The sequence below is a fragment of the Nonomuraea antri genome (genome assembly GCF_013283785.1).
Taxonomy (GTDB): domain Bacteria; phylum Actinomycetota; class Actinomycetes; order Streptosporangiales; family Streptosporangiaceae; genus Nonomuraea; species Nonomuraea antri.
On sequence record NZ_JABCPZ010000032.1, the window covers coordinates 1 to 55,064 of the forward strand.

General features: G+C 71.0%; 55 protein-coding genes and 1 tRNA gene. 28 read left to right on the plus strand and 28 right to left on the minus strand.

Annotated elements, in window-relative coordinates:
* The coding region (locus tag HII36_RS13345) for an FmdB family zinc ribbon protein (protein WP_173523462.1) at positions 1-214 on the minus strand (214 nt) is incomplete at its 3' end.
* 159 nt (positions 215-373) lie between these two features.
* On the opposite strand from HII36_RS13345, the gene HII36_RS13350 reads away from it, so the two are divergent.
* From HII36_RS13350 to HII36_RS56545, 5 genes are all read left to right on the plus strand, one after another.
* Positions 374-1,894: a carbohydrate-binding protein gene (locus HII36_RS13350; protein WP_173523463.1), complete on the plus strand. Its 1,521-nt coding sequence runs from the start codon at positions 374-376 to the stop codon at positions 1,892-1,894.
* 93 nt (positions 1,895-1,987) lie between these two features.
* On the plus strand, positions 1,988-2,314 hold the full coding sequence (locus HII36_RS13355; protein ID WP_173523464.1) for a cupin domain-containing protein: 327 nt from the start codon (positions 1,988-1,990) through the stop codon (positions 2,312-2,314).
* A gap of 23 nt (positions 2,315-2,337) precedes the next feature.
* Positions 2,338-3,327, plus strand: a complete 990-nt coding sequence (locus tag HII36_RS13360; RefSeq protein WP_173523465.1) for an ABC transporter substrate-binding protein — start codon at positions 2,338-2,340, stop codon at positions 3,325-3,327.
* 8 nt (positions 3,328-3,335) lie between these two features.
* Positions 3,336-4,106, plus strand: coding sequence for an ABC transporter ATP-binding protein (locus HII36_RS13365; protein ID WP_173523466.1), 771 nt, complete (start codon positions 3,336-3,338; stop codon positions 4,104-4,106).
* Positions 4,103-4,867 (plus strand): ABC transporter permease, encoded by a 765-nt coding sequence (locus tag HII36_RS56545; RefSeq protein ID WP_217369478.1) that lies wholly within the window; start codon positions 4,103-4,105, stop codon positions 4,865-4,867. The genes HII36_RS13365 and HII36_RS56545 overlap by 4 nt, the downstream gene beginning before the upstream one ends.
* Positions 4,868-4,899: 32 nt before the next feature.
* On the opposite strand, the gene HII36_RS13375 is transcribed toward HII36_RS56545, so the two are convergent.
* Genes HII36_RS13375 through HII36_RS13390 form a run of 4 tightly spaced genes read right to left on the minus strand, consistent with a single transcriptional unit; the run spans position 4,900 to position 8,789 of the window.
* The gene (locus HII36_RS13375; RefSeq protein ID WP_173523467.1) at positions 4,900-5,730 is read right to left on the minus strand and encodes a sugar phosphate isomerase/epimerase family protein; all 831 of its coding nucleotides are present in this window, start codon (positions 5,728-5,730) and stop codon (positions 4,900-4,902) included.
* Positions 5,727-6,563, minus strand: coding sequence for a carbohydrate ABC transporter permease (locus tag HII36_RS13380; protein WP_173523468.1), 837 nt, complete (start codon positions 6,561-6,563; stop codon positions 5,727-5,729). The genes HII36_RS13375 and HII36_RS13380 overlap by 4 nt, the downstream gene beginning before the upstream one ends.
* Positions 6,557-7,444: a carbohydrate ABC transporter permease gene (locus tag HII36_RS13385; protein ID WP_173523469.1), complete on the minus strand. Its 888-nt coding sequence runs from the start codon at positions 7,442-7,444 to the stop codon at positions 6,557-6,559. The genes HII36_RS13380 and HII36_RS13385 overlap by 7 nt, the downstream gene beginning before the upstream one ends.
* 28 nt (positions 7,445-7,472) lie before the next feature.
* Positions 7,473-8,789, minus strand: a complete 1,317-nt coding sequence (locus HII36_RS13390) for an ABC transporter substrate-binding protein (RefSeq protein ID WP_173523470.1) — start codon at positions 8,787-8,789, stop codon at positions 7,473-7,475.
* A gap of 271 nt (positions 8,790-9,060) precedes the next feature.
* On the opposite strand from HII36_RS13390, the gene HII36_RS13395 reads away from it, so the two are divergent.
* From HII36_RS13395 to HII36_RS13420, 6 genes are all read left to right on the plus strand, one after another.
* On the plus strand, positions 9,061-10,062 hold the full coding sequence (locus HII36_RS13395) for an SIS domain-containing protein (protein ID WP_173523471.1): 1,002 nt from the start codon (positions 9,061-9,063) through the stop codon (positions 10,060-10,062).
* A gap of 80 nt (positions 10,063-10,142) precedes the next feature.
* Positions 10,143-11,045: a PfkB family carbohydrate kinase gene (locus HII36_RS13400; protein WP_173523472.1), complete on the plus strand. Its 903-nt coding sequence runs from the start codon at positions 10,143-10,145 to the stop codon at positions 11,043-11,045.
* 12 nt (positions 11,046-11,057) lie between these two features.
* Complete coding sequence (locus HII36_RS13405; protein WP_173523473.1) at positions 11,058-12,152, plus strand: LacI family DNA-binding transcriptional regulator; 1,095 nt, start codon at positions 11,058-11,060, stop codon at positions 12,150-12,152.
* A gap of 107 nt (positions 12,153-12,259) precedes the next feature.
* The gene (locus HII36_RS13410; RefSeq protein WP_173523474.1) at positions 12,260-13,180 is read left to right on the plus strand and encodes a hypothetical protein; all 921 of its coding nucleotides are present in this window, start codon (positions 12,260-12,262) and stop codon (positions 13,178-13,180) included.
* Between the two features lie 131 nt (positions 13,181-13,311).
* Entirely contained in the window at positions 13,312-14,874 is a 1,563-nt protein-coding gene (locus tag HII36_RS13415) for a family 20 glycosylhydrolase (protein ID WP_173523475.1), read from the plus strand.
* Positions 14,874-16,037, plus strand: a complete 1,164-nt coding sequence (locus tag HII36_RS13420; RefSeq protein WP_217369479.1) for a GDSL-type esterase/lipase family protein — start codon at positions 14,874-14,876, stop codon at positions 16,035-16,037. The genes HII36_RS13415 and HII36_RS13420 overlap by 1 nt, the downstream gene beginning before the upstream one ends.
* On the opposite strand, the gene HII36_RS13425 is transcribed toward HII36_RS13420, so the two are convergent.
* From HII36_RS13425 to HII36_RS13440, 4 genes are read right to left on the minus strand one after another with little or no spacing between them, the layout of a single operon-like run.
* Entirely contained in the window at positions 16,004-16,831 is an 828-nt protein-coding gene (locus tag HII36_RS13425; RefSeq protein WP_173523461.1) for an ATP-binding cassette domain-containing protein, read from the minus strand. The two genes, HII36_RS13420 and HII36_RS13425, sit on opposite strands and share 34 nt — an antisense overlap.
* Complete coding sequence (locus tag HII36_RS13430; protein ID WP_173523476.1) at positions 16,828-18,546, minus strand: dipeptide/oligopeptide/nickel ABC transporter permease/ATP-binding protein; 1,719 nt, start codon at positions 18,544-18,546, stop codon at positions 16,828-16,830. Before HII36_RS13430 ends, HII36_RS13425 begins: the two co-directional genes overlap by 4 nt.
* Positions 18,516-19,457 (minus strand): ABC transporter permease, encoded by a 942-nt coding sequence (locus HII36_RS13435; protein ID WP_173523520.1) that lies wholly within the window; start codon positions 19,455-19,457, stop codon positions 18,516-18,518. Before HII36_RS13435 ends, HII36_RS13430 begins: the two co-directional genes overlap by 31 nt.
* Complete coding sequence (locus HII36_RS13440; protein ID WP_173523477.1) at positions 19,457-20,977, minus strand: ABC transporter substrate-binding protein; 1,521 nt, start codon at positions 20,975-20,977, stop codon at positions 19,457-19,459. The genes HII36_RS13435 and HII36_RS13440 overlap by 1 nt, the downstream gene beginning before the upstream one ends.
* Positions 20,978-21,155: 178 nt before the next feature.
* Between HII36_RS13440 and HII36_RS13445 the strand changes: the two genes are divergently transcribed.
* Both HII36_RS13445 and HII36_RS13450 read left to right on the plus strand, forming a co-directional pair.
* The gene (locus HII36_RS13445) at positions 21,156-21,785 is read left to right on the plus strand and encodes a TetR/AcrR family transcriptional regulator (protein WP_173523478.1); all 630 of its coding nucleotides are present in this window, start codon (positions 21,156-21,158) and stop codon (positions 21,783-21,785) included.
* The gene (locus HII36_RS13450) at positions 21,782-23,989 is read left to right on the plus strand and encodes a glycoside hydrolase family 3 C-terminal domain-containing protein (RefSeq protein ID WP_173523479.1); all 2,208 of its coding nucleotides are present in this window, start codon (positions 21,782-21,784) and stop codon (positions 23,987-23,989) included. Before HII36_RS13445 ends, HII36_RS13450 begins: the two co-directional genes overlap by 4 nt.
* A 37-nt stretch (positions 23,990-24,026) precedes the next feature.
* On the opposite strand, the gene HII36_RS58615 is transcribed toward HII36_RS13450, so the two are convergent.
* Together HII36_RS58615 and HII36_RS13460 are read right to left on the minus strand one after the other, a co-directional pair.
* On the minus strand, positions 24,027-25,199 hold the full coding sequence (locus HII36_RS58615) for a glycoside hydrolase family 1 protein (protein ID WP_173523480.1): 1,173 nt from the start codon (positions 25,197-25,199) through the stop codon (positions 24,027-24,029).
* Positions 25,200-25,264: 65 nt separating this feature from the next.
* Complete coding sequence (locus HII36_RS13460) at positions 25,265-26,206, minus strand: alpha/beta hydrolase (protein ID WP_173523481.1); 942 nt, start codon at positions 26,204-26,206, stop codon at positions 25,265-25,267.
* Between the two features lie 167 nt (positions 26,207-26,373).
* On the opposite strand from HII36_RS13460, the gene HII36_RS13465 reads away from it, so the two are divergent.
* Genes HII36_RS13465 through HII36_RS13475 form a run of 3 tightly spaced genes read left to right on the plus strand, consistent with a single transcriptional unit; the run spans position 26,374 to position 29,434 of the window.
* A complete protein-coding gene (locus HII36_RS13465) occupies positions 26,374-27,750 on the plus strand; it encodes an APC family permease (protein WP_173523482.1) in 1,377 nt (458 codons plus the stop codon).
* Positions 27,751-27,806: 56 nt separating this feature from the next.
* Positions 27,807-28,445 carry a GOLPH3/VPS74 family protein gene (locus tag HII36_RS13470; RefSeq protein ID WP_173523483.1) on the plus strand — a complete coding sequence of 213 codons (639 nt, stop codon included), beginning with the start codon at positions 27,807-27,809 and terminating at the stop codon, positions 28,443-28,445.
* Between the two features lie 41 nt (positions 28,446-28,486).
* The gene (locus tag HII36_RS13475; protein ID WP_173523484.1) at positions 28,487-29,434 is read left to right on the plus strand and encodes a DNA polymerase domain-containing protein; all 948 of its coding nucleotides are present in this window, start codon (positions 28,487-28,489) and stop codon (positions 29,432-29,434) included.
* Between the two features lie 121 nt (positions 29,435-29,555).
* Here the strand turns inward: HII36_RS13475 and HII36_RS13480 are convergent, their stop codons facing one another.
* From HII36_RS13480 to HII36_RS13495, 4 genes are all read right to left on the minus strand, one after another.
* On the minus strand, positions 29,556-31,799 hold the full coding sequence (locus HII36_RS13480) for a hypothetical protein (protein ID WP_173523485.1): 2,244 nt from the start codon (positions 31,797-31,799) through the stop codon (positions 29,556-29,558).
* A gap of 46 nt (positions 31,800-31,845) precedes the next feature.
* The gene (locus tag HII36_RS13485; RefSeq protein WP_173523486.1) at positions 31,846-32,166 is read right to left on the minus strand and encodes a hypothetical protein; all 321 of its coding nucleotides are present in this window, start codon (positions 32,164-32,166) and stop codon (positions 31,846-31,848) included.
* A gap of 148 nt (positions 32,167-32,314) precedes the next feature.
* Complete coding sequence (locus HII36_RS13490; RefSeq protein ID WP_173523487.1) at positions 32,315-34,366, minus strand: sensor histidine kinase; 2,052 nt, start codon at positions 34,364-34,366, stop codon at positions 32,315-32,317.
* A gap of 110 nt (positions 34,367-34,476) precedes the next feature.
* Complete coding sequence (locus HII36_RS13495; RefSeq protein ID WP_173523488.1) at positions 34,477-35,124, minus strand: adenylate kinase family protein; 648 nt, start codon at positions 35,122-35,124, stop codon at positions 34,477-34,479.
* Between the two features lie 74 nt (positions 35,125-35,198).
* Here HII36_RS13495 and HII36_RS13500 point away from each other — a divergent pair, with 74 nt between their 5' ends.
* Positions 35,199-35,942 carry a TauD/TfdA family dioxygenase gene (locus tag HII36_RS13500; RefSeq protein WP_173523489.1) on the plus strand — a complete coding sequence of 248 codons (744 nt, stop codon included), beginning with the start codon at positions 35,199-35,201 and terminating at the stop codon, positions 35,940-35,942.
* A gap of 5 nt (positions 35,943-35,947) precedes the next feature.
* On the opposite strand, the gene HII36_RS13505 is transcribed toward HII36_RS13500, so the two are convergent.
* Entirely contained in the window at positions 35,948-36,325 is a 378-nt protein-coding gene (locus tag HII36_RS13505; RefSeq protein ID WP_217369480.1) for a YchJ family protein, read from the minus strand.
* Between the two features lie 2 nt (positions 36,326-36,327).
* Complete coding sequence (locus HII36_RS13510; RefSeq protein ID WP_328807705.1) at positions 36,328-37,185, minus strand: NAD-dependent protein deacetylase; 858 nt, start codon at positions 37,183-37,185, stop codon at positions 36,328-36,330.
* A 49-nt stretch (positions 37,186-37,234) separates the two neighbouring features.
* Between HII36_RS13510 and HII36_RS13515 the strand changes: the two genes are divergently transcribed.
* Entirely contained in the window at positions 37,235-37,501 is a 267-nt protein-coding gene (locus tag HII36_RS13515; protein ID WP_173523491.1) for a hypothetical protein, read from the plus strand.
* Here the strand turns inward: HII36_RS13515 and HII36_RS13520 are convergent.
* Both HII36_RS13520 and HII36_RS13525 read right to left on the minus strand, forming a co-directional pair.
* Positions 37,498-39,990 carry a PEP/pyruvate-binding domain-containing protein gene (locus tag HII36_RS13520; protein WP_173523492.1) on the minus strand — a complete coding sequence of 831 codons (2,493 nt, stop codon included), beginning with the start codon at positions 39,988-39,990 and terminating at the stop codon, positions 37,498-37,500. The genes HII36_RS13515 and HII36_RS13520 overlap by 4 nt on opposite strands.
* A complete protein-coding gene (locus HII36_RS13525) occupies positions 39,987-40,724 on the minus strand; it encodes a TetR/AcrR family transcriptional regulator (RefSeq protein WP_173523493.1) in 738 nt (245 codons plus the stop codon). Before HII36_RS13525 ends, HII36_RS13520 begins: the two co-directional genes overlap by 4 nt.
* Positions 40,725-40,828: 104 nt before the next feature.
* Between HII36_RS13525 and HII36_RS13530 the strand changes: the two genes are divergently transcribed.
* The 3 genes from HII36_RS13530 (at position 40,829) to HII36_RS13540 (ending at position 42,581) form a co-directional block, all read left to right on the plus strand.
* Positions 40,829-41,377: a hypothetical protein gene (locus HII36_RS13530; RefSeq protein WP_173523494.1), complete on the plus strand. Its 549-nt coding sequence runs from the start codon at positions 40,829-40,831 to the stop codon at positions 41,375-41,377.
* 69 nt (positions 41,378-41,446) lie between these two features.
* Positions 41,447-41,830, plus strand: a complete 384-nt coding sequence (locus HII36_RS13535; RefSeq protein ID WP_173523495.1) for a hypothetical protein — start codon at positions 41,447-41,449, stop codon at positions 41,828-41,830.
* A 79-nt stretch (positions 41,831-41,909) separates the two neighbouring features.
* Positions 41,910-42,581 (plus strand): DUF6766 family protein, encoded by a 672-nt coding sequence (locus HII36_RS13540; protein WP_173523496.1) that lies wholly within the window; start codon positions 41,910-41,912, stop codon positions 42,579-42,581.
* On the opposite strand, the gene HII36_RS13545 is transcribed toward HII36_RS13540, so the two are convergent.
* The gene (locus HII36_RS13545) at positions 42,554-43,354 is read right to left on the minus strand and encodes a 1-aminocyclopropane-1-carboxylate deaminase/D-cysteine desulfhydrase (RefSeq protein ID WP_173523497.1); all 801 of its coding nucleotides are present in this window, start codon (positions 43,352-43,354) and stop codon (positions 42,554-42,556) included. The two genes, HII36_RS13540 and HII36_RS13545, sit on opposite strands and share 28 nt — an antisense overlap.
* A gap of 43 nt (positions 43,355-43,397) precedes the next feature.
* On the opposite strand from HII36_RS13545, the gene galK reads away from it, so the two are divergent.
* Positions 43,398-44,510, plus strand: a complete 1,113-nt coding sequence (gene galK, locus HII36_RS13550) for a galactokinase (RefSeq protein WP_173523498.1) — start codon at positions 43,398-43,400, stop codon at positions 44,508-44,510.
* A 29-nt stretch (positions 44,511-44,539) separates the two neighbouring features.
* Here galK and HII36_RS13555 read toward each other — a convergent pair whose 3' ends face one another.
* Positions 44,540-45,313 carry an enoyl-CoA hydratase-related protein gene (locus HII36_RS13555; protein ID WP_173523499.1) on the minus strand — a complete coding sequence of 258 codons (774 nt, stop codon included), beginning with the start codon at positions 45,311-45,313 and terminating at the stop codon, positions 44,540-44,542.
* Between the two features lie 106 nt (positions 45,314-45,419).
* Here HII36_RS13555 and HII36_RS13560 point away from each other — a divergent pair, with 106 nt between their 5' ends.
* Positions 45,420-46,028 carry a TetR/AcrR family transcriptional regulator gene (locus HII36_RS13560; protein WP_173523500.1) on the plus strand — a complete coding sequence of 203 codons (609 nt, stop codon included), beginning with the start codon at positions 45,420-45,422 and terminating at the stop codon, positions 46,026-46,028.
* 64 nt (positions 46,029-46,092) lie between these two features.
* Here HII36_RS13560 and HII36_RS13565 read toward each other — a convergent pair whose 3' ends face one another.
* From HII36_RS13565 to HII36_RS13575, 3 genes are all read right to left on the minus strand, one after another.
* Positions 46,093-47,280 carry a nitric oxide synthase oxygenase gene (locus HII36_RS13565; protein WP_328807706.1) on the minus strand — a complete coding sequence of 396 codons (1,188 nt, stop codon included), beginning with the start codon at positions 47,278-47,280 and terminating at the stop codon, positions 46,093-46,095.
* A 123-nt stretch (positions 47,281-47,403) separates the two neighbouring features.
* Positions 47,404-48,036 (minus strand): response regulator, encoded by a 633-nt coding sequence (locus tag HII36_RS13570; RefSeq protein WP_173523501.1) that lies wholly within the window; start codon positions 48,034-48,036, stop codon positions 47,404-47,406.
* A 137-nt stretch (positions 48,037-48,173) separates the two neighbouring features.
* Entirely contained in the window at positions 48,174-49,247 is a 1,074-nt protein-coding gene (locus tag HII36_RS13575) for a sensor histidine kinase (RefSeq protein WP_217369481.1), read from the minus strand.
* Positions 49,248-49,423: 176 nt separating this feature from the next.
* Here HII36_RS13575 and HII36_RS13580 point away from each other — a divergent pair, with 176 nt between their 5' ends.
* The 4 genes from HII36_RS13580 to HII36_RS58620 all read left to right on the plus strand — a co-directional run bounded on the left by HII36_RS13580 (position 49,424) and on the right by HII36_RS58620 (position 52,310).
* Positions 49,424-49,609 carry a hypothetical protein gene (locus tag HII36_RS13580; protein WP_173523503.1) on the plus strand — a complete coding sequence of 62 codons (186 nt, stop codon included), beginning with the start codon at positions 49,424-49,426 and terminating at the stop codon, positions 49,607-49,609.
* 187 nt (positions 49,610-49,796) lie between these two features.
* Positions 49,797-50,285, plus strand: a complete 489-nt coding sequence (locus HII36_RS13585) for a hypothetical protein (protein WP_173523504.1) — start codon at positions 49,797-49,799, stop codon at positions 50,283-50,285.
* A 351-nt stretch (positions 50,286-50,636) separates the two neighbouring features.
* Entirely contained in the window at positions 50,637-51,428 is a 792-nt protein-coding gene (locus tag HII36_RS13590) for a hypothetical protein (RefSeq protein ID WP_173523505.1), read from the plus strand.
* 357 nt (positions 51,429-51,785) lie between these two features.
* Positions 51,786-52,310, plus strand: a complete 525-nt coding sequence (locus HII36_RS58620) for a tyrosine-type recombinase/integrase (protein ID WP_173523506.1) — start codon at positions 51,786-51,788, stop codon at positions 52,308-52,310.
* Between the two features lie 80 nt (positions 52,311-52,390).
* Here the strand turns inward: HII36_RS58620 and HII36_RS13600 are convergent.
* A tRNA-Asn gene (locus tag HII36_RS13600) sits at positions 52,391-52,462 on the minus strand.
* A gap of 126 nt (positions 52,463-52,588) precedes the next feature.
* Between HII36_RS13600 and HII36_RS13605 the strand changes: the two genes are divergently transcribed.
* Positions 52,589-52,906 carry a YtxH domain-containing protein gene (locus tag HII36_RS13605; protein ID WP_173523507.1) on the plus strand — a complete coding sequence of 106 codons (318 nt, stop codon included), beginning with the start codon at positions 52,589-52,591 and terminating at the stop codon, positions 52,904-52,906.
* A 121-nt stretch (positions 52,907-53,027) separates the two neighbouring features.
* On the opposite strand, the gene HII36_RS13610 is transcribed toward HII36_RS13605, so the two are convergent.
* The 3 genes from HII36_RS13610 to HII36_RS13620 form a co-directional block, all read right to left on the minus strand.
* Entirely contained in the window at positions 53,028-53,435 is a 408-nt protein-coding gene (locus HII36_RS13610) for a hypothetical protein (RefSeq protein ID WP_328807707.1), read from the minus strand.
* Between the two features lie 62 nt (positions 53,436-53,497).
* The gene (locus tag HII36_RS13615) at positions 53,498-54,775 is read right to left on the minus strand and encodes an amylo-alpha-1,6-glucosidase (protein ID WP_173523509.1); all 1,278 of its coding nucleotides are present in this window, start codon (positions 54,773-54,775) and stop codon (positions 53,498-53,500) included.
* Positions 54,776-54,807: 32 nt separating this feature from the next.
* On the minus strand, positions 54,808-54,981 hold the full coding sequence (locus HII36_RS13620) for a hypothetical protein (RefSeq protein ID WP_173523510.1): 174 nt from the start codon (positions 54,979-54,981) through the stop codon (positions 54,808-54,810).
* Positions 54,982-55,064 lie beyond the last annotated feature (83 nt).

Below are 55,064 nucleotides of genomic sequence, written 5' to 3' on the forward strand. Positions count from 1 at the left end.
GTCTGGTGACCACGCGGGGTTCGTGCGCGCTGGCCTCCTGCGCGCCGAGCGCCCGGGCCAGGGACTGCGGGGTGCGCGCCAGCAGCGGCGGGGTGAACAGCCGCGGGGCGGGCTCGCCGCACTCCGGGCAGGTCTCGGCGGGTTCGGCCGTCCCGATGGGCCGGCGCGTCTCGAACGGGCCGCAGCCCGCGCACCGGTAGGCATAGGTCGCCATGGCGCTGTCACCTCGGTCCCGCGCGGCGATTGCTTTCTTCGCAAACTATTTCCGCGCGAAGTGACCGTCAATACCGGGCGTCCGCGGCATTGCGGCGGCGCATCCGGCGTGCTCTCCTAGGTGATTAGGAAAGTTTATTAACTGAAAACGGGAATGCCGATGCGACGTCTCACCCCCCTCGTCCTGCTGCCCGCGCTGCTCGCACTGTCCGCTCCCCCGCCCGCCCAGGCCGCCGCCGCGCCCGCCGCCGTCGCGGTGGCCTATCCCGCCTGGCAGGCCGGTACGGCCTACCGGACGGGCGACCGGGTCACCCACGACGGCGCCGACTACGAGTGCCTGCAGGCCCACACCGCGCTCACCGGCTGGGAACCGGCCGCCACGCCCGCCCTGTGGAAGAAGGTCACCGGCGGCGGCGACACCGCCGCACCCACCGCGCCCACCGGGCTGCGGGTGACCGCGACCACCGCCGACAGCGTGTCGCTGGCCTGGACGGCCGCCGCCGACGACGTCGGCGTCACCGGCTACCTGGTCCACCGGGGCGCCGTCCAGATCGGCACGGCCACCTCCACCACCTACACCGACGCCGGGCTGCCGCCGGCGACGTCCGTCACCTACACGGTCAAGGCCCGCGACGCCGCCGGCAACGTGTCGCCGGCCGGCGCCGCCGTCACCGTCGTCACCCCGCCCGACGACGGCGGCGGCACCGGGACCACGGTGGACGTCTCGACCTCGGCCCAGCTCATCACCGCGCTGGCCGGCGCCAGGCCCGGGCAGACGATCAGGCTGGCGGCCGGCGAGTACCGGGGCGCGTTCGTCGCCCGGCGGGCCGGCACCGCCGCCGCCCCCATCACGCTCACCGGACCGGCGGACGCGGTGCTGGTCAACGACGGCCCCTCGGGCACCGCGCCCTCCTGCCCCACGCCCGGGCTCGGCTGGGACTCCGGGTACGGGCTGTGGCTGTACGACGCGCCGTACTGGAACCTGACCGGGTTCACCGTCAAGGAGTCCAAGAAGGGCATCGTCCTGGACAACTCGCACCACGTGACGATCGACGGCGTGCACGTGCACCACATCGACGACGAGGGCGTGCACTTCCGCAGGTCGTCCGCGGACGGCGTGATCAGGAACTCCCGCATCACGCACACCGGCCTGGTCCAGCCCGGCTACGGCGAGGGCGTCTACCTGGGCTCGGCCGGCTCGAACTGGTCGTGTCACGGCAACAGCGGCGGCGCCGACCGCTCCGACCGGGTCAAGGTGCTGAACAACGTAATCGGCCCGAACGTCGCCGCCGAGCACGTGGACGTCAAGGAGGGCACCTCGGGCGGCCTCATCCAGGGCAACACGTTCAACGGCAGCGGCATCAGCGGCCAGAACTCCGCCGACTCCTGGATCGACGTCAAGGGCAGCGGCTACCTCATCGACGGCAACATCGGCACGTTCGCCGCGCCCGGCACGTTCGCCAACGGCTACGAGACGCACAACCCGGCCACCACCCCGTCGTTCCAGAACGGCTGCGGCAACGTCTGGCGGAACAACCGCTCCGACCTGGGCGGCGCCGGCGCGTACGCGATCAAGGTCACGTCCACCTCGAAGTGCGCGGGCAACCTCAACGTGGTCCACGCCTCCAACACCGTCACCGGCGCCCGCACCGGTCTGACCAACATCCCCGTCACTCCCTGACGTGCGCTTGTTGACATTCGCGGGCGGATAACGGAGCGTTCACCCCAAGACGGGGGCTTGGGGTGAACGAGTGGCCCCGCTTGAGGAGCACGCATGACGGACCAGCCGGTGGCCCTGGGCCCGGTCGGGCAGGAGATCGTCTTCGAGAACGAGCACGTGCGGGTGTGGGAGGTCACGCTGGAGCCGGGCGCGGCCCAGCCCTGGCACCAGCACACCCACCCCTACCTGGTGATCGCCCTGGAGGCGGCCGACAACAGGATCGACCAGTCGAACGGCGGGCCGCCACGCCTGGTCCACGAGCCGGTCGGCGGCGTGGTGTACCGCCCGGCCGGAGAGGTTCACATGCTCACCAACCAGGGCGGCACCCGCTACCGGTGCCGGCTGGTCGAGCTGAAGCACCTGGGCGAGGAACACGGCTGACCTCTTCGCGAAGGGATCCCCCGATGAAGCTCACCTGGCCGGCGGGCGTGCTGGTCGTGCTGCTCGCCGCGGCGGCCTGCGGCGGTTCCGGCGGCGGCCCGTCCGGCGCGCCCGCGCTGGAGAAGGTCAACTACCTGACCTCGTTCAGCACGTTCGGCCGCGACGCCTACGTCCACGTCGCCCTGGAGAAGGGCTACTTCAGGGAAGCCGGGCTCGACGTCACGATCAAGCCGGGCAGCGGCACGGTCGACGTGATGAAGCTGCTGGCCGGGCGGCGGGCCGACTTCGGCCCTGGCGACTTCACCGGCGCGCTCATCACGCTGGCCAAGGAGAAGCTGCCGGTCACCGCGGTCGGCATGATTCACCAGCGCACACTGGCCGCCATCGTCGCCCTGGACGGCAGCGGCATCGCCGAGCCCGCGGACCTGGAGGGCAAGACGGTCGGCGACGTGCCCGGCTCGACCAACCAGCTCACCTTCCCGGTCTACGCCAAGGCGGCCGGGGTGGACGCGGCGAAGGTGTCGTTCGTGCCGTCGCAGCCGCCCGCGCTGCCCCAGCTGCTGGCCGGCGGCCGGGTGGACGCGATCGGCCAGTTCGTGGTCGGCCGGCCGCTGATCGAGAAGGCCGCGCGGGGCAGGAAGGCCGTCGTGCTGCCGTACGGCGACGTGCTGCCCGACCTGTACGGCAACGCCCTGTTCGCGCCCACCGCGCTGGGGAAGGAGAAGCCCGAGCTGGTCAAGAAGTTCACCGCGGCGCTGATGAAGGGGCTGGCGTACTCGATCGCGAACCCCCAGGAGACCGGGACGATCCTGCGCAAGCACCAGCCCACCCAGGACCCGGCCGTCGCCGCCGCCGAGGTCGAGGCCATGGCCCCGTACGTGACGCCCGGCCTGGGCACGGTCGACCGGGGCAGGGTGGCGGCCGTCATCGAGCTGCTGCGCGAGGCCGGGGCGATCACCACGCCGCTCACCCCCGAGCAGGCCGTCGACTTCACCGTCAGCCGGGCGGGCTAGGAGGCCGGGTGATCGAGCTCGACGGCGTGTCGCAGGTCTTCGCCGGGCGCCAGGGCCGCCTCCAGGCGCTGGCGGAGGTCTCGCTGCGGGTGCGCCGCGGCGAGTTCGTGACGCTGGTCGGCCGCTCGGGCTGCGGCAAGTCGACGCTGCTGCGGCTGGTCGCGGGCCTGCTGCGGCCGTCGTCCGGGCGGATCGCGGTGGCGGGCGAGCCGGTGACCAGGCCCAGGCGCGACGTGAGCGTCATGTTCCAGCGGCCGGCCCTGCTGCCCTGGCGTTCGGTGCTGGACAACGTGCTGCTGCCGGTGGAGCTGGCCAGACTGGACCGGCGGCCGTACCGGGAACGCGCGCACGAGCTGCTGGAGCTGGCCGGGCTGAGCGGGTTCGACAAGCGGCTGCCGCACGAGCTGTCGGGCGGCATGCAGCAGCGGGTCTCGTTGTGCCGCTCGCTCATCCGCGACCCGGACGTCCTGCTCATGGACGAGCCGTTCTCCGCCCTCGACGCGCTGACCAGGCAGGAGCTGTCGATGGAGCTGCAGCGGATCTTCCTGGCCCGCGAGCGCACGATCGTGCTCGTCACGCACTCGATCGAGGAGGCCGTGCTGCTCGCCGACCGGGTCGTGGTGCTCACCCCCAGGCCGGGACGGGTGCGCGCGGTGGTCGACGTGGACATCCCGCGCCCGCGCACGCTGGGCCGCACCGCCTACGCCGACCGGGTGACGCGGGTGACGGCCGAGCTGCACGACCTGCTGCTGCCCGCGCCGGTGGGTGATCCGGGGTGAGCCGGTCGGGCCGCTGGGCGAGCCGCGGGCTGCCGGTGCTCGGGATGGCGCTGGTGATCGGGCTGTGGTGGCTGGTGACGGCGGCCTTCGGGATCGAGGAGTTCCTGGTCCCGTCGCCGGGTGACGTGGTGGCGGCGCTGGCCGAGCAGCCCGGGTTCTTCCTGGCCCAGACGTGGGTGACGCTGGCGGAGACCGTCGAGGGGTTCGCGTTGTCGGTGGCCGTCGGGGTGCCGGTCGCGGTCGCGATCGCCGCGTCGCGGCTCCTCGAGCACATGGTCTATCCGCTGCTGCTGGCGGTGAACGCGGTCCCGAAGATCGCGATCGCGCCGATCCTGGTGGTGTGGATGGGGTTCGGGCAGCTGCCCAAGGTCGTCATGGTCTTCCTGCTGTGCTTCTTCCCCATCGTGATCGCCACCGCGACCGGGCTGAAGTCCACCCCGGCCGAGCTGGTCGAGCTGGCCCGCTCGCTGGCCGCCGGGCCGCTGCAGACGTTCTTCAAGATCCGGTTCCCGTACGCGTTGCCGCAGATCATGGTGGGGTTGAAGGTGTCGATCACGCTGGCGGTGATCGGCGCGGTCATCGCCGAGTTCGTCGGGGCCGACGCCGGGCTCGGCTTCGTGATCGTCCAGTCGGGGGCGAGCGCGGACACGGCGCTGGCGTTCGCCGCGATGACGCTGCTCGGCGCGATCAGCATCGGGCTGTTCTACGGGCTCAGCGCGCTGGAACGGCTGCTCCTGCCGTGGGCGGAGCCGAACCCCTGAGCTCAGCGGGCCATGCGGACGGCCGCCTGAGTTCAGGCGACACGGCCGGCCGTGCGGACGGCCGCCAGGCAGCGTTCGACCACCGGCCGCGGATCGAAGGCGTACGTGCCGTCGCCGAACAGCTCGAACGTCATCAGCCCCCGGTACCCGCGCCGCTCGAAGGCGGCCAGGAGATCGGCCAGCGGCAGCGTGCCGTCGCCCCAGGCCAGGTGCCCGGTGGGGCGGCCGTCGATGAGATGCACGTGGCGGACCAGGTCGCCGAGCGCGTCGAAGTAGTCGTCCACGCTCTCGCCCGCGGCGGCCATGGCCACGGTGTCGAGCACCGCGCCCAGGTTCGGCGCGCCGATGTCGCCGATCATCCTGGCCAGCGCGGGTGCGTCGTTGACCAGGTTCGACTCCACCCGCTGCAGCGCTTCGAGCACGCACGACACGCCCAGCGTGGCGGCGTAGGAGGCGATCTCCGCGATCGCGTCCGCCGAACGCCGCAGCGCCGCCTCGACCGGCTCGCTCTCCAGGCCGCGGCCCGGGGTCAGCAACAACAGCTCGGCGCCGAGCTCGGCGGCCAGTTCGGCGGCGCGGCGGAACATGGCGACGCTCTCCGCGCGCAGCCAGGTGTGGGGCGAGGCGACGTTGACCGGGTACGCGACCTGCTCGGGGGTCAGGCAGTGCACCGACAGGCCGCGCGACTCGACGGATCGGCGCACCGCGCGCGCCTTGGCGTCGCTGACGCGCGGAACGTGGAAGTGCGGCGCCACGCCCCACAGTTCCACCTTCTCCCGCCCGAGGTCGGCGGCGTCGTCCAGGAAACGCTCGAAAGGCAGGTGCTGGTAGGAGAAGTTCGACGCGGTGATGAAGGAGGTCATTTCCCGATCCCGTCCGCGAGTCCTTTGACGATGTAACGCTGGCCGAGGAAGAACAGCAGCACCACCGGCAGCGCGGCGATCACCATGCCGGCGAACACCACCGGGAAGTCCGTGCCGTGCTTGCTCATCAGGCTGGTCAGGCCGACCGGGAGGGTCTGCGCGCCCTCGCCGCTGGTGAAGACCATCGCGAACAGGTACTCGTTCCAGGCGAACAGCACGTGCAGCAGCACGGTCGAGGTGATGATCGGCTTGCACATCGGCAGGATGATCTGCCAGAAGGCGGTCCACCTGCCGCAGCCGTCCATCTCGGCGGCCTCGTCCACCTCGCGCGGCAGGTCCACCATGTACGCGCGGATCAGGAACGTGGTGAACGGGACGCGGAAGGCCGTGTACAGGATGAGCAGCGCCCAGAAGCTGTTGTACAGCCCCATGGCCTGGAACATCTTCACCAGCGGCACCAGCGCCACGGTCGGCGCGAGCATCAGCCCGCCCAGGATCGCCATCGTGATCAGCCGGTTGAACGGCAGGTTCACCCTGGTCAGGCCGTAGGCGGCCCAGGCGCTGACGAACACGGTGGCCAGCGTCGAGGTCACCGTGACCAGCACGCTGGTGGTGAGGTAGTCGCTCACCCCGCGGTTCCACGCCTTGCGGTAGTTGTCGAAACTCCAGTCGAGCGGCATCGCGAACGGGTTGCCGAACAGCTCGGAGTTGGTCTTGAACCCGTTGAGCGCCATCCACAGCAGCGGGTAGAGCACGACCACCGCGAGCCCGAGCAGGAACGTCCACATGAACACGCGCGCGATCACGCCGAGAAAGCCGCGGCGACTCACCATTCCACCCTTCTCCTGCGGGTGACCACGAGCTGGGCCACCGCGATGGCCAGCGTGATCACGAAGATGACGGTGGCGATCGCCGCCGCGTAGCCGAAGTTGTTGCGGACGAACCCGCTGCGGTACAGCCAGGTGCCCAGCACCTGGGTGGAGTTGTTGGGCCCGCCGCTGGTCATCACCATGACCTCGTTGAACACCTGGAACGCGCCGGAGATCGTGACCATCGTCATGAGCCCGGTCATCTCGCGCACCAGCGGGACGGTGACGTGCACGAAGCGGCGGACCGGCCCGGTGCCGTCGATCGCCGCGGCGCCGTAGATCTCGGCCGGGATGCGCTGGATGGCGACCGCGAACAGCAGCGTGGAGTAGCCGAAGCCCTGCCACTGGCTCATCGCGATGATCGCGGACATGGCGGTGCTCTCCTGGCCCAGCCACGCCTGGGCGAGCGAGCCGAGTCCGGCCGCCTTGAGCAGGTGGTTGAGCGGGCCCAGGTTGGGCTCGTAGATGAAGTAGAAGAGCAGGCCCGCGACGGTCATGGAGATCGCCGACGGGATGAAGTAGATCGCCCGCAGGCTCCGCCGCCACCTGTCGCTGCGGATGCTCTCGATGAGCGCGGCGAGCACGAGCGCGCCGAACACCTGGAAGGCGATCGAGACCAGCGCGTACAGCACGTTGTTCCCGAACGACGACCAGAACACCGGGTCGTCCAGGAGCTTGCGGTAGTTGTCGAGCCCGACGAACTCCTGGCTGCCGCTGTAGATGTCCCACTTCAGCGTGCTGAACTCGAAGTTCTGCACGAGCGGCAGGTAGACGAACACCGCGACCAGCACCAGCGCGGGGATCACCCACGCCAGCCCGAGCGCTCTTCGGCTGATGGCGCGCACCGGCTTGCTCTCCCTCCGGCCGTCCGGCCTACTTGGCCGCCGCCGAGGCCTGGCGGACGCTTTCGAGCACCTTCTCCGGGGTGGAGCCGCCGCTGATCAGCGCCTCGCCGCCGGCCAGCCAGGCGTCGGCGACCTCGGGGACGGTGACGGTGTCGAGCCAGCCGGCCAGCCGCGGCGCCTTGTTGACCAGGCCGATGCCCTCGAAGACGGCCTTGCTGGAGGTCTTCTCGGTGACCGCGCCGATGACCGTGCTCGGCTGCCCGTACGGCGGCGCGGACAGCACGGTGGCGTTCTCGACGCCGGTGACGAACTTCATGAAGTCGATGGCCAGCGGGACGCGCGGCGACTTGGCGTTGATCAGGTAGCCCTCGGGCGCGCCTTCGATCGTCGCGGTGTCACCGGCGGCGCCCTGCGGGACGGGCAGCGGGAAGATGCCGAAGTCGGCCGGGTCGAGCTTGCCCTCGGCGGTGGCGTTGTCGAACTCCAGGACCTCCTGGTAGTACATGGCCGCCTTGCCGTCGGCGAACTTCTCCTGGGCGGAGGAGTAGAGCACGCCGTTGGTGCCCTTGCCGGTGTCGGTGCAGGTGTCGACGAGCGTCTTGAACTGCTTGAGCGCGGTGAGGTAGCCGGCGTCGTCGAGCTTGGCCGTCTCCGGGTGGAAGTCGGCCTGCAGGGTGGCCGCGGGCACGGTGTAGGCGAAGAGCTGCTGCAGGTAGTGCAGGGCGGGCCAGCCGTCCTTGTTGCCGAAGGCGATGGGCTCGTACCCGGCCGCGCGCAGCTTCTCGCAGTTGCCGACCAGTTCCTCGAACGAGGTGGGCGCGGCCACTCCGGCCTTGGCGAAGGCGGCCTTGTTGTAGCCCATGAACTTGCCGTTGTTGTACAGCGGGATGCCGTAGAACTTGCCGTCGTAGGCGAAGGCGCCCAGCGAGCTCTCGCTGAACGTCTTGCCCCACGCGGTGCCCGGCGCGATGACCTGGCTGAGGTCGGCGGCCCGGCCGCCGCGCACGAAGTTCTCCGCCCAGTTGCCCGACCAGGTGAAGAAGATGTCCGGCAGGGCGTCGGAGGCGGTGAGCGTCTTGGTCTTGTCCTTGATGCTCTGGTCGGTCTCCTGGATGAGCTCGACCTTCACGCCGGGGTGCTTCTTCTGGTACTCGGCGGCGAGGTTCTCGAAGTAGGGCTGGAGCGGGTCGCCGGCGAACTTGGTGAGGATGCTCAGGGTGCCGGAGAACTCCGGCGTGGCGGCGACGTCGGCCGCGGGCGCCTGGGCGGTCCCGCCGCCGGAGCAGCCGGCGAGGGCGAGCGTCCCGACGAGTGCCGCGGACGTCGTCAGTGCACGTGGGCGCATGGGCTTCCTTCTCTCTCGGAACCGCGAAGTGTTGGCTGACTGTACAGCCGAACTGATACCGGTACCAGAGTGAACGACAAGATCTTCTTGGCGAATCTCCGGAGAACGGTCACCCGCATCGGTATTTCTGCAGGTCAGCGTGATTTTTTGGAGTTCTCTCCGAACCCCGGTGTTGACGCGGGACGACTCCCGTGCCACTGTGACCTCCGCGTGATACCGGTATCAGGCCGCGAGGCGGCGCCGGCGCAGGCATTCCAGAAAGGACGCGAAGATGCTCGGATTCAACGAGCCCGAATTCCTCTCGCAGCTGGCGAGCACCGTGGCGCTGCGCCCGGCGATCGAGGAACTCGTCGACAGTCTCGTTGACGCGGGGTACGACAACTTCCTGCTGGTCGGCGCCGGCGGGACGTACGCCCAGATGTGGCCGTACGAACACCTGGCCAGGCGGAGCAGCACGCTCAGGGTGCGGGCCGCGATCGCCGCCGAGCTGATCGTCTCCGGCGACGCGTCGCTCGGCGAGCGCACCGCCGCGATCTTCACCTCGGTCTCCGGCACCACCGACGACAGCCTGCGCGCCATCGAGTACTGCAAGGCGCGCGGCGCCCGCACGATCGGCTTCACCGGCTACCCGGACTCCCCCGTCGCCAAGGCCGTGGACGTCGCGCTGATCTCCGAGCCGAAGGCGTGGCCGTTCGACCCGCAGATGCTGCTGTTCGTGGGCCGGCTGCTGGCCGGGCGCGGCGAGTTCGACGGCTACGACAAGCTGGCCGGCGAGCTGGCCGGCCTGCCCAAGATCATGCTGGACGTGGCGAAGCAGGCCGAGCCGGTGGCCGCCGCGTTCGCCGAGGCGCACCAGGACACCGACTACCACTTCCTCATCGGCGGCGGGAACCTGTGGGGGTTCACCTACCTGTACTCCATGTGCATCCTCGAGGAGATGCAGTGGCTGCGCACGACGCGGGTGCACAGCGCCGAGTTCTTCCACGGCTCGCTGGAACTGCTCGAAGCCGACACCAGCGTGATCATCTTCCAGGGCGAGGACGAGACGCGCCCGCTCACCGACCGGGCCGCGGCCTTCGCCAGGCGCGTCTCCTCGGACGTCACCGTCTTCGACACCCGCGACCACCCGCTCGACGGGATCAGCCCGGAGTTCCGCGGGCTGCTCGCGCCGCTGGTGCTCGACACGGTGATGGGCCGGGTCAGCAAGCACCTGGAGCGGGTCCGCGACCACTCGCTCGACCTGCGGCGTTACTACCGCGTCATGGACTACTGACCGGCCCGGGGGCCGCCGCCCGGCCCCCGGAGCGAACCCATCCCCCTGCGCGGCATTCGGGGCCCGTTACAGGAGAATTCATGAGAGTGCTCGGCTTCGGCGACAACATCGTCGACCGGTTCGTCGACCGCGGCGTCGACTATCCGGGCGGCAACAGCGTGAACGTCGCCGTCTACGCCCGCCGTCTCGGGCTCGAAGCCGCCTACCTGGGGGTCTTCGGCGACGACGACCTCGGCCTGTTCCTGCGCGAGTCGATCGCCGCCCAGGGCGTGGCGGCCGACCACTGTGTGGTCCGCCCGGGTGAGACCGGTATCTCAACGCTCCGGGTGGACGACGGCGACCGCGTCTTCCTCGGCTGGAACGGCGGCGGCGTCACCGTACGCGAGCCGCTGCGGCTCGACGCCGGCCTGCTCGCCTACGTCTCCTCCTTCGACCTGGTGCACTCCAGCGTGTACTCGCGCAGCGAGGACGAGCTGCCCAAGCTGGCCGGCGGCCCGCTGGTCAGCTACGACCTGTCCAGCGAGGACGACTACCGCACCCCCGCCTACCTGGACCTGACCTGCCCGCACGCCGACCTGGTCCTGCTGTCGTGCTCGCACCTCGACGAGTCGGACACCGGCGACCTGCTGGCCGACGCCGTCCGGCGCGGCGCCGGGCTGGCGCTGGGCACCAGAGGCGTGCACGGCGCCCTCGCCTACGACGGCCGCGACCTGGTCAGCGCGCCGGCCCGGCTGGTCGAGGACCCGGCGAAGATCGTCGACACGATGGGCTGCGGCGACGCGTTCCTCGCCGGGTTCGCGGTCTCGCTGCTGCGCGACGGGTGGCGCACCGGCGTCGCCGCCGGCCGGGAGCCGGTCGAACGGGCGCTCGACGCGGGCGCGGAAGCCGCCTTCGAGCAGTGCTTCGTCGAGGGCGCCTTCGGCCACGGCAGGGCCGCCCGGGCCCGGCTACGATGTGGCGAGCCTCCGAACGCCAGGAAATGAGGGACCCGATCCATGCCAGCTGACCGCGGCCAGGCGGCGGGGCGCCCGACGATCTCGGAGGTGGCCGCCGAGGCCGGCGTCGGCCGCGCGACCGCGGCCCGCACCCTCGGCGGATACGGCTACGTCAGCCCCGAGCTGCGCGAACGCGTGCTCGCCGCGGCGCAGAAGCTCGGCTACCGGGCGAACGCGCTGGCCCGCAGCATGTCCACCGGGGTCAGCCACACACTGGGCGTCATCCTGGCCGACATCGGCAACCCGTTCTTCGCCGGGGTGCTGCGCGGCATCTCCGACACCTCGCGGGCCCGCGGGTTCGACACGATCGTGCTGAGCACGTACGAGGAGCTGGACGAGGAGGTCGCGGCCACGAACGTGCTCATCGACAAGCGGGTCGACGGCGTCATCATCGCCTCGGCGGCGATCGGCCGCGCCGAGGTGGCGCACATCAAGGCGGCGATGAGCCGGGGCATCCCGATCGTGCTGGTCGACCGCGCGGTGGCCGCGCTCGACCTCGACACGGTGGTCATCGACAACCGCGACGCCGCCCGCGAGGCGGTGGAGGTCCTGATCGCGGCCGGGCACCGGCGCATCGGCTTCGTGTGGGGGCCCTCCGCGCCCGAGACCCCCACCACGCGGCGCGGCCTGCTGTCGGAGAAGTCGCGCAACCTCTGGACCGACGGCGAGCGCCTGCGCGGCTACCTCGACGCGCTCGACGACGCCCGCATCCCGTTCGACCCCGAGCTGGTGATGACCGGCCCCAAGACCGAGGAGCGGGCCACCGAGGAGGTTGGCCGCATGCTCGCCCTGCCCGACCACGTCACGGCGGTGTTCTGCACCGAGACCGACGCGGTGCTCGGCGCGCTGCGCGCGGTGCGGGCCGCCGGGCTGGCGTATCCGCGCGACATCTCGCTGATCGGCTTCGACGACAGCGCGTGGGCGGCCGTCATGGACCCGCCGCTGACGATGATCGAGCAGCCGGTGCACCGGTTGGGGGCGAAAGCGGCCGAAGTGCTGCTGGACATTCTTCATGGAAATGAGCCGGAGCACGAAATTCACACCCTGCGTTCGCGGCTCGTCGCGCGGTCGTCGGTCGCGCCGCCTTCTGCCTGAACGAGCTGCTGAAACGCATCCGCTGAGTTACCGTGAGTCACGACGGTAATCCGCGTTACCAGACACCGTCATATCGCTTCCCCTCATATCTCGGGCATTGATCACACATGACGGAAACCAGCAGCGGGGAGGACGCCGACGACGCGGCCTCCGACGAAGTGACCTTGGACGACGTGGTCCAGGACGATCCGGGCCAGGACGACACGACCGCGGACGAGACGGCCGAGAAATCGGCCGGGCAACAATGGATGGACCTCACCAAAAGGGCCGTCATGGCCACCGCGGGCACCGCGCTGACCCTGGTGCTCGTGCAGGCGTTCACGGGTGCGTTCGCGCCGATCCGGTGGAACATCGAGGATATTCTCGGGGCCGCGCCCGTCGACATCACCGCGACCAGGCTCGACGAATGCGCCCCGCGATTCGTCCCCGATTCCGTGCCCGGCACGCCGCCGCCGGTAGGTGACCGGGAGGCGTTCGACGTCTGGCAGGCCGCGCACTCCACGGCCGACTCCGGCGCGACCCGCGTGCTGCTGAACGCCCAGGGCAGGAACGGCCGGGCCGTCACGCTGCAGCGCATCCGCATCATCACCGGCTCGGTGCGGCCCGCCGCCCCGGGCCGCTCCTACCATCCATCCTGCGAGAAGGCGGGGCCGAGCACCATGCAGTGGCTCTACCTCGACCTCGACGCGCCGGAGCCGGTCGCGAGCCGGCCGTCCAAGGCCGTCAGGGAACGCATGAGGATCGAAGGCCGGGCCAAGCCCGCCCAGTTCCCGTACACGGTGAAGCAGGACGACGTGGTGACGTTCGTCCTCACGGCGGAGGCGGTCCGCTCGGACGTGGTCTGGACGGCCAAGATCGACTGGATCAGCGACGGGCGCACCGGGAGCACCGACATCAGGCTCGACGGCCGGCCGTTCCACACGATGGGCAACGCGCACACCGCGGTCCACGTGCCCGGGGTGCCGCCGGTGTCCTGGCGTCAGCAGGTCGAAGAGGGCCCGGAGAACGGTCACGAGGACCGCCGCTGACCCGATCATGAAGGGCGGGGGCGGACAGATTTCTTACCACGTGGTAGAAAAGGCGGCAGGGCCGCGCCGCGCAGGCGCGCCGCCCCGCCGGCCCGCACGTCGCGGGCGCGCCGCCACGCATGGGAGTGACCTTGTCAGAGACCGTCCCCCTCGTCCCCCTGCCGCGTCACGTCACCCTCGCCGGGCCCGGCAGGTTCCGGCTCGGCGCGCGGCCCCGCGTCGGAGTCCCCTCGGCGGAGCTGCTCGGCCTCGGCCGGGTCGTCGCCGAACTCCTGGCCACGGCGCCAGGGGTGGAGCCGGTGGTCGTGGTGGGCGCGGACGCCGAACTCCGCCTCGTACTCTCCGGGGAGACCCCGGCCGCCCCCGCCGACCTGCTCGACCGGCCGGCCGGGTACGAGGCGTACGAGCTGGAGACGGGCGAGAGCGGCGCCACCGTCACCGCCGCGACCGCCGAGGGCCTGTTCCGCGGCGCGACCACGTTCGCCCAATCGCTCGACCAGGACGGCACCGCCCCGGCCATGCGCGTGTCCGACGCGCCCGCGCTGCCCTGGCGCGGCCTGTCGCTGGACGTCGTCCGCAGGTTCTTCCCCGTCGACCAGGTCAAGCGGGTGGTCGACCTGCTGGCCAGGTACAAGTTCAACGTCCTGCACCTGCACCTGACCGACAGCCAGGCCTGGCGGCTGGAGATCGACGGCCGGCCCCGGCTCACCGACCCCGCCTGCTGGCCGGGCGGCGAGGGCTCGCGCAACGGCACCGGCCGCCAGCACTACACCCGCGACGACTTCCGCGAGATCACCGCGTACGCGGCCGCCCGTTTCGTCACGGTCGTGCCGGAGATCGACCTGCCGGGGCACAGTCACGCGGTCGTCACGGCGTACCCGGAGCTGGCCGGGCAGGCGGTGCATCCGCTGCTGGCGTTCCTCGACCCGCGGGCGGCCGCGGGGTTCGTCGAGGAGGTGCTGGGCCAGGTGGCCGAGCTGACGCCGGGCCCGTACCTGCACGTCGGCGGCGACGAGGCGTTCGGCATGCCGCACGAGCAGTACGCGGAGTTCACGGCCATGTCGCTGCGCGTGGCCAGGGCCACCGGCAAGCGGGCGGTGGCCTGGCAGGAGGCGGCCAGGTCCGGGGCGCTGACGCCGCAGGACCTCGCGCAGTGGTGGGTGGGCGCCGACCACGTCTTCGACGCCGAGGAGCTGCGCGGGCGCACGCCGGCCGAGTACCACCCGCTGATCGACATCGCGGCGGCCTCGTTCGAGCTTGCCCCCGGCGACCTGCCGAAGGCGCTCGCGTCGGGCGTCCCGGTGCTCGCCTCGACCAGCAGCACGCTGTACCTGGACCGCCAGTACGCCGAGGACTCGCTGCTGCCCGCGCAGAGCGAGCGGCGCGGCCGGGTGGGCATGGCCTCCTACGCGCCGCGTACCTGCCGTGAGCTGTTCGACTGGCATCCTGGCGAGCTCAAGGAATTCGGCGGCGCCGCCCCGGCCGGGGTCGAGGCGGCGATCTGGTGCGAGTCCGTCGCGGACTTCGACGACCTGGCCTTCCTCCTGCTCCCCCGGCTGCCCGCGATCGCCGAGAAGGCGTGGACGCAGCAGGTCACCGGCTGGGCGGACCACCGGGCCAGGGTGCGCGGGCACGCCGCCGCCTGGGAACGGCTCGGCTGGGGCGGCTACTACCGCTCGGCGGAGGTGTTCTGATGGCCGTGACGTACCCGGCGGACCTGGCGGCGCTGCTCGACGGCGTCGCGGAGACCGAGCGCGGGCCGCGCGGCGGCCTGGTGCCGCACCGGCTGCCCGGCTGGGCGCGCGAGCAGCACGACCAGCTCGACCTCGTGTGGGGCGAGGCGTGCCCGGCCGGCGGGGTGCTCAGGCTGCGTACGGCGGCCGGCCGCATCACGCTGCGCGCGGCGGCGACCGTGGTGGAGCTGGCCGGCCTGCGCTTCCCCGACCCGCCCAGGCTGGCGGTCCGCGACGGCGGCCGCACCGTCGTGCGCGACCTCCCGGCCACGCAGGTCGTCCAGGTCGCCGGGCCCGACGGAGTGCGCGGCGGGGTGATCGACGTCGGCGATCCGGCCACCGTGGTGATCGTCCGCGAGCCGGTGGACCGCACGGTCGAGATCCACCTGCCGCACAACTGCGGCGTCGAGCTGCTGGCGCTCGACGCCGACGCGCCTGTCGCCCCGGCCGGACCGGCCGCCGGGCTGCGCTGGCTGCACTACGGCAGCTCGATCAGCCACTGCGTCAGCTCGCCGTCGCCCGAGCGCACCTGGCCTGCCCAGGTGGCCGCGGCGCGCGGCTGGACGCTGCGCAACCTGGCCTTCTCCGGCAACGCCCAGCTCGACCCGTTCGCCGCCCGGGTGATCAGGGACGCCGCGGCCGACCTGATCACGCTCAAGGTCGGGATCAACGTGGTCAACGCCGACAGCATGCGGCAGCGCACGTTCCTGCCCGCCGTGCACGGTTTCCTCGACACGATCCGCGAGGGCCACCCGGAGACCCCGATCGTGGTGGTGACGGCGATCGGCTGCCCGATGCACGAGGACGCGCCAGGCCCGGCGGTGCAGGAGGACGGCGCGTACCGGCCGGGCCGCAGGCGGCTGGAGTTGGACGCCGGCGCGCTGACGCTGGCCGCGACCAGGACCCTGCTCGCCCGCGCGGTGGCCGCGCGGCGGGCCCGCGACCCGCGCCTGTTCCTGGTGGACGGCCGCGAACTGCTCGGCGCGGACGAGGCCCACCTGCTGACCGACGCGCTGCATCCGTCGCAGGAGGGCTACGACCTCATGGCCCGCCGCTTCCCCGGGCTGCTCCCGGCCGCCGCGCTGGGGGCTCAGGCCGAGGCGGCCTCGCGCTCGAACGCCTGACGGCGGGCCCGCTGCTCGGCCACGTCGGCGACCGGCGCGGCCAGCAGCAGCCCCCGCGTGTACGGGTGCTCGGGCTCGGACGTCACGACCGCCGACGCGCCCGTCTCCACGATCTCCCCCCGGTGGATGACGGCCACCCGGTGGCTCACGAACCGCACCACCGACAGGTCGTGCGAGACGAACAGGTAGGACACCCCGGTCTGCTCCTGGATCTCCAGCAGCAGGTCGAGCACGGTCTTCTGGGTGGTGAGGTCGAGCGCGGAGACCGGCTCGTCGCACACGATCAGCTTGGGGTCGATGGCCAGCGCCCGCGCGATGGCCACCCGCTGCCGCTGCCCGCCGGAGAACTCGCGCGGCAGCCGCTCGGCGGCGTCGGCGGGCAGGTGCACGCGGTCGAGCAGGCCGCTGACCCGCCGCCTGGCCTCGGCCCGGCCGAGCCCCTGCCCGAGCAGCGGCTCAGACAGCGTGTCGCCCACGGTCAGCGACGGGTTCAGCGACGTGTACGGATCCTGGAAGATCACCTGGAGGTCGCGGCCGAGCGCGCGCCTGCGCCTGGCCGAGATCCGGTCCAGCCGCTCGCCGGCGAACGTGATCGTCCCCGACTGCACCGGGACCAGCCCGAGTATCGCCCGGCCGATCGTGGTCTTGCCCGATCCCGACTCGCCGACCAGCCCCAGCGTCTCGCCCGGCCCGATGTCCAGCGACACGCCGCGCAGCACCTCCACGCGCGGCGCCCGCCAGCCCTTGCCGGGAAAGGAGACCCGCAGGTCCTCGACGGAGAGCAGGGGGTTCACGACACCTCCAGGGGTGCTCGGGCCGGCACGTGGTCGAGTACCGCGGCCAGCAGCCGCCGCGTGTAGGGATCGCGGGGCGAGTGCAGGACCTGCTCGGCGGTGCCGGTCTCGACGATGCGGCCCTGGCGCATCACCGCCACCCGGTCGCACAGGTCGGCGACCACGCCGAGGTTGTGGGTGACGAGCAGCACGCCGAGGTCGCGTTCGCGCTGCAGCCGCCGCAGCAGGCCGAGCACCTCGGCCTGGACGCGGACGTCGAGCGCGGTGGTCGGCTCGTCGGCGATGAGCAGCTTCGGGTCGCACGACATGGCGCCGGCGATGAGCACGCGCTGCGCCATGCCGCCGGAGATCTCGTGCGGGTAGGAGTCGAACGCCCGGCGCGGGTCGGCGATCTCGACCTGGCGCAGCAGGTCGAGCGCCTTGGCCGTGGCGTCCGACTTCGACAGGCCCAGCTTGTAGCGGATGGGCTCGACGAGCTGGCTGCCGATGGTGAAGGCCGGGTCGAGGTTGCTCATCGGCTCCTGCGGCACGTACGCGACGACGTCGCCGCGCAGCGTCCGGTGCCTGCGCTCGGGCAGTCCGACGATCTCCTGGCCGTCGACGGTGACGCTGCCCCGGGAGACGCGCCCGGTCTCGGGCAGGATGCCGAGGATGGAGAAGGCGGTCTGGGTCTTGCCCGACCCGGACTCGCCGACCAGGCCGACGATCTCCCCGGCGCGTACGTCGAGGTCCACGCCGTGCACGACGTCACCGGACGGGTAGGAGACGACCAGGTCGCGCACGGACAGCAGCCCGGCCCGCTCCCCCGCCTCCTCCTCGGCCTCGGTGATCTCGGTGGCCGCGGCGGGCACGGAGGCAGGCGCCGGGGTGGGCGCGGTGCCGCGGTCCTCCAGCACGTCGCGCAGCGCCGCCGCGAGCAGCACCAGCGCGCCGCTGGTCAGGCCGAGCGCGAGCCCGGGCCACAGCAGCAGCAACGGCGCCCGCTGGATGTTCTTGAACGCCTCGTTGAGCATCGCGCCCCAGGTCGGCACGTCGCCGCTGCCGATGCCGAGGAACTCCAGCCCGGCCTGCAGCCCGATGGCGATGCCGGACACCAGCGCCACCTGGATGATGATCGGGGCGCGGACCACGATGAGCACGTGCCTGGCCACGATCCTGGCGTCGCTCAGGCCCGACACCTTGGCCGCGTCCACGTACAGCTCGTTGCGGACGTTCGCGACGATGCCGCGTACCAGGCGGAAGAAGTTGGGCGCCACCAGGAAGCCGAGCACCACCATGAGCACCCAGACGGTGGGGCCGAGAATGGCCCGGGAGGCGAGCAGCACGACCATGGCGGGCAGCGCCATGATCAGGTTGACCAGCCAGCTCGCCACGGAGTCGAACCTGCCGCCGTAGTAGCCGGCCAGCAGGCCGCTCGGCACGCCGAGCGCCAGCGCGACGGCGAGCGCGAGCGCCGCGCCGCCGAGCGTGTTCTGCCCGCCGTGCAGCAGCCGGGCCAGGATGTCGCGCCCGGCCGAGTCGAAGCCGAGCGGATGCCCGGCGGCCGGGCCCTCGAAGGCGTCGCGCAGGCTGGACACGCCGGGGCCCTGCGGGCTGAGCGCGGGCGCGAACAGCACCGCCAGCACCACGGCGGCCAGCACGAGGGCCGAGATCAGTCCCAGGGGATGCTTGGCCAGCCGCCGGATCACGCGAGCCTCGCTTTCGGGTTGAGCCACCCGATCATGATGTCGACCAGGAGGTTGATCAGGATCACCCCGATCACGGTCATCATGACCAGTGCCATGATCACCGGGATGTCGCCGCGGGTGGTGTAGGTGACGGTCATGCTGCCGATGCCGGGCAGTCCGAAGATCTGCTCGACCAGCACGGCCCCGCCGATCACGCCGACGAACTGCATGCCGAGCACGGCCAGCGCGGGCGCGGAGGCGTTCTTGACGACGTGCCTGAAGACGATCCGCGACGGCGGCAGCCCCCTGGCCCGCAGGGTGCGGACGTAGTCCTGCCGCATGACCTCGATGACCGAGCTTCTGACCTGCTGCGACACCCCGGCGATCGAGCCGATCGAGAGGGAGAGCACCGGCAGCGTCACCGTGGACAGCCAGCCGGTGAACGACTCGCCGAACCCGATGTAGCCGATCGCCGGGAACCAGCGCAGCTGCACCGCGAAGACCAGCACGATGATCAGGGTGACGAGGAAGTTCGGCAGCGCGTACCCCACGACGGAGAACACCTGCACGAACCGGTCGATCGCGCCGCGCCGCACGCCTGCCCAGATGCCGATCAGGAACGAGAGCACCGCCGTGACGAGCGTGACCCCGACCGTCAGGCTGATCGTGACCGGGAGCCGGTTGCCGATCGCGTGCAGGGTGTTCTCGCTGGTGAACCAGGAGGTGCCGAAGTCGCCGCGGACGGCGTTCGCCAGCCAGTCGACGTACTGCACCAGGACCGGGCGGTCCAGGCCGAGTTCGGCGTTCTTGGCGTCGACCAGGTCCTGGGCCGCCCCCTGCCCGAGCAGCTGCCGTCCGACGTCCAGGCCGGGGATGGACAGCAGCGTGTAGGAGAGGAAGGAGATCACCAGCAGGAGACCCACTCCCGCCGCGATCCTGCGTGCGACGAAGCCGAGCATCACTGCGCTGGCGCGTAGTTGTAGAGGGAGGGCACGGCCATGCCGTCCTGCGGCTTGATCGTCACGCTGCCGTCGGAGACGTGCAGGTACGACATCCGGTAGAAGGGCACGAACCAGCCGTCCTTGACCAGGTGCTCGTTGAGCGTCTGCAGGCTCGCCTTGTCGGAGGTGGCCTGGATCTTGGGCAGCAGCCCCTTCACCGTGTCGTCGATGTAGCCGAACATGTTGAACGTGCCGGGCAGCACCAGCTCGCCGACCACCACCCAGTCGTTGGACGACTGGCCCATGTTCATCACCATGCCGGAGAAGGCGCGGTCCCTGAAGATGCGGCGGATGGCCGAGCCCTGGTCGACGGTCTCCCAGACCAGCTTGACGCCGGCGGCCTCGAAGTCGGCCTGCAGCGAGGCGGCGAGCGCGTCGTTGACGATGGCCGAGATGCGCGGCAGCTTGAGCGTGAAGCCCTCGTGCCCGGCGTCCTTGAGCAGTTGCTTGGCCTTGGCCGGGTCGTAGGTGTAGAAGGTGTCGAGCTCGGGCTTGTAGGCGGCGGTGGTGGTGCCGAACACCTGGTTGGTCACCGCGCCGCGGCCCTGGCGGATCTTGCTGAGCATGGTCTGGCGGTCGATGGCGTAGTTCAGCGCCTGGCGCACCCGCGGGTCGCGCAGCGCGGGCGTGACCGCGCCGGCCCGGTCGAACAGCAGGATGCCCTGGAAGTCGAACTCCTGCTTGAGCGTCTTGACCTTGGCATCGCCCTCGACGCCGATCTGCTGGTCGGCGTCCTGCAGCACGGCGGCGTTGACCTGGCCGGTCTTGATGCCGTTGACGATGGCGGTCTCGTTGTCGAAGAAGCTCATCGTGACCGTGTCGTAGGGCAGCTTGGTCCCCCAGTAGGAGGCGGCGCGCTTGAAGACCCACTTGGTGCCGATGGCGGTCTGGCTCTCGTCCAGGTCGTAGGGTCCCGTGCCGTTCGGCTTGGTCTTGAGCGCCTCGCCCTTGGCGAAGTCGGCCGGGTTGGCCATGAGGCCGGCCGCGTCGCTGAGGTAGAAGAGCATGGCCGGGTTGGGCTGCGACAGCTCCAGCTTGAGGTGCGTGTCGTCGACCACGGTGACGGTCTTGACGTCGTTGAGCGTCTTGGCCTGGCCGCCGCCGCCCTTCTTGAAACGCTCCAGGTTCGCCTTGACGGCGGCGGCGTTGAACGGGGTGCCGTCGTCGAACTTCACGTCGCCGCGCAGGGTCATGCTGAGCTCGGTGCCGGCCTCGTCGAACTTCCACTCGGTGGCCAGCATCGGGGTGTAGGTGCCGTCGGGCTCGCGCTTGATCAGCGTGTCGTAGACGGCCTGGAAGAACGGCATGGCGCTGCCCGCGGCGTCCTTGGGGTCGAGGCTCTGGGGCAGCGTCATCGTGGCGATGCTCAGGTTCTTGGGCCCGCCGCTCGGCGTGCCGCCGCCTGCGCCGGCGTCCGAGCAGCCGGTGAGCACCGTTGCCGCGGTTAAGAGGGCGATCAGCGGGGCGGATCTCTTCATGACGCAACTCCGTATCGAGGCGAGGACGCCGGATTTCCGGTGAGCATACACAGAAAACTAACCACGTGGTAGGTTAAATGTGGGTCGCCGGGGACCGGGCTAATCTCGCTGTGACCGCGGCACGTATCCGCACCCCCACGTGCCCAGACGCAGAAAGGCCGGTCGGTTGTCAGAACCGATGACTTCTCAGGAGCCGAGTCCCCGTCGAGGCCGCAAGGGCGAGCGCACGCGCGAACGCATCCTCGACTCCGCCATGGAGCTGTTCTCCCGCTCCGGCTTCAACGCCGTGTCGCTGCGCGACATCGCCGCGCACGCGGGACTGACCCACGCGGGTCTGCTGCACCACTTCCCCGGCAAGGAGAGCCTGCTCACCCAGGTGCTCGGCCGCCGCGACGAGGTCGACCTGGAGGTGATGTCCGGGCCCGAGCACGACTTCAGCCCGGAGGACCTCGTGCCGCGCGTCATCGACCAGGTCGAGCGCAACATGCGCACGCCAGGGCTGGTCAGCCTCTACGTGAAGATCTCCGGCGAGGCGACCGACCCGGAGCACCCCGCGCACGAGTTCTTCGTCAGGCGGTACCGGCGGCTGCGCAAGCACGGCGTGCGTTTTCTCACCGAGCTGTTCGCGCACCAGACGCCGCCGCTCGCGCACGACCCCGACGCGGTCGCCCAGCAGCTCATCGCGCTGCTCGACGGCCTGCAGACCCAGTGGCTGCTCGACCCCGACACGGTCGACATGCGGACGACGGTGGCCGCGTTCTTCACTCAGCTCGGCCTGGATCAGAACACCATTCGAGGGAGCTCATGACATCGATTTCCCAGCTCACCCTGGCGGAGAAGGCCGCGCTCACCTCGGGGAGCGACACCTGGCACACCCAGGCGGCCGGTGACGTGGTGCCGGCGCTCACGCTGTCGGACGGCCCGCACGGGATGCGCCGCCAGGTGAAGTCGGCCGGCGACGCGCTCGGGCTGAACAACAGCCTGCCCGCCACCTGCTTCCCGCCGGCGGTGGCGCTCGGCTCGTCCTGGGACCCCGAGCTGGCCCACCGGGTGGGCGCGGCGCTGGCCCGCGAGGCGTCCGCGCAGGGCGTGGACGTGGTGCTCGGCCCCGGCGTCAACATCAAGCGCTCGCCGCTGTGCGGGCGCAACTTCGAGTACTTCTCCGAGGACCCGCACCTGACCGGGGTGATGGGCGCGGCCGTGGTGACCGGGATCCAGTCGCTGGGCGTCGGCGCGTGCGTCAAGCACTTCGCCGTCAACAACCAGGAGACCGACCGGATGCGCGTCAGCGCCGAGGTCGACGAGCAGACGCTGCGCGAGATCTACCTGCCGGCCTTCGAGCGGGTGATCCGCGACGCGCGCCCGTACACGGTCATGTGCTCCTACAACCGGATCAACGGCGAGTACGCCAGCCAGCACCGCTGGCTGCTGACCGACCTGCTGCGCGGCGAGTGGGGCTTCGACGGGCTGGTGATGTCCGACTGGGGCGCGGTCAACGATCGGGTGGCGGCCCTGGCCGCCGGGCTCGACCTGGAGATGCCGCCGACCGGCACCGACGCCGAGATCGTCGAGGCGGTGCGCGCCGGGCGGCTTGCCGAGTCGGTGGTCGAGCTGGCCGGTGAGCGGCTGCTCAAGCTGGCCAGGCGGGTGGAGAACCGGCGGCGCTTCGACGGCTGGGACGTCGCGGCCCACCACGAGATCGCCCGCGAGGCCGCCCGCGCCGGCGCGGTGCTGCTGAAGAACGACGGCGGCGTGCTGCCGCTGGCGCCCGGCCGGCGTGTGGCCGTGCTCGGCGAGCTCGCCCGCACCCCGCGCTACCAGGGCAGCGGCAGCTCGCACGTGGTGCCCACGCGGCTGGACAACGCGCTCGACGCGCTCGGCGCGGCCATCGAGGTGTCCTTCGCCCCCGGCTACCGGCTCGACGGCCACCCGGACGAGGAACTGGCCGCGCGGGCCGTCGAGGTGGCCGCGGCGGCCGACGTGGCGGTGCTGTTCCTCGGACTGCCCGACGCCGCCGAGTCCGAGGGCTTCGACCGCACCACGATCGACCTGCCCGCGGCCCAGGTCGAGCTGCTGCGCCGGGTGGCCGAGGCGGGCCCCGAGGTCGTGGTCGTGCTGTCCAACGGCGGCGTGGTGTCGGTGTCGGAGTGGCAGGAGTGCGCCTCGGCCGTCCTGGAGGGCTGGCTGCTCGGCCAGGCCGGCGGGAGCGCGCTGGCCGACCTGCTGCTCGGCACGCACAGCCCGTCGGGCCGGCTCACCGAGACGATCCCGCTCCGGCTCGCCGACGTGCCCTCCCACCTGTACTTCCCCGGCGCCGACGGCCGGGTGGTCTACGGCGAGGGCCGCTACGTCGGCTACCGCCACTACGACACGCTGGGCACCGAGGTCGCCTACCCGTTCGGTCACGGGCTGACCTACACCCGCTTCGACTACTCCGGCCTGGAGACGCGCGAGACCGGCGAGAACGAGTGGAGCGTCGAGCTCACCGTCACCAACGCGGGCGAGCGGTTCGCGCACGAGGTCGTCCAGCTCTACGTGGCCTTCGAGGCCGAGCGGCCGGTGCGGCCGCGGCGCGAGCTGCGCGGCTTCGCCAAGATCGGGCTGAACCCCGGCGAGAGCGAGCGGGTGCGCTTCACGCTGACCGGCGCGGACCTCGCGCAGTGGTCGGTGTCGCGGGGCGGCTGGGCGATCGACGCCGGGCCGTTCGCGGTCGAGGTCGGCGCGTCCTCGCGCGACATCAGGCTGCGGGCCGAGCTGTCCTCTCCCGGAGACGGCTACGCCGGGCCGCTGACCGGGATGTCCACGCTCGGCGAGTGGCTGGCCCACCCGGTGGGCGGCAGGGTGCTCAAGGAGCTGCTGAGCCAGGGGACCGGGCTGCCCGACTTCGAGCGGGCCGATCCGGCGCTGCTCGGGCTGGCGCTCGGGGTGCCGCTGATCAAGTTCCGCACGTTCGGCATCGGGTTGTCGGCCGAGATCGTCGACCGGCTGGTGTCGGCCGTCGAGCAGGGCTGAACACCCGGGCGGGGGTGCGCGCACCCCGCCCGGGTGCTCAGGCCGGGGTCAGCGCGCCGGCGCGGGCGACCTCGCCCAGCCAGCGGGCGCTCGGCTTGACCGTGCGCTCGAACGTCTCGCGGTCCACCGAGACCAGGCCGAAGGTGGCCGCGTAGGAGCCCCACTCGTAGTTGTCGAGCAGCGACCAGTGCAGGTAGCCGCGCACGTCCACGCCGTCGGCGAGCGCGGCGTGCAGCCCGGCCAGGGCCGCGCGGGTGTACTCCACGCGTTCGGCGTCGTCGGCGGTGGCGATGCCGTTCTCGGTCACCAGGATCGGCACGCCGGGCGCCCTGGCGGCGGTGTAGCGGACCGCGTTGCCCAGCGCGGCCGGGTAGAACTCCCAGCCGGTGATCGTGCGCCGGACGTCGCCGGGCACCGGCAGCGCGCCGTCCGCGCCGACACGCACCCGCGTGTAGGCCTGCACGCCGATGAAGTCGTCGTCCTTGGCCACCTCGATGAACCGGTCCTCGCGCGGCCAGGCCCAGGCGTCGCGTTCGGCCGTGGCGCCGTCGGCGGCCTCGAAGTTCTGGTTGGCGATCGTCCAGCCGGACCTCAGCCCGGCCAGTTCCTCGCGGGCGGCGCGATGCGCGGCGGCCAGCCCGTCGGCCACCGCCTGGTCGGGGGGCGGCAGCGCGCCGGCCACGCCGCCCTCACGTTCGCCGCCCTTGATCAGGTTGGCCATCATCGCGAGCATGTTGGGCTCGTTGATCGTGCACACGTACGCGACGTCGTCCAGGATGGGCCGCACGGCGCGGACGTAGCGGCGGAACCGCTCGGCCGCCTCCCCGTCCGTCCAGCCGCCCGCCCGCTGGAACCACAGCGGGCTGGTGAAGTGGTGCAGCGTCACGATCGGGGTCAGCCCGCGCTCGAGACAGCCCTCGATCATGCGGCGGTAGTGCGCCAGCACCGCCCGCGAGATCTGGCCTTCCACCGGCTCCACGCGGGCCCACTCGATGCCGAAGCGGTAGCTGTTGAGCCCGAGGTCACGCACGATGTCCAGGTCTTCGCGCCAGCGGTGGTAGCTGTCGCAGGCGTCGCCGCTGCGCTCGCGCAGGAACCCGCCGGGGCGGCCTTCTAACGCCCACAGGTCGCTGGCCACGTTGTTGCCCTCGATCTGGTGCGCGCTGCCCGCCGCTCCCCACAGAAACCGCTCAGGGAATGAGAGTTCCACGCTGCCGCCCTTCGTTCTCGCTACACGACTGGGCGAAAACCTACCATGTGGTTAGTATTTTCGTCCTAGGCGTCGATGGCCGCGCGCAGCATGGGCAGCGCGCGTTTCAGCGCCCGCTCCCAGTACGGCCAGGTGTGCGTGCCCCGGCCGTAGAAGTCGGTGGTCACGCGGGCTCCGGCGGCCCGGGCGCGCTCGGCGAACGTGGTGGACTGGTCTAACAGGGCGTCCTCGTAGTCGGCCCGCGCGCCCGGGCCGTCCAGCGGGCCCGGCCTGCCGTCGCCGCACGACACGTACAGCGGCATCCCCTTCAGCCGCGCGGCCAGGGCGGCCGGATTGTGCGCGGCCCAGACCTCGCGGTCGGCGGACGGGTCGCCCCACAGCAGGTCGGGGTCCTCGCCCTGCCTGCGGACGAGACCGCGCACGCCCTCGGCGCCCGTCTCGATGTCCAGCACGCCGGAGAACGAGGCCGCGGCGCGGAACATGCCCGGGTTCCTGGCGGCGTAGATCATCGCGCCCAGCCCGCCCATCGACAGGCCGGCGACCGCCCGCTTCGGCCCCGCGCCGAACTCGGCCTCGATCAGCGGGAGCAGTTCGCGCAGGTGGTAGGTCTCCCATCGGGGGCCGCTGAGCCAGTCGGAGTAGAAGCCGGCGCTGCCGCCGTCCGGGATGACCACGATCGCGCGCAGGGACGCGGTGACGCGCTCCGCGCCGCCCATGGTGACCCAGTCGAGCTGGTCGCCGCAGCAGCCGTGCAGCAGGTAGAGGACCGGCCAGGGACCCGAGCCCGGCCGCCAGCCCTCGGGCAGCAGGACCCTGACGGGCGAGGTGCGGCCGAGCGCCCGTGACTCGACCGTGAGGTCCCTGCCCCGCTCCCCCGCCTGCTTCGCGGCCACGACTCTGGCGCCCGAGGTGGGGGCGGCCGGGGTGACGCCCTGGGTGGTGCAGGCGCCGATGAGGAAGGCGGCGGCCAGTGCCGCCAGATACCGTCTCGCCCGCGGAACCGTCATGGAACTCCCTCAGCGTTATGTATCCGAGCGTGACTTGACATGCGCTGACAGCTTGCGGCACGCGGTGAGCTACGGAAAGATCCCCAGACATACCCCGCCACGGACCGTGTTCCGCCACGGACCGGCAGGATCCCCCGCAGGTTGACAATAGACATGGAGAGGCTGTCATGCAGCCACAGGAGACCATCGAGCAGTTCGGTTACCGGCAGGAATTACGGCGCGGGGTGGGCTTCGTCGACCTCGTGTTCTACGGCCTGATGTTCATGGTGCCGATCGCCCCCTTCGCGATCTTCGGCATGGTCTACAGCAAATCAGGCGGTATGCCGGCCCTGGCTTACCTGGTGGGCGTGGTGGCCATGCTCTTCACCGCCGCCTCCTACGCGCAGATGGTCAAGGCGTTCCCGCTGTCCGGCTCCGTCTACAACTACGCGGGCCGCGGCATCGCGCCGCCGGTCGGCTTCCTGACCGGCTGGGCGATCCTGCTCGACTACATCCTGGTGCCGTGCCTGCTGTACCTGATCGCGTCGATCGCCATGAACGCGATCGCGCCCGGCATCCCGGTGCTCGGCTGGCTGGTCGTCTTCGTCGTGATCAACACCGTGATCAACCTGCGGGGGATCAAGATGACGGTGCAGCTCACCAAGATCATGATCGTCGCGGAGCTGGTCGTCCTGGTCCTGTTCCTGCTGGTCGGCGTCTGGGCGCTGGCCTCGGGCAAGGGGCAGGGCTTCAATCTCAACGCGTTGTTCAACCCCGACACCTTCTCCTGGCCGCTCATCTTCGGCGCGGTCTCCATCGCCGTCCTGTCCTTCCTCGGCTTCGACGGCATCAGCATGCTGGCCGAGGAGTCGTCGGGCGGGTCCGCCGAGGTGGGACGGGCCATGCGGATCGCCCTGGTCCTGGCCGCGGTGCTGTTCGTCACCCAGGTCTGGGTGGCCGCGCTCCTGGTGCCCGACCCCGCGATGATCGCCAGGGCCGGGGACACCGCCTTCTACGAGGTCGCCGCGTACGCCGGCGGCGACTGGCTCAGGCACGTCACCACGGCCGCGACCGCCGTCTCCTGGGGCGTCGGCAACACGATGGTCGCCCAGGTCTCGGTGTCACGCCTGCTGTACGCGATGGCCCGCGACAGGCAGCTCCCGTCGTTCCTGGCCAGGGTCTCGGTCAAGCGCTCGGTGCCGACCAACGCCACGCTGCTGGTGGCCGCGACGTCGATCGCGATCGGCGGCTGGATGTCCCTGCGCGAGGACGGCGCGGGACTGCTCACCAGCCTGGTCAACATGGGGGCGCTGATCTCGTTCGCGGTGCTGCACCTGTCGGTGATCGTGCACTACCTGATCCGCGGCCGCTCGTCGAACCTCTGGGCGCACCTGCTCGCGCCGCTGATCGGCATGGCCGTGCTGGTCTTCGTGGTGTTCTACTCCGACTTCAACGCGCAACTGGTGATGATGGTCTGGCTCGGGCTCGGCCTGGTGGTGCTGGGTGTGCTGTACGCGCTCGGCCGCCGTCCCACGCTTCCCTACCCGGTGGCCGCCGAGAAGTGAGTAGCATCACTATCCCGGCCAGATCGGGACCCCTGCAGTAAAGGATCGCCCCCGCAATGGAACGGCTGCCGCTCCACCAGGAGCTGTACCTCATCTCCCACGACCACTCCGGCAAGCCCCTGATCCATCAGTCCTCGATGGCGCTCGGGCTGGCCGGGGCGGTGCTGCTCGACCTGGCCCTGCGCGAACGGCTCACGATCGTCCAGGGTCAGGCCTCGGTCAGCGACCGCACCCCGGTCGGCGACGCGGTCACCGACAGCCTCATCCCGCAGATCGCGCAGGACCGTGCCAACCGCGACGTCAAGTTCTGGATCAAGCGGCTGGCGCCCGACATGTACGACCGCACCTGCGGCAGCCTGGTGGCCGCCGGGGTGCTGACCAAGGTGACCAAGCGGCGGCTGGGCATGTTGCCGTACACGCGTTACCAGCTCACCGACATGGCGGCGGTGGTGCGGGCGGCGGCCGGGGTGCGCTCGGCGGTGGAGGGCTGGAAGCAGCCCGACGACCGCAGCGCGGCGCTGTGCGGGCTGGTCGCGGTGCTGCGCGTGGAGACCGAGCTGTACCTCGACCAGCCGTCCAGCCAGCTCGTCGGCCGGTTGCGCACCATCGCCCGCGAGAGCACGCCCGCCGTCCAGGACGTCGTCACCATCGTCGAGACCCTCATCGCCGAGGCCGCGCTCGCCGTCTACCGGTAGATCGTTGACCTGATGCACGCGTAACGGGCATCGTGGGGCGGATGAGCGGCGAAGAGACTCGCGACGGCGTGTCGCTGACCAACCTCGACCAGCCCCTGTTCGACGGGGCGGACGCGACGAAACGCGACCTCGTCGACTACCTCGACGCGGTGCACGACAGGATCGTGCCCGCGCTGAGCGGGCGCGCGCTCTCGGTGCTGCGCGTACGCCCAGGTCAGGAGGCGTTCATGCAGAAGAACCTGCCCAAGTACGCCCCCTCCTGGATCCGGACGATCTCCGTGTGGGCCGAGGCGTCCCAGCGGCGGGTGACGTACGCGCTCTGCGACGACCGGCCCACCCTGCTGTGGTTCGCCAATCAGCGAGCCGTCGAGTACCACCCGGCGCTGTACCGGGGCGACCACTTCACGCACCTGATCCTCGACCTCGACCCGCCGGAGGGCGACTCGTTCCAGCTCGCCGTGCGTGCCGCCTTCCTGATCCGTCAGGCGCTGGCCGAGGCCGGGCTGTCCGGCGCGGTGAAGACCAGCGGGGCCAAGGGGGTGCACGTGTTCGTCCCGGTGGTGGCGGGCATCCCGCCTGAGGACCTGGCGGCGGCCACCCGGGCGGTGGCCGCGCGGGCCGAGCGGATCGACCCGGCCCTGGCCACCACCGCGTTCATCAGGGAAGACCGGGCGGGCAAGGTGTTCCTCGACTCCACGCGGGCCGGGGGCGCCACCGTGGTGGCCGCCTACAGCCCGCGGGTCAGGCCCGGCGTGCCGGTGTCGTTCCCGGTGGCCTGGGAGGACCTGGACCGGGTGTCGCCGGCCGACTTCACCGTACGCACCGCGCCCGGGCTGCTGGGCGGGTCCGACCCGTGGGCCGAGCGGATGCCCGCCGCGCAGTCGCTGCCCGACGACCTGATCGCCGAGGGGCACACCATCCCGGTCGCCCGGGTGCAGGCCATGCACGAGGGCAAGCGCCGCGCCAAGGCCCGCCGCGAGCAGACCTGAGGCCCGCCCCGGTCACCGGCCCTTCCGCCGAACCGGAAAGGGCCGCCCGGTCACCGGGCCGCCCCTTCGCCGAACCGGAAAGGGCGGCCCGGTCAGGGGCCGCCCTTCCGCCCTCACGGGGTCAGAGCCTGGGCTTCTTGGTGTCCTCCTGTCTGGCCTGCTCGACGGTCTGACGGACCTCGGCGACCACCGACCCGAGCACCGCGCGCTGTTCGAGCGTGTGGGCCAGCCCGTCCGCCAGGCTTGCGCCGCGCCGCTCGTCGCCCTGCCTGACCAGCGCCCTGGCCACCCGGGTCACCTCCTGGGTGAGCCTGATGTGGCCGAGGGTCTCCGCCGCGGTGTTCATGTCGCCGTAGGCGATCGACACCATGCGCTCGGCGACGTCCGGCTGCGCCCTGGTGACGGTGAACCTGCGCTCGCCGTCGGTGACCTCCAGGACCCGGCCGGGCACCGCGGAGATCCTGGCCACGCAGGCCGCCGCGTACTTGGCGACCGCGCGTTCCTGCTGGCCTTCGGCGATCTCGCGCAGGGTGTCCATGGCCCCGGTCAGCACCCGGCTGCCGCCGAAGGTCAGCACCCGGCCCACCTCGTCGGTGAACAGGTCGTCGGCCGCCCGCTCGTGCTGGTGGGAGTCCGGGCGCGACACGCGGACGGCCAGCGGCGCCGACAACACGTCGCCGCTGTCCGCGCGGACCGCCGCGTAGGCCAGGTACGAGCCCGGCTCGTCGATCAGCCAGCCGGACCGTCCCGCCGACAAGAACAGCGGCGCGTACAGCGACTCGCCCGGCTGCAGCACGTGCGGCTGCGGCGCGGTGCAGGAGGCCGCGTACGGGACCCACTGCCGTGCCTCGCGGCCCTCGCGGCTGACCACGACGCCGAGCCTGTCGCTCTGCAGGATGTTGCGGTCGACCACGACCGGCACCGCGGAGACGTTCTTGAGCTTGAGCTCGGCGGTCACCGGCTCCAGCATCTCGTAGCGCGCGCTGGCCCGGTTGAGCCGCAGCGAGAGCTGCAGCAGACCGCCGGCGCGGGCCCTGGCCTGCTCGAAGCCGTGGTGGTCGAACCACGGCATGTTGCCGTGCTGGACGAACCTGGCCGGCGCGTGCCGCAGGAAGACCAGCTCGTTCTCGCTGAACAGGTAGCGGAAGTCGGCGAAGAACGCCTGCGGGCCGCCGTTCACCAGGAACGGGTAGTTCATCGGGCTGCGGGCCTCCTTCTCGTCGGCCAGCGGCATCCACGGCCCGTTCCCCTGGTGCACCAGCGACTTCTGCCACGAGTGCGCGAGGTTGAAGGTGTGGCCGATCTCGTGGACGGCCGTCCAGAACCGCATCCGGTGCACGGCGGCGAGCGCGTCGGGGTCGCCGGGTGGCGGGTCGGAGATGAAGGAGTTGAGGAAGATCGCGCAGCCCTGGCGCTGTGCGGTGCCGATGTCGTCGAACATGATCCCGCCGAGGCTCGCGCCGGCCTCGTGCTGGCCCGCGAACAGCGTCCAGAGCTGCCACTGCGCGGTGTCGGCCCACTTCGTCCAGTGGCGCTGCATGGCGTCGTGCATCTCCAGGTCGGACCACTTGGCGTCGTTCATCGCCTCGCTGATCGGGATCTGGTCGCCGCCGCCGGTGTTGATCACCCTGATGCCCTGGCGCGAGAACACCTGCTCCACCGTGAGCGTGACGTTGGGCAGGTCCACCGGCCGGTTCGGGTGGGAGTGCAGCGGATACGACGTCACCAGCGAGGCGTCGCTGGCGCAGTCGAACTCGATGCCCACGGTGCGGAAGTGGGAGTCGCGGAAGGTGTAGTGCCGGGTGGAGGCGGGCATGCCGCCGCCGGTGAAGCGGACCTGCGCGGTCCGCATGCCGAACGGCAGGCTCGACAGCTTGACCGCGATGTGGGTGTGCGGGAGCAGCGTCAGCGGGCCGTCCCGGTAGGTGATCGCGCCGGTGTAGGTCTTGGTGTTCTGCTGGTAGGCGACCCGGGCGATCCAGGTCAGCCGGCCCTGGAACAGCTTGAAGATCGAGCCGCTGATCGTCATGGTCGGCGCCAGGCCGTCCACGTCGACCCGCAGTTCCTCGATCTCGATGCGCGGGGGTATCGCCTGCTCCGACTCCACCACCTGCTCGGCGGGCGCGCCCTCGCCGGGCTGGACCGGCAGGTGGTGCACCGGGTTGCGGAGGTAGACGCCGCTGCGCCGGAAGATCGGCAGGATGGGCGGGATCGCCTCGCCCGTCGCCTGGCTCATCATCTCCGACAGCTCGGCCAGCCGCCGCATCGCCTCTTCCTGCGTGAGCTCGTCCTGCCCAGCCTGCTGATCGATCTGCTGCTCGGAGTACTGCTGGGTCTTGGTCGTGGGTTTGTCTGTGGCAGCCACTTCGGTCTCCTCGGCCTGAGTCGGTACTTCGGCCATCTCCGGAGGCTCAGAGGTAACGCAGCGGCGTGGCGTCGGCGCTCATGCGCAGCCCGGACGGGTGCCTGGACACGCGGACGACCGGCGCCGTGCCGGTGTCGGCCCGCGCCGCCGCCTCCACCGGCGGCTGCTCCCCCACCTGCGTGCGCGTCCGCGTGCGCACCTCGATCCGGTGTTCGCCCGGCGACGTCTCGACGGTGAACGTGTGCGCCATCCCGATCTGCGTTCGCGTCCGCACGCCGTCCTGGTCGAAGACGACCTCTCCGTCCAGCAGGATCGTCACCCGCTCGCCGGAGAACCCCTCCTCCAGAGCGATCGTCAGTGACGGCATGCGGCCCACCTCCTGGAGTTGTTCACCCACGCTAGAACGGCGGGTGGCGGACGGCCCCAGGGTCCGGATCGGGGAAAACCCTAGCCGCGCCGGTCCCCGGGCGGCACGGGGTGGCCGCCTCGGGCGGCAGCCGGTCGCCTCGCGGCGGTCAGCCGGCGGCGGAGCCCACCGAGCGGCGGTCGGCGGCGGCCGCAGTGGACGCGGTGGACGCGGCGGCCGTGGTGGACAGCGGCAGCATGACCTCCACCCGCGTGCCCCCGCCGGGCTCCGCGCTGACGACCGAGATGCCGCCCAGCTCCGCCGCGCGTTCCCGCATCGAGCTGAGCCCGACCCCGGAGCGGTACTCCTCCGGCAGCCCCTGGCCGTCGTCGCCGACCAGCAGCCGCAGCGCGGCCCGCTCGCGCCGCAGCACCACCCGGGCGCGCGTGGCCTGGGCGTGCCTGCGCACGTTGGTCAGCGCCTCCTGGACGATCCGGTACACCGCCACCTCCACGGCCGCGGGCAGCCCGGTCAGGTCGCCCTCGACCTCCACGGTGATCTCGGTGCCCGCCGAGGCCTGCCCGGCCAGCTCGCGTACCGCCTGGGCCAGGCCCAGGTCGTCGAGTGCGGGCGGGCGCAGGCCGTAGACCAGTTCGCGGACGTCGCCGGTGACCGCGTCCATGCCGGAACGCAGGTCGCGCAGCAGCGCGTCGGCCGCGTCCGGGGAGTTCTTCAGGCGGCTGCGGGCGATGTTGAGCGTCATCGCCATGGCGGTGAGCGTCTGCCCGAGCCCGTCGTGCAGGTCGCGGCGCAGCCTGCGGCGTTCCTCCTCGCGCGCGGTGAGGATGCGTTCCCTGGAGCGCTGCAGGTCGGCGGCCATGCGTACGGCGTGCGCCACGTCCGCCGCGTACGGCGTGAGCGTGGCGAGCACCCGCTCGTCGTGCGCGGCGGGGAACCTGCGCGGCCCTGGCTGCCCGACGAGCAGCCTGCCGACCTGTTCGCCGTGCCAGACCAGCGGCACCTCGCGCGGGTCCGGCCCCACCGGGCCGCTCTCCACGTAACGCGGCTCGCCGTCGGCCACCTCCACGGCCACGCCCTCGACCGCCAGGCCGTCGCGCAGCACGCTCACCACCGAGGTCAGCGCCTCGGCGGGGTCGCCGCGCCGCACCGCCTGGGTCAGGCGTTCTGCCAGCACGCGCGGGTCGCCGACCCGGCCGTACAACATCCGGTCCACGGTCCGCTGCAACGCGCGCCGCAGCGGCTGGAAGAACGCCCCGGCGAACAGCGCGGACGCCAGCCCGGCGATCTGGTCGTAGCCGGAGACCAGCAGGCTCGACAGCGTGCCGACGCCGAAGTAGACCGCGCTCACGACGACCAGCAGCCCGACCGCCACGAACGTCCTGCCGATCACGGTGTCGATGCCGTAGAGCCGGTACCGCATCACCGAGAACGCCACCGCGATCGGGATCAGCGTCGCCCAGCCGATCGCCAGCCAGGTCATCTCGGGCACGAACGCGCCGACGATCAGGAACACGACGTACCCGCTGAAGGCCAGCAGCGGCCAGCCGATCTGCCGCTTGCCCACCGGGTCGGCGCGCCTGAGCCTGATCAGCAGGGACAACGCGGCCAGCGCCATCGACAGGTAGATGCCCGTCCAGGCGATCGCCGAGATCGCGTCGTTGACCGGCACGAGCGCCCTGACCTGCAGCGGGTTGTGGATCACGGCCGGGTAGCGGTAGCCCACGGGCGAGGGGTCGGGGCGGAGCATCAGGTGCAGCAGCTCCACGCTGAGCGCGGTGATGCCGAGCACGACGACCGGACGCCAGCGCGGCGAGGGCAGGCGGCCGTCGGGCGAGTACAGGGGCAGCAGCGAGGTGAGCGCCATGCCGCACAGCGCCCACCCGATCACGCCGGGGAAGCGCAGGAAGCCGGCCAGCGCCAGCTCGCCGTCGGCGGCCGAGCGGAACATCAGCGCGTACGAGAAGTCGCTGACGGCCGCGGCCATCCCGCCGGCGCTCATCAGCCAGGCCAGGTTGAGCCCGGGCCGGTGGGCGAGCAGGAACGCGCCCACGGCGGGGAAGGTCAGGGCGACGGCCGACTGGGGTGTCACGGGGGTCGCGGGCAGCCACTCGGCGGGCAGCTTCGCGAAGATCACCATGGCGGCCACTTCGAGGAGCGGGGACAGCACCGCCATCGCGATGGCGACCACCCTTGTTACCATCCGCCCATCCTGTCCTTGGTTCTCCCGGCCTGCCTCAGGATTATGGCCCCTGCACCTGAATGCGTCCGTCCAATTTAGGGGTATTTGTCAAAGATCGTCCCGCTTGTGAATCAGGGGACGTACGGCGGCAGGTGGAAGAGCTGCCTGATCGTCTGCTGCACGGTGACCTTGTCCGCCCGGGCGTCGATGGTCATCACGTACTCCTTGCCCCGGAACAGCTCCACCACCGGGTCGGTCTTGTCGTGGTAGTCGCGCAACCGCTTGGCCAGCGCGTCGGGGGTGTCGTCGGCCCGGGTGACCAGTTCGCCGCCGCAGACGTCACACCGTCCCTCGACCTCGGGCCGGTGCGCGATCAGGTTGTAGTCCATGCCGCAGCGCGAGCACAGCCGCCGGGCCAGCACCCGCCTGCGCACCTCCTCGTCCGGCAGGTCGAGCAGGATCACCCCGTCGATGTCGTAGCTCTCCAGGAAGAACTCCGCCTGCCTGCGGTTGCGCGGGAACCCGTCGACGACGAAGCCGTAGTTCCAGTCGTGCTGCTGCAACCGGTCCCTGACGACGGACTCGACCAGGTCGTCCCCCACCAGCTCGCCCGCCGTGACCACGCGGCGCACCTGGGCGCCGAGCTTGGTGTGGTTCTTGACGTGCCAGCGGAAGATGTCACCGACGCTGATGTGCACGAGGTCGAGATCGCGGGCGAGCAGCGTGGCCTGGGTGCCCTTGCCGCTGCCCTGCACCCCCATGATCACATATTTCCGCATATTAACTCCCTGGCGTGATCGGCATCGAATCCCTCATTCAACACGCTGCCCGCACAGCGGGTACGTAGCGGGACATGGTGACCACCTGGACCCGTACGACCCTCACCCCGGCCGACTGGCTGATCGACGCCGCAGAACCGGACGACCCGGCGATCGCCGCGCGGGTCGGACACGCGCTGGAGCACGGCCCTGGCTTCACGGTGGTGCGCGGCCTGCCCGTCGCGGACCACGGCGACCCGATCCCCCGCCGCTTCGCCCGCCTGCTCGGCGTGCCGCGTCCGGAGCCGACCGGCCTGGTCACGGACCTGTCTGGCCGGGGCGAGCCGCGCCGGGGCATGGACACCGGGCCGCTGGCCCTGCACACCGACCGCGCCGGGCCGCCGCGCCCGCCGCGGCTGCTGGCCCTGCGTTGCGTGCGCGCGGCGGCCGCGGGCGGCGATTCGGTGCTGGCGAACGGCCACACCGTGCACGCCCGCCTGCGGACGAGCCATCCCGGCCTGGTCGAGGAGCTGTACCAGGACTTCCACTTCGGCACCGGCCGGGTCTACCCGGTCTTCACCCGCGACCGCCGGGTGCACTACAACCGCCACTGGATCGAGCGCGGCAACCAGGCCACCGGCCGGCCGTTCAGCGCGCGGACGCGGGCCGCGCTCGACGCCTTCGACGCGGCACTGGCCGACCCCGGCCTGACCGTCGAGCTGCGCCTGCGCCCCGGCGACCTGCTGATCCTGGACAACACCTCGATCCTGCACGGCAGGACCGCCTTCACCGACGACCCGGACAACCCCCGCTGCCTGCTGCGGCAGTGGCTGGACTGACCGGGTCAGACGACCCCGGCGTAGACCCAGCGGCCGTCGAGCCGCACGAAGCGGCTGTGCTCCTCCATCTCGCCCGGCCGGCCGCGCTCCACGTAGTGGGCGCGGAAACGGACCGTGCCCTCGGTGTGGAACGTGCTGCCGCCGGTGGTCTCCAGCACCTCCAGGCGCACCCAGCGCAGCTTCCTGTCGAGGCCCACCTGGGCGGGCCGGCTCGACGGATGCCAGGTGCGCAGCAGATACGCCTCGTCGCCCACCCCGAACGCGCTGAACCTGGAGCGCATGAGCTGCTCGGCGGTGGCGGCCGCGCGCTCGCCCCGGTGGAGTCGGCCGCAGCAGTCGGCGTACGGCGCGGGCAGGCCGCACAGGCAGGAGGACGGGGACATGCTCACCATTGTGTCCCACCGGCGGCGGTGAGCTCGCCCGCCGAACCGGACACCAGCGCGGTCAGCGTGGCGCCGAGCGGCGCGTCGAGGGTGAGCGCGGCCGCCGAGTCGCCGCGCGTCGGACCCTGGTTGACGATCGCGATCGGGATGCCCAGCTCCGCCGCCCTGCTGACGAACCGCAGCCCGGACCTGACCGCCAGCGACGAGCCCAGCACCAGCAGCGCCCGCGCCCCGCACACCAGCGCGAAGCATTCGTCGACGCGCGGCTTGGGCACGTTCTCGCCGAAGAAGATCACGTCGGGCTTGAGCAGCCCGCCGCAGCCGGTGCAGTCGACCACCCGGAACCCGGCGACCTGGGCGTCGGTCAGCACCGCGTCGCCGTCGGGGTTGATCTGCCCGGCCGCCGCCTCCCAGCCGGGGTTGGCGGCCACCAGCCGTTCCTCCAGCTCGGCGCGGGCGGTGCGCGCGCGGCACGACAGGCACACCACCCGGTCGAGCCCGCCGTGCAGCTCGATCACCCGGCGCGCGCCCGCCGCCTGGTGCAGGCCGTCGACGTTCTGGGTGACGATGCCGCACACCAGCCCGCGCCGCTCCAGCTCGGCGACCGCGCGATGCCCGGCGTTCGGCGCGGCTTCGCCGATCCGCCGCCACCCGACGTGGCTGCGCGCCCAGTAGCGCCGCCTGGCCTGGCCGCTGCCCACGAACGCCTGGTACGTCATCGGCTCGGCCCGCCGCGCCAGCCCGGTGGGCCCCCGGTAGTCGGGAATGCCGGACTCGGTGGACAGCCCGGCCCCGCTCAGCACCGCCACCCGGCCGCCGGCCACCAGCTCGGCCAGCGCACCGAACGTGCTCTCGTTCACCACTCCATGGTGCACGACGGCCGGCACCGCTTCTCACTACGATCTGCGCATGGAGAGCTTGGACTACGCGCCGCCGCAAAACCTGATCCCGTTAGCCCTGGCGGTGGCCGCGATCGCGCTGCTCGCGGCCGCCGCGGGAACCGGCCGCGCCCGGCCGTGGCGGCCGCTGGGAGGGCCGTGGACGATGGCCCTGGTGGGGGCCTGTTTCATGCTGTCGGCGCTGGTGATCGCGTTCGCCGACCTGGGCGAGGACGAGCAGGCGCTCGCGTTCACGGGTCCCCGGCTGCGCACGTGTCATACGCGAGCCCTGGGCTAGGACAGCAGCTCGACCGTGCCGCGTTCGCCGTCCACCCTGATCCTGTCGCCGTCGCGCAGCCGCATGGTGGCGTTGCCGGTGCCGACCACGGCGGGGATGCCCAGCTCGCGGGCCACGATCGAGGCGTGCGACAGCGGCGCGCCCAGGTCGGTCACCACGGCCGCGGCCCGGGGGAACATCGGGGTCCAGCCGACGTTCGTGAGCGTGGTCACCAGGATCTCGCCCGCGCCCAGCCGGTCGCCGTCCTCGGGGCCTGAGATCACCCTGGCGATGCCCTCGACCACACCGGGCGCGCCGGGGAAGCCCGACACGGTGTCGCTCACCGGCGCGGTGCCGCCGCGCGCGTCGTGGATGTCGGCGCGCCGGCCGGGGTCGGCCGCCCAGCGCACCGGGTCGAACCGGCCGACGATCAGCGCCGGGTACGCGGGCAGCGCCGCGTACTGCTCGTACGTGGCCCGCCGCACCTCCACCCGCTCCAGCGGGGCGAGGTCGCCGCGCAGCACGGCCAGGATCTCCTCCAGATACAGGTGGAACAGGTCGTCACCGCGGCCGGTCAGCTCGCCGGCCCGCAGCACGAACGCGCGCAGCGCCCAGAACGCCCGGATCGTCTCCGACCGGGTCGACTCGCGGTCCCTGACGACGGCGTTCCAGCGCCGCACCCGGGCCCGCATCTTCGTCTCCTTGCCCGGGTAACGCTCGGCGAAGCGTGCCCAGGCCTCCTGCCTGGCCTTCTCCTGGCGGGCGAGCAGCGACTCGGTGCCCGCCCGCAGGTCGCGCAGGCCGGCGAGCTGGGCGTCGATCCAGGCCGGGTCCTCGCCGGGGCGCGGGATCGACACCTCGAACTCGTGCGGCCCGCGGTGGCCGTAGGCGCGGGCGAACTCGTCCCTGGTGATCTCGCCGTGGGCCAGCCTGGTCAGGCCCATCACCGGGCCCAGGCTGGCCAGCTCGCCGTCGGTGTTGACGCCGGTCAGCATGGCCTCGGCGGCGGTGTCGCCCATCAGCTTGCGCAGCCTGTCGCGGGTGTAGACGAGTGTGCTGCCGCCCTGCCGGCCGGCCGCCTCCAGCATGCGGCAGGCGGTGACCAGGTACGGCTCGACCTCAGCCGTCCACAGATCGGCCAGCTCGGGCCCCGACTGCGTGGCCGCGATGCGCTCGCGCACCCGTTCGCCGCGCTCGCGCGCCCCTGCCAGGAAGTCCGGCATGTCCTTGAGGCTGTCGCGCACGCGCTTCCTGATGCGCATCGCCATGGGCAGCACGGCCTTGATGATCTGCCAGCGGGAGAGTGCCGGCACGGGCACGTCCAGGCCGGGCGGGAGCTTGCCGAAGACCTGCTCGACCGCGCCGAGCCTGCCCTGCATGCCCAGCGCCCTGGCCACCGCGAACGTGATGCTGAGGTTCATGTAGAAGCGGCCGCCGATGTTGCCGACCAGGTCGAACCCGGGCAGCGTCGAGGCGGACATGGCCTCGTGGATGAACAGGCGCACGAACGACCAGGTGGCGGGCGTCATCACGTCGGGGATGGCCTCGCCCAGGTTGCCCGCCGTCCACAGGTAGTCGCCCTTGAGGCTGTCGTTCCACTCCTCCACCTGGGGCCTGAGCCCGGTGATGGGCCGGGCCTGGACGATGGCGAACGCGCCGTCGCGCCTGGCCCACTCGACGTCCATGGGGATGCCGTACAGCTCCTGGACGCGGGCGCCCAGCTCGGCCAGCGCGAGCGCCTGCGGCTCGTCGAGCACCGCGCGTGCGCGCAAATCTGCGGGCACGGGCCGCTCCTCGGTGCCGGTCTCGGTGCGCACGGTCATGACCGTCTTGTCGGCCACCTGGAGCTGGGTGACCGCCCCGCCGGAGATCACCACGGTGTCGGGCGTGACCTGCCCGCCGACCACCGCCTCGCCCAGCCCCCACGACGCGTTGACGACGATCTCGCCGCGATCGCCGGTCACCGGGTTGGCGGTGAACATGACGCCTGCCGCGTCGGCGTCGACGAGTTCCTGGACCACCACGGCCAGCGCGACGTCGTCGTGCGCGACGCCGTTGTGCTCGCGGTAGGCGATGGCGCGCGGGTTCCACAGCGAGGCCCAGCAGCGTTTGACCGCGTCGAGCAGCCCGTCGCCGCGTACGTTGAGAAACGTGTCCTGCTGCCCGGCGAACGACATGTCGGGCAGGTCCTCGGCGGTGGCCGACGAGCGGACCGCCACCGGCACGCCGGGGCCGAGCGCGTCGTAGGCCCGGCGGATCTCGGCGGCGGTCTCCGCCGGCATCTCGCGGGCGGCGAACAGCGCGGCCGCCCGTTCGCCGGCGCCGGACGCGGCGGCCAGGAGCAGCTCGTCACGGAAGTCGGCGACGAACGCCCGGTAGGCGTCGGTGGTGATGTGGAACCCGCCGGGGACCGGCAGGCCGGCCCTGGTCAGCCGGGCCAGCGAAGCGCCCTTGCCGCCTGCCGTGGCCAGGTCGGCCGCGGCGGCGTCCAGAGGCAGTACGGCACTCACGTCACACGCTCCTCGATAACGGTTGATTCGACGCCCATCGAGGCCGCCAGCTTGCGCCTGGCGATCTCGTCGATGGCGTCGAGATAGCCGGAGGTGGCCCGCGCGACGGCCGCCGCCCGGCCCGCGGGCAGGGGTTCGCCGGTGGCCAGCGCGCGCTCGACGGTGTCGGCGACCAGCTCGGCCAGCCGCTCGTCCGGCACCGGCGAGCCACCCGGCAGCAGCCCGGGCAGCAGCAGGAAGCCGTACACGACCGAGCTGATCACCAGGGCGTGCTCGCCCGGGGCCACCGGGCGCACCGCGCCCAGCGCGACCAGCTCGGCCAGGTACGCCTCGAACGCGCCGCCCAGCTCCAGCGCGCCGGGGGCGCGGTCCTTGCGCCTGGTGAGCTTGCCCAGCACCCGGGTGTCGCCGATCAGCAGCGCCTTGAGCAGCGGGCGCCGCAGCATGCCGAGGCTCAGCTCGCCGAACAGCGCGCGCGGCGATCGCGGCGCCCGCTCGCGTGCCTCGGCCAGCATGAGCACCCGCTCGCGCCGCAGCAGCGCCGCGAACAGCGCGTCGCGCGTCTTCCAGTGCAGGTAGATGGTGCCCTTGGCGACCTCGGCGCGGCGGGCCACGTCGTCGATCGTGGTCTTGTCGTAGCCCCAGCGCAGGATGAGCTCGGCCGCGGCGTCGAGGATCGTGTGCGCTCTGGCGAGCTGACGCTCGGGGTCGAGTGCCGGACGTCCACGCGGCATCCCGCTCCACCTCCCAAATGTTTGACTAGATGATGCTATTTGGTCATTTAATTAACTACAAGTTCATCCAGCACGGCGCGGGCGGGGGCCGTAGCGTAGATCCCATGGCGAAGGCGTTCTGGATCGATCAGGAGCTCGACAGGGACCGCGGCGGGCGCTATGCCGTGCACGTGCGCAAGAACCTGGAGGAGTTCGAGTGGGGCGACATCGCCCCGGTCAGGTTCGCCTGCGCGGCCTGGCGGCTGGCCACGCCGCCGTCGCTGACGCCGGGCCACGTCCGCTGGGACCGGCGCATCCTCGACGCCACCTGTCTGCGCAACACCTACGACGGCTCGCTCAACGCCCGCATCACGCTGGTCTCCCCGCTGCCCGAGCAGCTGACCCGCTCCCGCGCCTGGTGGCGCGACCGGGGCTGGACGGGCTGGCAGGCGAGCTTCGGCCAGTACGTCGAGCCGACCCAGGAAGACCTGGCCAGGATCCCGTTCCTGCGCGCCACGCTGCTCATCGAGGCCCCCGTGCCGCTCGACGGCCTGCCGCCCGAGCCCGAGGGCCCGCACGACCAGGTCGAGCAGAGCGCGCACCGGGCGCTGGTGGTGCTGGTGCGCGAACTGAACGCGCTCGTGACCCCGGTGCTCGACCAGCTCGACTCCTGAGCACGGCGTTCCTGGGGCTCGCATTCCTGGGGCCCGCATTCCTGGGGCTCGCGTGGGTAGCAGAGGCCCATGAGGATCCCGATCGTCGTGCTCGCGGCAGTCGCGCTCGCGGCGGCCGGGTGCGCCGTGGACACGGTCTCCCCCGCCCGTGCGGCCGAGCGTTTCCACGCCGCGCTCGGCGCGCATCGGGAGGACGCCGCCTGCGCGATGCTCACCAGGCGGACCGCGGAGAAGCTGCCCGACCCCGGCCAGAGCTGCCCCGAGGCGCTGCGCGAGCTGGGGCTCGGCCCCGGCGGCCGGGTCACCGAGGTGTCCGTCTGGGGTGAGGACGCGCAGGTGCGCCTGGCCGGAGACACCCTCTTCCTGCACCGTTACAGCGACGGCTGGCGGGTCAAGGCCGCGGGCTGCGAGCCGGTGCGTGACATGCCGTACGAGTGCGAGGTGGACGACTGATGCGTACCGTCTTCACGCTGACCGCCCTGCTCATCGTGGTCGGCCTGGCCTGGTTCTTCGCCATCGGGTGGTCCCGCCTATGAGGTGGCTGAAGAAGAACTCGCTCTCGCTGGCGTTCATGATCATGTTCGTGCTGGCGCTGGCCGGTCAGGCCGTCGCGGGCCTGCTGCAGTACAACGACGAGCAGATGGTGCAGGGCGCCGAGCCGGTGTCGCTGCTCGACTACGTGGCCTCCTCGGCCTTCGCGGTGAACGTGGCCGAGAACTGGCAGTCGGAGTACCTGCAGTTCCTGCTGTTCATCATGCTCACGGTCTGGCTGGTGCAGCAGGGCTCACCGGAGTCCAAGGAGCCGCACAAGGCCGGCGCCGAGTCCGACGAGGACCAGCAGATCGGCCCGTACGCCGACGACGACTCCCCCGCCTGGGCGCGGGTCAAGGGGGCGCGGCTGTGGCTGTTCAGCAACTCGCTCGGGCTGGTGATGGGGACGATCTTCCTGCTGTCGTGGCTGGCGCAGTCGGTGGCCGGGCAGGCCGCCTACAACGCCGACCGGCTCGGGGAGCTGCGTGATCCCGTCACCTGGAGCTCGTACGTGACCTCGCCGGAGTTCTGGGACAGGAGCCTGCAGAACTGGCAGTCCGAGCTGCTGGCCGTGTTGTCGATGGTGGTGTTGTCGATCTACCTGCGCCAGCGCGGCTCACCCGAGTCGAAGCCGGTCGGCGCCGCTCACTCGGCGACGGGCGTGGAGGGCTGACCGGTGACGACGGCCACGATCCTGGTGCCTGGCGCGAACTCGCCGCGCCCGGCCAGGTCGATGATCCCGGCGAGCATCTTCGCCACGTAGATCTCCTCGACCCGGTGCACGGCGGCGAACCGGCGCAGCTCGGGGGTCGTGCGGGCGTAGCCGCCGAAGTGGTGTTCGAGGTCGATCGACCAGTTGTGCCAGGTGCGCCCGTACGCCTCACGCTGCAGCCGGGCCACCTCGTCCGCCAGGAAGCCGGCGCCCTTCAGCACCGCGAAGCCGAGCGCCCGCCGGCCCTCGGCGAGCCCGGCCGAGATGCCGGCCAGGGTGCCGCCGGTGCCGACCGGGCAGCAGATCACGTCGTAGTCGCCGCCGATCTCCCCGGGCAGTTCGGCCATGCCGCGCACGGCGGCCGCGTTGCTGCCGCCCTCGGGCAGGATCGCCACGTCGTCGCCCCACCGCTCGCGCAGCCGCGCCCGCATCTCCGGGGTGTGCTTGAGCCGGTAGGCGGCGCGGTCGAGGTAGGTGAGCGTCATGCCGCAGGCGGCCGCGTAGGCCAGCGAGGGGTTCAGCGGCAGGTGCTCCTCGCCCCTGATCACGCCGATCGTCTCGATGCCGCGCTCACGCCCGGCCTCGGCCAGCGCGCGGATGTGGTTGGAGTACGCCCCGCCGAACGTCAGCACCCGCCGGTGCCCCAGGTTGTACTTGAGCTTGCGCGGCTTGTTGTCGTCGTGGACCAGGAAGAGCCGGACCGGGCCGAGCGCTGGATCCACGAACTCCTGCATGGCGCTAGTCTACGGTCGGGCCTTTGTTGAGGAGTGTTCGATTATGCGCGTTGTTGAAGCTTTTCGTTCCGCCTTCGGTGCGGACCCCGAGACGGTCTGGCACGCGCCCGGCCGGGTGAACCTGATCGGCGAGCACACCGACTACAACGACGGGTTCGTCCTGCCGTTCGCGGTGCCGTGGGGCGTCACGGCCGCCGTCAGCCCGCGCCAGGACAACCGGATCCGCCTGCTGTCGATGCAGGCCGAGGGCGAGCCCTTCACCTTCCGCGAGTACGAGGAGGCCACGGGCTGGGCGCGCTACGCGGTCGGCGTCCTGGCCGTGCTGGGTGACCGGGTGCGCGGCGCGGACATCGCGATCGACGGCGACGTGCCGCAGGGCGCCGGCCTCAGCTCCAGCGCGGCCCTGGAGGTGTCGGTCGCCTCGGCGCTCAACGAGCTGTACGGACTCGGCCTGACGCCCATGGAGATCGCCCTGCTCAGCCAGAAGGCCGAGAACGACTTCGTCGGCATGCCCTGCGGCATCATGGACCAGGCCGCGTCGGCGCTGTGCCGCGAGGGCCACGCGCTGTTCCTCGACTGCCGCTCGCTCGGCTCCAGGAACATCCCGCTCGACCTTGCCGCCCATGGGCTGAGCATCCTCATCATCGACACCCAGGCGCACCACGAGCTCGCCGACGGCGAGTACGCCAAGCGCCGCGCGGAGTGCGAGTCCGCGGCGCGCAAGCTGGGCGTCGACGCGCTGCGCGACGTCACCGACCTGGCGGGCGCGCTGGAGCTCCTGCACGGCGACGAGCGCAAGCGCACCATGCACGTGGTCACCGAGAACCACCGCGTGGAGGCGCTCATCGGGCTGCTGCGCGCGGGCAAGCCGACCGAGATCGGGCTGCTGCTGAACTCCTCGCACCTGTCGTTGCGCGACCAGTACGAGGTGTCCTCGCCCGAGCTGGACGTGGCGGTGGAGGCGTCGCTGCGCGGCGGCGCCAGGGGCGCGCGCATGACCGGCGGCGGGTTCGGCGGCTCGGCGATCGCGCTGGTGGCCGAGGAGCGGCTGGACGGGGTCAAGGAGTCGGTCTCGGCGGCCTACGCGGAACGCGGCTGGCAGGCTCCTCGCTTCCTCCCGGCCACCCCGTCCTCCGGCGCCCGCCGCCTCGTCTGACCCCCGCCCCCGTCACTCCAGGGAGGCAGTCAGAGGGGCGGGAAGTTCGGCGGCCGGCGCTCCAGGAAACCCGCCACCCCCTCGGCGAAGTCCGGCCGCCCGAAGGAGGCCAGCATCTCCCTGGTGGCCTCCTTCGCCGACTCCTCCAGCGACACGTCCCAGTCCCGCCACACCTGCCGCTTGATCACCGCCATCGACGCCGGTGAACTGTGCACGGCCAGCTCCCGCGCGTACGCCTGCGCCTCGGCCAGCACCGAGTCACGCGGCGCCGCCCGGTTGGCCAGCCCCAGCGCCGCCGCCTCGGCCCCGGTGAAGACGCGGCCGGACAGCAGCACGTCCATGGCCCGCTGCTGGCCCATGATCCGGGGCAGCACCCACGACAGCCCGTACTCGGCCACCAGCCCGCGCCGCGGGAACGCGGTGGTCCACTTGGCGTCGTCGGCGGTGAACACCAGGTCGCACATGAGCGCGTGCACCATCCCGAGCCCCGCGCAGGCCCCGTTGACGGCGGCGATGATCGGCTTGCCGATGGTCGTCGGGTAGGTGTTGGGCCGCGGGTCGGGCTTCTCGTCGTAGGCGCCGGTCTGGATGGCGGCGAGCGTCTTGAAGTCGGCGCCCGAGCAGAACCCCCGCCCGGCCCCCGTCACCACGACGGCGCGCACCCCGGTGTCCTTCTCGGCCTGTTCCAGCAGGTCGAAGTAGCGGCGTCCCAGCGCGTCCGTCCATGCGTTGAGCGTGTCGGGACGGTTGAAGGTCAGCGTGAGCACACCCTGGTCGAGCGCGGAGAGCACGAGTTCCGTCATGCAGTAACAGAATCATGTTCTAGCCGGGGAAGGCAACCGGGCGAGCCGATTTGCCCGCGCAGGTGCCCGCGTACCAGGCTTGGGACCAGGAAGAGCAGGAGGTCTCATGGCGCGTGCCGGATTGACGGCCGACCGGGTGACGGAGGCGGCCGCGGATCTGGCCGACTCCGTCGGGTTCGACAACATCACCATCTCCGCCCTGGCGCGGAGCTTCGGAGTCAAGGACGCGAGCCTGTACTCCCACGTCAGGAACGTCCAGGATCTCAAGACCCGGGTGGCGGTGCGCGCCGCCGCGCAGCAGGCCGAGCTGGTGACCGACGCGATCGCCGGGCGCGCGGGCAAGGACGCGCTGATCGCGTTCGCCGCCGCCTACCGGGAGTTCGCGCTGGCCCATCCGGGCCGCTACGCCGCCACGCAGGTCCAGCTCGACCCGGCGATCGTCGCCCAGTCCCCCGACCCGGTGCGGGCCGAGGCGGACAAGGCGGTCAAGCGGGTGCACGACACCATGCACGCGCTGCTGTCGGCGTACGGGCTGAGCGAGCCCGACTTCACCGACGCCGTACGCCTGCTGCGCAGCACGTTCCACGGGTTCGTGGCGCTGGAGGCGGCGGCCGGGTTCGGTCATCCGCGGCCGCCGCACGAGTCGTGGCGGCGGATCGTCGAAGCGCTCGACGGCACGCTGCGCCACTGGCCGCCGCCCGACTCCTCCGGCTAACGGTGGTGCACTGCCAGCGGTGGTGCACTGCTAGCGGTGGTGCACTGCTAGCGGTGGTGCACTGCTAGCGGTGGTGCACGAAGGCCGGGGTGAGCGAGCACGTGTCGTAGTAGCGGTGGAAGACCGGCGTCGTGCTGCCCGACAGCGGCGGCACGATCCACGACCAGTCGGCCGGGCACGGCCGTCCCGCCTTCTCCTCGCGCTCCAGGTGCGTCAGGAAGCGGTGCGACTCGGTGTGGTGGTCGGCCATCGTCACCCCGGCCTGGTCGAAGCTGTGCAGCACGGCCACGTTCAGCTCCACCAGCGCGTGGTCGCGCCAGAGCGAACGCTCGCTGGAGGTGTCCAGCCCCAGCCGCCGCGCCACCACCGGGAGCTGGTCGTACCTGTCGGCGTCGGCGAAGTTGCGCGCGCCGATCTCCGCGCCCATGTACCAGCCGTTGAACGGCGCGCAGGGATAGCACACGCCGCCGATCTCCAGGCACATGTCCGAGATGGCCGGCACGGCGTGCCAGCGCAGCCCCAGCTCGGCGAACCAGGGGAACTCCGGATGCGTGATCGGCACCTCCAGCACCGCGTCGCCGGGCAGGTTGCACAGCAGCGGGTCGCCGTGTCCCGGCTGGATGATCAGCGGGAGCACGTCGAAGTGCCCGTGACCGCCCCGCCAGCCCAGCCGCCGCGCCTGCTCGGTGAAGGCGGCGTAACGCGGGTCGCCGACGAAGGAACCGTCCCGCGCCCGGTATCCGGCGTAGCGGATGAGCTGCTCGTTGAGCACCCGGGGCCCGGGTCGGGCGGGCGTGTCGGGGGCGAAGACGGTGATGGTGGGCCTGATCTTGCCCTGTCCCGTGGCCTCGCGCAGGTGGCCGACGCACTCGACGGCCACGCCTTCCGCGCTGGTCACGTCCCTGCGGTCGCGCAGCCTGAGCGAGCGCCAGTAGAGCCTGCCGATGCAGCGGCTGCTGTTGCGCCAGGCCACCCTGGCGCCGAATTCGAGCTCGTCGAAGGTGTGGACGTAGGTGCCGCGGCGGGCCACCTGCCTGGCGACGTCGCGCAGCCGGGCGTGCAGGCCGCCCGCGGCGGGATGCTCGGCGTGGAAGAGCGTGATGAAACGCTCCGCCTCGCGGAAGTCGACCGTCCGCTCGATGAACCCCTGAGCGGCGACCGGGTCGAAAGGACGTAGAGAACTGATCCAGGTACGCAACGCGACCAGCACTTTCTCGCGCGGAACGCCCCGCCGGTTCCGGGTCGGCGGCACGTCCTGATGGCGGTGCCTCTCCCACCGCCATGACGGTTGGCCCGCGGCGATTCCATCCTTCCCCGTCAGACCCGCCCTTGTCCCGCCAAATGGAAAATCAGGTGATCTGTCGGTTACGCCATGTCACGGGCGGCGGACCAGCCCCAGGTCCATGGCCGCCAGCACGGCCGAGGTGCGGTCGGAGACCCCGAGCTTGCCGAACACGCGCAGCAGATGCGTCTTGACCGTGGCCTCGCCGATGAACAGCCGCCGGCCGATCTCGCCGTTCGTCAGGCCCTGGGCCACCAGTTCGAGCACTTCGCGCTCGCGCCCGGACAACACCGGCGCCGGCCGCCGCCCCGCAGTTCGCGGGGCCGTGTACGCGGCCAGCCGGGCGGCCACGGACGGCGACAACACCCGTTCCCCGCGCGCCGCGGCCCGCACCGCCCGTGCCAGCTCGGCCTTTGAGACGTCCTTGAGCAGGTAACCGGCGGCCCCGGCGGAGATCGCGCGCAGGATCTCGGCGTCGTCCTCGTACGTGGTCAGCACGATGATCCGGTAACCGGGGCCCAGCCTGGCGATGGCCGTCACGCCGTCACCGCCGGGCATGCGCAGGTCCATCAGGATCACGTCGGGCCGCAGCCGGGGCGCGACCGCCACCGCCTCGTCCGCCGACCCGGCCTCGCCCACCACCTCGATGTCCGGCTCACCGACGAGCATGCCACGCAGGCCCTCGCGGACGATCGGATGATCGTCCACGATCACGACGCGAAGCACGGCAGCTTCCCGTTCACGATGCCGGGCAGGCCCGTCCTCACGGCCACGACGCCGAACGCGGCAACTCCCACGGTCACGACGCCGGACATGTCAGCAGCTCCCACGACCACAACACCGAACACAACAACAGCTCCCGATCACAACACCGAACACGGCAGCTCCACGGTCACCTGCGTGCCGGAGCCCGGTGCGCTGTCCACGGTGAGCGTGCCGCCGAGCGCGCCCACTCGGCCGCGCATGGCCCGCAGGCCGTAGCCGTCGGTGGCGGCGGTGGCGGCGGCCGGGTCGAAGCCGCGGCCGTCGTCGCGCACCGACAGGCGCACGCTCGCGGCGCCGTAGTCGACGCTCAGCCGCGCCGCACCCCCGCCCGCGTGCTTGCGCACGTTGGCCAGGCTCTCCTGGGCGGCCCGCACCAGCGCCAGCTCCACGGCCGCGGGCAGCGGGACGGGCTCACCGCGCACGCTCACCTCGACCGGCAGCTCGAAGCCCTTGGCCAGCCTGGTCAGCGCCTCCTCCAGCGATGCGCCCGTCAGCGCGGGCGGGGCGAGCGCCGCGATGAGCGCCCTGGTCTCGGCCAGGTTCTCCTTGGCCGTACGAACCGCCAGCGCCACGTTCTGGTCCCCGGCCGCCGCCGCGCCCTGCAGCAGCATGATGATCCCGGTGAACCCCTGGGCCAGCGTGTCGTGGATGTCACCGGCCAACCGCTCGCGCTCGGCCAGCACCCCGGCCTCCTTGCTCACCTCGGCCAGCTCGCCCCGGGTACGCTCCAGCTCCTCGATCAGCAGGGCCCGCTCGTGGTTCTGCCGGCCCAGCCGGTCGATGAACACGCCGAGCAGCGCGCTGGCCGAGAACATCACGGTCATCACCCCTGTGGTGATCAGCGGATGGATGCCGGTCAGCTCCAGGATCTGGATGCCCGGCGCGATCCACATCGCCACCATCACCGCGACGGCCTGCGCGGTCCTGAACGACATGAACGCCATCGGGATCAGCGCCGACAACGCGACGGCCGAGGCCGTGGCCAGCGTGTGGGCGACGGGGAACAACGCGACCATCACGCCGGCGTGCCACCAGCTCTCCCTGACCGGCACCTCCGCGGTCGCCGACCGCACCGCGGTTCGGCCCCACACCACGTACGACAGCGTGATCAGCAGCAGCGGCACGACGGCCAGCGCGGACTCGCCGTCAGCGACGATCGCGACAATGGTCACGATCAGCACGAGACCAAAGAAAGCATCCCAAAAAGGGTAAGAACGCAGCCAGGCGTTCTCTCCCCGCGCATCCACGGGACTCCCGCCATCCATGATCCAGAGTTTTTCGCTCTTACCGCCCTATGTCCACCGATCGGTGGATACAGCGGGAAAGGCGATCACGTGATCGTGGAGCCATGAATCAGAAGGTGTACCTGAACGTCATGCTCATCCTGTCGATGCTCTTCGGCGCCCTGGTCGCGGTGCTCGCGATCTTCCACCTCGGCAACGTCGGCACCGTGGCCGTCATCGGCGGAATCATCCTCGCCATTGGCTGGGCACTTACGGGAATCGTGCCGAAAAAGAGCGACACCAGCCGGTGACGGGGGCGCCTGAGGCCCCTTCCTTCAACCGGGGAAGGGGCCTCAGCCCTGCCCACCGCCCTTCCGCACACACGGACCTTCCCGCAGACACGGGACGGGATCACAAACACGGGCCTTTCCGGAGACACGGACGGGATCGCAGGCACAGGCCTTTCCGCAGACACGAACAGAGCCTTACATTCAGGACGTGATCTCGTCCAAGCAGGAAGACCGCCTGATCCTGCGCCCCCTGGTCATCACGCGCATCGCGAACCTCATGGGCCCGATCCTCATCATTCCGATGCTCACCCTCGGCGTGTTCGGCGGCGCTCTGCCCGCCATGAACATCACCCCCTCCCCGGCCGGAGAATGGGTCTTGACCGTGCTGTTCGGCCTGTGCTGCCTGTCGGTGCCCGTCATGGCCGTACGGGTATGGCGCTTCGCCGTGATCTGCCTGCCCGACCAGGTCATCGTCCGGGGTTACCTGTGCAGCCGTACGGTGCCGATCGCCCGGGTCATCGACGTAGACGCGAACTCGGTGCTGCGCTGGCGCGACACCGACCGAGCGCACCGGAGAACCCCGATTCGCGCCTTCCAACTGCCCCACAAGGTGATAACGCCGGTGCGGGAGCACGCACAGAAGTCTCTGGAGCGGCTGTCGGAGTGGATCCAGGAACACCGCGAACGAGCCGGCTGACCAGCCGGCAGGCGGCCGGAAACGACTGAGGCCCTCTCACCTGTTCCCAGGAGGAGGGCCTCGATCATGCAAGCTTCACATACGAGCGATCGCTTCGCTGTGAAGCAGACTTGTAGATCATTTAAAAAGCAGGCGTTCCACCATCAAGCTGCCGACGGAGTAGGAATCTTTACCCACCCGGAGCAAGGTTCCCACAGTGGTCCTTATCGGACTTTGGATTACATTTTTACCAATGGCGCGTGGAGCACAATCTCACGATGCAGGATGTGCATACGCAGCAGTCACCATTGGAGAGCCAAGCCATCAAGGACGCCCGGCCCTCCGGAACGGTACCCGGGGAGAGCCTGACTTATGACCGATCATCGAAAGCGCAGCGTGGCACGCCAGTGGTTGCTGGCGCTCGGAGTTGCTCTGCTCGTCGGCCTGCTGTCGGTGGGCTCTCAGGCTGTCCTGCCTACCGGATGGGGCCCCTCGGCCCTGGAAGCAGCACTTCAGTTCTTTGTGGCAGTTGTTCTGGCGGCAAGCGCCAGCTACATTACAACCGAAGCATCGAACAGAATATCTAATCCCTCCGTACAGGATCAGGGATCGTCCGCCAAACGACCATCCAAGACGTTCTTGCGGCGCCCGAAATTCTGGGGCTTCCTTCTCGCTTTCACAACGGTGGCCATTTGTTCGATATATCTTTACAGGCCACTGCTGCCACCATCTCTTGCCGGGCCCGAGCATGTCGGCGGACTGGACATAGGCAAGTACTGCACCTCGCACGGTTTCAATGGAAAGTACAAGGAGGCCTGCTACCTTCACGTAGAAGAGGAAGAGATATGTAATTGGCAACACAAAAAGACGGACTGGAAGCTGGAGTACACGGATCCCAAAGATCTGGAGAGCGGCATATGCTTCGACGACAAGGGGAGATCCACCAAAAAGGGCATTGAAGCGATGCTCGCGTTTTGTCAGACAAAATTCCCACAGATTTCCAACATCACATACGAGAAGCGAACCGAGGTGTTTCGATGGCACTGCGAGATCGCGTTCGACAGGGATGTCATCTGCATTTCGCAGTACAGAGAAAAAGAGCTTGTGGCCATCAAGGACGAGAAGAAAGATGCCTGGGGGTGCTATCGCCCTCGAAAGCTGTGAGACGTTCATCCATTTCTCCCACCCGTAGGGGTAGCGGGACTGACGCGGGGCTACCTGGCGCACACCCGCTGTGGGCCAGGATGGCGGCGGCCTGCGGCTGGCCTGCTAGGGCTTGACTTGGGACGACAGCAGGCGGCCCTCAGGATGAGGTCCGTACAACGCTCTGGGCGTGACTTCCGGGTTGAGCACGACTCCAAGCTGCTGTAGAGCGTCGCATTATTCAGTTTGATCGGATCGACCTTGGTAAGCCCTGACTCCTCGGCGTGGAACGTACGTGTCCACTCGCCTCGGTTGCATTCATGATTTGAGTCCCGGAGACTTCCTTGGGCAGGCAGCGGATCAGGATGATATCGCCAAGTGAACCCTCGACCATCAGCCGGCGTACTCCTCGAGGCTCTGGGCGAGAAGTTCGGCGCGTACGTCATTACGTCACTCCTCACCGGCATGCGGCCCGAGGAGGCGCGCAAGCTCCTTTGGGATGCGGTGGTCCTGAAAGGGAAGCTGCCGTCCATCTCGGTCCTACGTGCCGATCGGGGCACCGAACCCGCCAGAACGCCCAACGACTGGCGGCCGGTGAGGCGTGGGGGAACACGGCCTCGTCCTCCCCGTGACGACGGAACCATGCTCGACCCCATGCGCGGCCTGCGAGCGATCACCAAGAAGGCGGGCATCGGGACCCGCTGGAAGGTGCGGGAGCTCCGGCACTCCTTCGTCTCGATCCTGAGTGATGGAGACGTCTCGGTGGAACGCATCGCCGATCTCGTCGGGCACTCGACACGCAACACGACCCAGACGGTCTACCGGCACCAGATCCGGCCGGTCATCGTCCACGGTGCCGAAACCATGGATGCCGTCTTCGGGAACGGCGACCACGCCGGGTAGTGGCTCCTGGAACGACTCAGGCCCCTCATCCTGGATCCAGGAGAGGGGCCTGAGCTCTGTCTTCCTCGGCTTTGCCGAAGCTCCCGCGATAGGACTCGAACCTATAACCTGCCGGTTAACAGCCGGCTGCTCTGCCGTTGAGCTACGCGGGATCGTGCGTCTGCGCTGATCGGCTGGGCTTTCGGGCCCTTCCGTTCGGCGCAGGAATAGATTAGCGCACTCCGGGAGTGCGTGTCGCATCGTGAGCGGGGTAGGCCCGGAGACAGCGGAGGTGCGAAATGCGTTATCGGATGACATTCGCCGTCGGCATGGCCGTCGGCTACGTGCTGGGCAGCCGGGCAGGACGGGAGCGCTACGAGCAGATCAAGCGCATGGCGCAACGCGTCGCCGACAACCCGAGGGTCCAGGAGACCGCCGGGGTGGTCGGCGCTCAGGCGTCGAGGTTCGCCGGAATGGCCAGGTCGAGGATGGGTGACACGCTGCAGCAGCGCATCCCGTTCCTCGGCGGGAACGATCGCCACGCCGACACCGGCGTGGGCTGGCCCGACGACGACCTGGCCGAGAAGAAGGCCCGCGAAACCGGCATCCCGTACTGACAGGCCGTACTGACAGGCCGCGAGACCGACATCCTGTACTGATCGGCCGCGAGACCGGCATCCCGGTACTGGCCAGCCCGCAGCGCCTGGCCCGCCAGGCGCGGCGTGGGTGTGCCGTAATTCACACGCCCATGCTGCGCCGCACCCCCTCCAGGGCCTGTTCGGCCTGGGCGCGCAGGCCGGGGTCGGCGGGGTCGAGCCCTTCGTCGAAGACGAACGTCCAGCCGAGCACCTCGCCGCCGGGCGGCCGCCTGGCCACCAGCCGAACACCACCTCGCCCGGGCAGGCTGACGTGCTTGTTCACCACGATCGTGGCGTTGACGCGCTCGCGCAGGGTCTCGGGCAGCAGGTGCGGCTCGGCGACGGGCGCGGTGTGCCGCTCGCCGTCCGTGGTGACCAGGTTGAGCCCCTGCTCGTCCCAGGAGGCCCGGTCGACCTCCTCGTACGGCACCCGGCTCCGGTCCGGCAGGTACAGCGCCAGCGTGGTGGCCACCACGTAACCCTCGTCGGACGGAGCGAACGTCAGCACCCGCTCCCCACGCCCCAGATCCAGAGATTTGCGCACATCAGCGGGCAACCGGCGGAAGAAACTCATTGAATTACGTTATCGGCGAGCAGGTCGAGGGTGAGCGCCGCACTCCAGGAGAAGTCGCGGCAGCCGCGCCCGCTCCCGTCGAACGGGTCGAAGCACTCGCGGAACCCGGCCTGCCGCACCAGCCGGAGCGTGCCGTTGGTGAGCTGCTGGCCGAGCTGGTCGAGCGAGTGCACCGCCGCCGCCCTGCGTAGCAGCCAGTTCGTGTTCACCCAGGACGGCCCGCGCCAGTAGCGGGTCCTGTCGAACTGAGCGGCCCTGATCTCGCAGCTCGGCACCGGGTAGCCGGTGGCGCCCATGAACCTGGCAGACTCCAGCAGTTCCACGGCCGCGTGCAGCTGGTCGCCGGGCAGCCCGGGATCGAGCAGCGGGCCGAACGAGCCGACCGTGCAGACCTTGATCAGGCTGCCCGCCCGCAGGTCGCGGGCGTAGAAGCAGCCGTCCCAGAGGCGGTCGAGCAGCGCCTGCCTGATGCGTTCCGCCTGTTCGAGGTGCGGACGCGGGTCGGCCATGGCCAGCGGGGCCAGCTCGGCCAGCGCCTGGCAGGAGGCCAGCCAGATCCCGTTGAACATCGGGTCCTCGACCGCGAACGGGTGCTCGTCACGCAGGTACGACGAGCTGTAGCCGGCGTTGCGGTACTGCATGGCCAGCCAGACGTAGCGGTCGTGGTCGCTGTCGGGGTGCCGTTCGTCGAACTCGACGTTGCGGTAGCCGTACCTGATCTCGGGGAGTGCGGCCAGCGGCGGGTCCCAGGCGGGGCTGTCGTCCATGCCCGACTCCCACGGGTGCACGATCGCGGCCAGTCCCGCGCCGCCGAGGTCGCGGGCGGAGGCCAGGTAGGCGTGCTGGGCCAGCAGCGCGGGGTAGGCCAGCCGGACGAAGGCCGCGTCGCCGGTGTGGCGGTAGAGCCACCACAGCGCCAGCCCGTGCAGCGGCGGCGCGGTGAGACCCGAGGTGAGCACCCGCGGCGGGGCGTGCTCGTGGTCCTGGGAGCGCCAGACGGACGGGCCCGGGAAGTACGCCTCGGGCGTGTGGAAGACGATGTGCGGGATCATCCCGGTCGACCACTGCCCGCGCAGCAGGCTGAGCAGTTCCTCGCGGGCGCGCTCGGGGCGGTGCCTGGCCAGGCCGATGACGACGAACGCCGAGTCCCAGCTCCATTGGTGCGGGTAGAGGCCGGGCGCGGGCACGGTGCCAGAGCCGGTCCAGTTCGCCTCGAGCACGGCCAGCGCCTCGCGCCCGAGCGCGGCGTCGTCTACCGCGGGCCGCGCCTCCATCAACCCACTATGCCCCGCGACGCCGCGAGACGCTATGACCTCGGGGCGCTCTTCGAGTTGGCCCACTTCGACACGAACATGACGCCGGCGGCCACGAGGCCGATAATGAGAGCCCACTTGAGCAGCGTGAAGAGCAGCCCCACGAGCGGGCCGAGCAGGAACAGAGCGGCGACGATCGCCGCGACGATGAGAAGAACGCGTGTCATGTCTTAGACGGTAGGAGATCGTTAAGCCGATTGCAGGCGTCACAGGGTTGAATCAGGGACAAGTCAGGGGTTCCCCTACCCTC

Excerpts from the sequence above, each read along its gene's own strand:
- HII36_RS13350 (WP_173523463.1), top strand. The coding sequence starts at position 374 with ATGCGACGTCTCACCCCCCTCGTCCTGCTGCCCGCGCTGCTCGCACTG.
- HII36_RS13355 (WP_173523464.1), top strand. The coding sequence starts at position 1,988 with ATGACGGACCAGCCGGTGGCCCTGGGCCCGGTCGGGCAGGAGATCGTC.
- HII36_RS13360 (WP_173523465.1), top strand. The coding sequence starts at position 2,338 with ATGAAGCTCACCTGGCCGGCGGGCGTGCTGGTCGTGCTGCTCGCCGCG.
- HII36_RS13375 (WP_173523467.1), bottom strand. The coding sequence starts at position 5,730 with ATGACCTCCTTCATCACCGCGTCGAACTTCTCCTACCAGCACCTGCCT.
- HII36_RS13380 (WP_173523468.1), bottom strand. The coding sequence starts at position 6,563 with ATGGTGAGTCGCCGCGGCTTTCTCGGCGTGATCGCGCGCGTGTTCATG.
- HII36_RS13390 (WP_173523470.1), bottom strand. The coding sequence starts at position 8,789 with ATGCGCCCACGTGCACTGACGACGTCCGCGGCACTCGTCGGGACGCTC.
- HII36_RS13395 (WP_173523471.1), top strand. The coding sequence starts at position 9,061 with ATGCTCGGATTCAACGAGCCCGAATTCCTCTCGCAGCTGGCGAGCACC.
- HII36_RS13400 (WP_173523472.1), top strand. The coding sequence starts at position 10,143 with ATGAGAGTGCTCGGCTTCGGCGACAACATCGTCGACCGGTTCGTCGAC.
- HII36_RS13405 (WP_173523473.1), top strand. The coding sequence starts at position 11,058 with ATGCCAGCTGACCGCGGCCAGGCGGCGGGGCGCCCGACGATCTCGGAG.
- HII36_RS13410 (WP_173523474.1), top strand. The coding sequence starts at position 12,260 with ATGACGGAAACCAGCAGCGGGGAGGACGCCGACGACGCGGCCTCCGAC.
- HII36_RS13420 (WP_217369479.1), top strand. The coding sequence starts at position 14,874 with ATGGCCGTGACGTACCCGGCGGACCTGGCGGCGCTGCTCGACGGCGTC.
- HII36_RS13435 (WP_173523520.1), bottom strand. The coding sequence starts at position 19,457 with ATGCTCGGCTTCGTCGCACGCAGGATCGCGGCGGGAGTGGGTCTCCTG.
- HII36_RS13440 (WP_173523477.1), bottom strand. The coding sequence starts at position 20,977 with ATGAAGAGATCCGCCCCGCTGATCGCCCTCTTAACCGCGGCAACGGTG.
- HII36_RS13445 (WP_173523478.1), top strand. The coding sequence starts at position 21,156 with ATGACTTCTCAGGAGCCGAGTCCCCGTCGAGGCCGCAAGGGCGAGCGC.
- HII36_RS13450 (WP_173523479.1), top strand. The coding sequence starts at position 21,782 with ATGACATCGATTTCCCAGCTCACCCTGGCGGAGAAGGCCGCGCTCACC.
- HII36_RS13460 (WP_173523481.1), bottom strand. The coding sequence starts at position 26,206 with ATGACGGTTCCGCGGGCGAGACGGTATCTGGCGGCACTGGCCGCCGCC.
- HII36_RS13465 (WP_173523482.1), top strand. The coding sequence starts at position 26,374 with ATGCAGCCACAGGAGACCATCGAGCAGTTCGGTTACCGGCAGGAATTA.
- HII36_RS13470 (WP_173523483.1), top strand. The coding sequence starts at position 27,807 with ATGGAACGGCTGCCGCTCCACCAGGAGCTGTACCTCATCTCCCACGAC.
- HII36_RS13475 (WP_173523484.1), top strand. The coding sequence starts at position 28,487 with ATGAGCGGCGAAGAGACTCGCGACGGCGTGTCGCTGACCAACCTCGAC.
- HII36_RS13485 (WP_173523486.1), bottom strand. The coding sequence starts at position 32,166 with ATGCCGTCACTGACGATCGCTCTGGAGGAGGGGTTCTCCGGCGAGCGG.
- HII36_RS13490 (WP_173523487.1), bottom strand. The coding sequence starts at position 34,366 with ATGGTAACAAGGGTGGTCGCCATCGCGATGGCGGTGCTGTCCCCGCTC.
- HII36_RS13495 (WP_173523488.1), bottom strand. The coding sequence starts at position 35,124 with ATGCGGAAATATGTGATCATGGGGGTGCAGGGCAGCGGCAAGGGCACC.
- HII36_RS13500 (WP_173523489.1), top strand. The coding sequence starts at position 35,199 with ATGGTGACCACCTGGACCCGTACGACCCTCACCCCGGCCGACTGGCTG.
- HII36_RS13505 (WP_217369480.1), bottom strand. The coding sequence starts at position 36,325 with ATGTCCCCGTCCTCCTGCCTGTGCGGCCTGCCCGCGCCGTACGCCGAC.
- HII36_RS13515 (WP_173523491.1), top strand. The coding sequence starts at position 37,235 with ATGGAGAGCTTGGACTACGCGCCGCCGCAAAACCTGATCCCGTTAGCC.
- HII36_RS13525 (WP_173523493.1), bottom strand. The coding sequence starts at position 40,724 with ATGCCGCGTGGACGTCCGGCACTCGACCCCGAGCGTCAGCTCGCCAGA.
- HII36_RS13530 (WP_173523494.1), top strand. The coding sequence starts at position 40,829 with ATGGCGAAGGCGTTCTGGATCGATCAGGAGCTCGACAGGGACCGCGGC.
- HII36_RS13535 (WP_173523495.1), top strand. The coding sequence starts at position 41,447 with ATGAGGATCCCGATCGTCGTGCTCGCGGCAGTCGCGCTCGCGGCGGCC.
- HII36_RS13540 (WP_173523496.1), top strand. The coding sequence starts at position 41,910 with ATGAGGTGGCTGAAGAAGAACTCGCTCTCGCTGGCGTTCATGATCATG.
- HII36_RS13545 (WP_173523497.1), bottom strand. The coding sequence starts at position 43,354 with ATGCAGGAGTTCGTGGATCCAGCGCTCGGCCCGGTCCGGCTCTTCCTG.
- galK (WP_173523498.1), top strand. The coding sequence starts at position 43,398 with ATGCGCGTTGTTGAAGCTTTTCGTTCCGCCTTCGGTGCGGACCCCGAG.
- HII36_RS13555 (WP_173523499.1), bottom strand. The coding sequence starts at position 45,313 with ATGACGGAACTCGTGCTCTCCGCGCTCGACCAGGGTGTGCTCACGCTG.
- HII36_RS13560 (WP_173523500.1), top strand. The coding sequence starts at position 45,420 with ATGGCGCGTGCCGGATTGACGGCCGACCGGGTGACGGAGGCGGCCGCG.
- HII36_RS13580 (WP_173523503.1), top strand. The coding sequence starts at position 49,424 with ATGAATCAGAAGGTGTACCTGAACGTCATGCTCATCCTGTCGATGCTC.
- HII36_RS13590 (WP_173523505.1), top strand. The coding sequence starts at position 50,637 with ATGACCGATCATCGAAAGCGCAGCGTGGCACGCCAGTGGTTGCTGGCG.
- HII36_RS13605 (WP_173523507.1), top strand. The coding sequence starts at position 52,589 with ATGCGTTATCGGATGACATTCGCCGTCGGCATGGCCGTCGGCTACGTG.
- HII36_RS13615 (WP_173523509.1), bottom strand. The coding sequence starts at position 54,775 with ATGGAGGCGCGGCCCGCGGTAGACGACGCCGCGCTCGGGCGCGAGGCG.
- HII36_RS13620 (WP_173523510.1), bottom strand. The coding sequence starts at position 54,981 with ATGACACGCGTTCTTCTCATCGTCGCGGCGATCGTCGCCGCTCTGTTC.